This window comes from Agrobacterium larrymoorei, assembly GCF_005145045.1.
Classification (GTDB): Bacteria; Pseudomonadota; Alphaproteobacteria; order Rhizobiales; family Rhizobiaceae; genus Agrobacterium; species Agrobacterium larrymoorei.
Genome location: NZ_CP039694.1, coordinates 341,351 through 396,009, shown reverse-complemented (window position 1 = coordinate 396,009; position 54,659 = coordinate 341,351). Strand labels below are relative to the sequence as shown.

The 54,659-nt window shown below is 58.6% G+C and carries 57 protein-coding genes and 2 pseudogenes (1 of these 59 cut by a window edge); 38 read left to right on the top strand and 21 right to left on the bottom strand.

The window, feature by feature from the left end:
* The 3 genes in view from trbG to trbI are tightly spaced (at most 12 nt apart) and all read left to right on the top strand, a layout consistent with a single transcriptional unit that may run on beyond the window.
* Positions 1–773, top strand: the 3' portion of a protein-coding gene (gene trbG, locus CFBP5473_RS24925; protein WP_234881927.1) for a P-type conjugative transfer protein TrbG. Its footprint begins 46 nt before the window's first position; 773 of the gene's 819 nt are visible here — the last part of the coding sequence; its start codon lies off the left edge, out of view; the stop codon is at positions 771–773.
* A complete protein-coding gene (trbH, locus tag CFBP5473_RS24920; RefSeq protein ID WP_027676468.1) occupies positions 773–1,252 on the top strand; it encodes a conjugal transfer protein TrbH in 480 nt (159 codons plus the stop codon). Before trbG ends, trbH begins: the two co-directional genes overlap by 1 nt.
* 12 nt (positions 1,253–1,264) lie before the next feature.
* The gene (gene trbI, locus CFBP5473_RS24915) at positions 1,265–2,569 is read left to right on the top strand and encodes an IncP-type conjugal transfer protein TrbI (protein ID WP_027676467.1); all 1,305 of its coding nucleotides are present in this window, start codon (positions 1,265–1,267) and stop codon (positions 2,567–2,569) included.
* 261 nt (positions 2,570–2,830) lie between these two features.
* Here the strand turns inward: trbI and CFBP5473_RS24910 are convergent, their stop codons facing one another.
* The 9 genes from CFBP5473_RS24910 to CFBP5473_RS24870 all read right to left on the bottom strand — a co-directional run bounded on the left by CFBP5473_RS24910 (position 2,831) and on the right by CFBP5473_RS24870 (position 11,327).
* Complete coding sequence (locus CFBP5473_RS24910; RefSeq protein ID WP_037171431.1) at positions 2,831–3,331, bottom strand: hypothetical protein; 501 nt, start codon at positions 3,329–3,331, stop codon at positions 2,831–2,833.
* Positions 3,328–3,903 carry a permease gene (locus CFBP5473_RS24905; protein ID WP_051441359.1) on the bottom strand — a complete coding sequence of 192 codons (576 nt, stop codon included), beginning with the start codon at positions 3,901–3,903 and terminating at the stop codon, positions 3,328–3,330. Before CFBP5473_RS24905 ends, CFBP5473_RS24910 begins: the two co-directional genes overlap by 4 nt.
* Positions 3,904–3,988: 85 nt before the next feature.
* Positions 3,989–4,843 carry a sulfurtransferase gene (locus CFBP5473_RS24900; protein ID WP_051441358.1) on the bottom strand — a complete coding sequence of 285 codons (855 nt, stop codon included), beginning with the start codon at positions 4,841–4,843 and terminating at the stop codon, positions 3,989–3,991.
* 5 nt (positions 4,844–4,848) lie between these two features.
* Positions 4,849–6,237 carry an NtaA/DmoA family FMN-dependent monooxygenase gene (locus tag CFBP5473_RS24895; RefSeq protein WP_027676463.1) on the bottom strand — a complete coding sequence of 463 codons (1,389 nt, stop codon included), beginning with the start codon at positions 6,235–6,237 and terminating at the stop codon, positions 4,849–4,851.
* An 85-nt stretch (positions 6,238–6,322) separates the two neighbouring features.
* Complete coding sequence (locus CFBP5473_RS24890) at positions 6,323–7,330, bottom strand: ABC transporter substrate-binding protein (protein ID WP_169696924.1); 1,008 nt, start codon at positions 7,328–7,330, stop codon at positions 6,323–6,325.
* 33 nt (positions 7,331–7,363) lie between these two features.
* Positions 7,364–8,422, bottom strand: a complete 1,059-nt coding sequence (locus CFBP5473_RS24885; RefSeq protein WP_037171430.1) for an LLM class flavin-dependent oxidoreductase — start codon at positions 8,420–8,422, stop codon at positions 7,364–7,366.
* Between the two features lie 14 nt (positions 8,423–8,436).
* On the bottom strand, positions 8,437–9,312 hold the full coding sequence (locus CFBP5473_RS24880; protein WP_027676460.1) for an ABC transporter permease: 876 nt from the start codon (positions 9,310–9,312) through the stop codon (positions 8,437–8,439).
* The gene (locus tag CFBP5473_RS24875) at positions 9,309–10,142 is read right to left on the bottom strand and encodes an ABC transporter ATP-binding protein (protein ID WP_027676459.1); all 834 of its coding nucleotides are present in this window, start codon (positions 10,140–10,142) and stop codon (positions 9,309–9,311) included. The genes CFBP5473_RS24880 and CFBP5473_RS24875 overlap by 4 nt, the downstream gene beginning before the upstream one ends.
* A gap of 309 nt (positions 10,143–10,451) precedes the next feature.
* Positions 10,452–11,327: a sulfurtransferase gene (locus CFBP5473_RS24870; protein ID WP_027676458.1), complete on the bottom strand. Its 876-nt coding sequence runs from the start codon at positions 11,325–11,327 to the stop codon at positions 10,452–10,454.
* Positions 11,328–11,485: 158 nt separating this feature from the next.
* Between CFBP5473_RS24870 and CFBP5473_RS24865 the strand changes: the two genes are divergently transcribed.
* Both CFBP5473_RS24865 and CFBP5473_RS24860 read left to right on the top strand, forming a co-directional pair.
* Positions 11,486–11,860, top strand: coding sequence for a hypothetical protein (locus tag CFBP5473_RS24865; RefSeq protein WP_136954457.1), 375 nt, complete (start codon positions 11,486–11,488; stop codon positions 11,858–11,860).
* 130 nt (positions 11,861–11,990) lie between these two features.
* Positions 11,991–12,443, top strand: coding sequence for a MarR family winged helix-turn-helix transcriptional regulator (locus CFBP5473_RS24860; protein ID WP_084631754.1), 453 nt, complete (start codon positions 11,991–11,993; stop codon positions 12,441–12,443).
* A gap of 230 nt (positions 12,444–12,673) precedes the next feature.
* Here CFBP5473_RS24860 and CFBP5473_RS24855 read toward each other — a convergent pair whose 3' ends face one another.
* Positions 12,674–13,906: a CaiB/BaiF CoA transferase family protein gene (locus CFBP5473_RS24855; RefSeq protein WP_027676456.1), complete on the bottom strand. Its 1,233-nt coding sequence runs from the start codon at positions 13,904–13,906 to the stop codon at positions 12,674–12,676.
* A gap of 269 nt (positions 13,907–14,175) precedes the next feature.
* Here CFBP5473_RS24855 and CFBP5473_RS24850 point away from each other — a divergent pair, with 269 nt between their 5' ends.
* From CFBP5473_RS24850 to CFBP5473_RS24780, 15 genes are all read left to right on the top strand, one after another.
* Positions 14,176–15,390 (top strand): ABC transporter substrate-binding protein, encoded by a 1,215-nt coding sequence (locus CFBP5473_RS24850; RefSeq protein ID WP_234881926.1) that lies wholly within the window; start codon positions 14,176–14,178, stop codon positions 15,388–15,390.
* A gap of 69 nt (positions 15,391–15,459) precedes the next feature.
* Positions 15,460–16,206: an SDR family NAD(P)-dependent oxidoreductase gene (locus CFBP5473_RS24845; protein WP_037171429.1), complete on the top strand. Its 747-nt coding sequence runs from the start codon at positions 15,460–15,462 to the stop codon at positions 16,204–16,206.
* A 4-nt stretch (positions 16,207–16,210) separates the two neighbouring features.
* A complete protein-coding gene (locus CFBP5473_RS24840; protein ID WP_027676454.1) occupies positions 16,211–17,107 on the top strand; it encodes an NAD(P)-dependent oxidoreductase in 897 nt (298 codons plus the stop codon).
* Entirely contained in the window at positions 17,104–18,003 is a 900-nt protein-coding gene (locus CFBP5473_RS24835; RefSeq protein ID WP_027676453.1) for a branched-chain amino acid ABC transporter permease, read from the top strand. Before CFBP5473_RS24840 ends, CFBP5473_RS24835 begins: the two co-directional genes overlap by 4 nt.
* Positions 17,996–18,982: a branched-chain amino acid ABC transporter permease gene (locus CFBP5473_RS24830; protein ID WP_027676452.1), complete on the top strand. Its 987-nt coding sequence runs from the start codon at positions 17,996–17,998 to the stop codon at positions 18,980–18,982. Before CFBP5473_RS24835 ends, CFBP5473_RS24830 begins: the two co-directional genes overlap by 8 nt.
* Positions 18,982–19,758 (top strand): ABC transporter ATP-binding protein, encoded by a 777-nt coding sequence (locus CFBP5473_RS24825; RefSeq protein ID WP_027676451.1) that lies wholly within the window; start codon positions 18,982–18,984, stop codon positions 19,756–19,758. Before CFBP5473_RS24830 ends, CFBP5473_RS24825 begins: the two co-directional genes overlap by 1 nt.
* Positions 19,751–20,512 (top strand): ABC transporter ATP-binding protein, encoded by a 762-nt coding sequence (locus CFBP5473_RS24820; RefSeq protein ID WP_051441354.1) that lies wholly within the window; start codon positions 19,751–19,753, stop codon positions 20,510–20,512. The genes CFBP5473_RS24825 and CFBP5473_RS24820 overlap by 8 nt, the downstream gene beginning before the upstream one ends.
* A complete protein-coding gene (locus CFBP5473_RS24815; RefSeq protein ID WP_234881925.1) occupies positions 20,493–21,344 on the top strand; it encodes an N-acyl homoserine lactonase family protein in 852 nt (283 codons plus the stop codon). The genes CFBP5473_RS24820 and CFBP5473_RS24815 overlap by 20 nt, the downstream gene beginning before the upstream one ends.
* A gap of 54 nt (positions 21,345–21,398) precedes the next feature.
* Positions 21,399–22,049 (top strand): GntR family transcriptional regulator, encoded by a 651-nt coding sequence (locus CFBP5473_RS24810; RefSeq protein WP_027676449.1) that lies wholly within the window; start codon positions 21,399–21,401, stop codon positions 22,047–22,049.
* A gap of 81 nt (positions 22,050–22,130) precedes the next feature.
* Positions 22,131–22,709 carry a cysteine hydrolase family protein gene (locus tag CFBP5473_RS24805; RefSeq protein ID WP_027676448.1) on the top strand — a complete coding sequence of 193 codons (579 nt, stop codon included), beginning with the start codon at positions 22,131–22,133 and terminating at the stop codon, positions 22,707–22,709.
* Positions 22,710–22,908: 199 nt separating this feature from the next.
* A complete protein-coding gene (locus tag CFBP5473_RS24800) occupies positions 22,909–24,126 on the top strand; it encodes an FAS1-like dehydratase domain-containing protein (RefSeq protein ID WP_027676447.1) in 1,218 nt (405 codons plus the stop codon).
* An 11-nt stretch (positions 24,127–24,137) separates the two neighbouring features.
* Complete coding sequence (locus tag CFBP5473_RS24795) at positions 24,138–25,322, top strand: CoA transferase (RefSeq protein WP_084631752.1); 1,185 nt, start codon at positions 24,138–24,140, stop codon at positions 25,320–25,322.
* Entirely contained in the window at positions 25,319–26,512 is a 1,194-nt protein-coding gene (locus tag CFBP5473_RS24790; protein ID WP_027676446.1) for a CaiB/BaiF CoA transferase family protein, read from the top strand. The genes CFBP5473_RS24795 and CFBP5473_RS24790 overlap by 4 nt, the downstream gene beginning before the upstream one ends.
* Before the next feature lie 17 nt (positions 26,513–26,529).
* On the top strand, positions 26,530–27,396 hold the full coding sequence (locus CFBP5473_RS24785; protein ID WP_027676445.1) for an HTD2 family dehydratase: 867 nt from the start codon (positions 26,530–26,532) through the stop codon (positions 27,394–27,396).
* Positions 27,393–28,223, top strand: a complete 831-nt coding sequence (locus CFBP5473_RS24780) for an HpcH/HpaI aldolase/citrate lyase family protein (RefSeq protein WP_051441353.1) — start codon at positions 27,393–27,395, stop codon at positions 28,221–28,223. Before CFBP5473_RS24785 ends, CFBP5473_RS24780 begins: the two co-directional genes overlap by 4 nt.
* A 217-nt stretch (positions 28,224–28,440) precedes the next feature.
* Here CFBP5473_RS24780 and CFBP5473_RS24775 read toward each other — a convergent pair whose 3' ends face one another.
* The 5 genes from CFBP5473_RS24775 to CFBP5473_RS24755 form a co-directional block, all read right to left on the bottom strand.
* A complete protein-coding gene (locus CFBP5473_RS24775; RefSeq protein ID WP_027676443.1) occupies positions 28,441–29,550 on the bottom strand; it encodes a nucleotidyl transferase AbiEii/AbiGii toxin family protein in 1,110 nt (369 codons plus the stop codon).
* A 2-nt stretch (positions 29,551–29,552) separates the two neighbouring features.
* Entirely contained in the window at positions 29,553–30,272 is a 720-nt protein-coding gene (locus CFBP5473_RS24770) for a DUF6088 family protein (protein ID WP_027676442.1), read from the bottom strand.
* 172 nt (positions 30,273–30,444) lie between these two features.
* Positions 30,445–30,711, bottom strand: coding sequence for a hypothetical protein (locus CFBP5473_RS24765; protein WP_027676441.1), 267 nt, complete (start codon positions 30,709–30,711; stop codon positions 30,445–30,447).
* On the bottom strand, positions 30,708–30,962 hold the full coding sequence (locus CFBP5473_RS25220) for a hypothetical protein (protein ID WP_037171422.1): 255 nt from the start codon (positions 30,960–30,962) through the stop codon (positions 30,708–30,710). The genes CFBP5473_RS24765 and CFBP5473_RS25220 overlap by 4 nt, the downstream gene beginning before the upstream one ends.
* A gap of 15 nt (positions 30,963–30,977) precedes the next feature.
* On the bottom strand, positions 30,978–31,142 hold the full coding sequence (locus CFBP5473_RS24755) for a hypothetical protein (RefSeq protein ID WP_328703251.1): 165 nt from the start codon (positions 31,140–31,142) through the stop codon (positions 30,978–30,980).
* A gap of 59 nt (positions 31,143–31,201) precedes the next feature.
* Between CFBP5473_RS24755 and CFBP5473_RS24750 the strand changes: the two are divergent.
* Positions 31,202–31,651, top strand: a pseudogene (locus CFBP5473_RS24750) (toll/interleukin-1 receptor domain-containing protein); the annotation flags it as partial.
* 18 nt (positions 31,652–31,669) lie between these two features.
* Positions 31,670–31,933, top strand: a pseudogene (locus CFBP5473_RS24745) (hypothetical protein).
* Positions 31,934–32,283: 350 nt separating this feature from the next.
* Here CFBP5473_RS24745 and CFBP5473_RS24740 read toward each other — a convergent pair.
* Positions 32,284–32,424, bottom strand: coding sequence for a YjiS-like domain-containing protein (locus CFBP5473_RS24740; protein ID WP_084631750.1), 141 nt, complete (start codon positions 32,422–32,424; stop codon positions 32,284–32,286).
* A 295-nt stretch (positions 32,425–32,719) separates the two neighbouring features.
* Between CFBP5473_RS24740 and CFBP5473_RS24735 the strand changes: the two genes are divergently transcribed.
* From CFBP5473_RS24735 to CFBP5473_RS24665, 15 genes are all read left to right on the top strand, one after another.
* Positions 32,720–33,904, top strand: a complete 1,185-nt coding sequence (locus CFBP5473_RS24735) for an ABC transporter substrate-binding protein (protein ID WP_027676439.1) — start codon at positions 32,720–32,722, stop codon at positions 33,902–33,904.
* Between the two features lie 20 nt (positions 33,905–33,924).
* Complete coding sequence (locus CFBP5473_RS24730) at positions 33,925–34,797, top strand: branched-chain amino acid ABC transporter permease (protein WP_027676438.1); 873 nt, start codon at positions 33,925–33,927, stop codon at positions 34,795–34,797.
* A gap of 42 nt (positions 34,798–34,839) precedes the next feature.
* Positions 34,840–35,826 (top strand): branched-chain amino acid ABC transporter permease, encoded by a 987-nt coding sequence (locus CFBP5473_RS24725; RefSeq protein WP_027676437.1) that lies wholly within the window; start codon positions 34,840–34,842, stop codon positions 35,824–35,826.
* Positions 35,823–36,596 (top strand): ABC transporter ATP-binding protein, encoded by a 774-nt coding sequence (locus CFBP5473_RS24720; RefSeq protein WP_027676436.1) that lies wholly within the window; start codon positions 35,823–35,825, stop codon positions 36,594–36,596. Before CFBP5473_RS24725 ends, CFBP5473_RS24720 begins: the two co-directional genes overlap by 4 nt.
* On the top strand, positions 36,586–37,329 hold the full coding sequence (locus CFBP5473_RS24715) for a branched-chain amino acid ABC transporter ATP-binding protein (RefSeq protein WP_027676435.1): 744 nt from the start codon (positions 36,586–36,588) through the stop codon (positions 37,327–37,329). Before CFBP5473_RS24720 ends, CFBP5473_RS24715 begins: the two co-directional genes overlap by 11 nt.
* A 49-nt stretch (positions 37,330–37,378) precedes the next feature.
* The gene (locus CFBP5473_RS24710; protein ID WP_027676434.1) at positions 37,379–38,587 is read left to right on the top strand and encodes an aspartate transaminase; all 1,209 of its coding nucleotides are present in this window, start codon (positions 37,379–37,381) and stop codon (positions 38,585–38,587) included.
* Between the two features lie 76 nt (positions 38,588–38,663).
* Positions 38,664–39,602, top strand: a complete 939-nt coding sequence (gene nac, locus CFBP5473_RS24705; RefSeq protein WP_027676433.1) for a nitrogen assimilation transcriptional regulator NAC — start codon at positions 38,664–38,666, stop codon at positions 39,600–39,602.
* A gap of 284 nt (positions 39,603–39,886) precedes the next feature.
* Positions 39,887–41,950, top strand: coding sequence for a hydantoinase/oxoprolinase family protein (locus CFBP5473_RS24700; RefSeq protein WP_027676432.1), 2,064 nt, complete (start codon positions 39,887–39,889; stop codon positions 41,948–41,950).
* 12 nt (positions 41,951–41,962) lie between these two features.
* Positions 41,963–43,639: a hydantoinase B/oxoprolinase family protein gene (locus CFBP5473_RS24695; protein ID WP_027676431.1), complete on the top strand. Its 1,677-nt coding sequence runs from the start codon at positions 41,963–41,965 to the stop codon at positions 43,637–43,639.
* 9 nt (positions 43,640–43,648) lie between these two features.
* Positions 43,649–44,455 (top strand): SDR family oxidoreductase, encoded by an 807-nt coding sequence (locus CFBP5473_RS24690; protein WP_027676430.1) that lies wholly within the window; start codon positions 43,649–43,651, stop codon positions 44,453–44,455.
* Positions 44,456–44,470: 15 nt separating this feature from the next.
* A complete protein-coding gene (locus tag CFBP5473_RS24685; RefSeq protein WP_027676429.1) occupies positions 44,471–45,169 on the top strand; it encodes an HpcH/HpaI aldolase family protein in 699 nt (232 codons plus the stop codon).
* A gap of 10 nt (positions 45,170–45,179) precedes the next feature.
* On the top strand, positions 45,180–45,947 hold the full coding sequence (locus CFBP5473_RS24680; protein WP_027676428.1) for an SDR family oxidoreductase: 768 nt from the start codon (positions 45,180–45,182) through the stop codon (positions 45,945–45,947).
* Positions 45,916–46,476, top strand: a complete 561-nt coding sequence (locus CFBP5473_RS24675; RefSeq protein ID WP_136954456.1) for a gluconokinase — start codon at positions 45,916–45,918, stop codon at positions 46,474–46,476. Before CFBP5473_RS24680 ends, CFBP5473_RS24675 begins: the two co-directional genes overlap by 32 nt.
* Before the next feature lie 22 nt (positions 46,477–46,498).
* Positions 46,499–47,446, top strand: coding sequence for a 2-hydroxyacid dehydrogenase (locus tag CFBP5473_RS24670; protein WP_136954424.1), 948 nt, complete (start codon positions 46,499–46,501; stop codon positions 47,444–47,446).
* Between the two features lie 10 nt (positions 47,447–47,456).
* Positions 47,457–48,488, top strand: coding sequence for an L-idonate 5-dehydrogenase (locus tag CFBP5473_RS24665; RefSeq protein ID WP_027676675.1), 1,032 nt, complete (start codon positions 47,457–47,459; stop codon positions 48,486–48,488).
* Positions 48,489–48,637: 149 nt separating this feature from the next.
* Here the strand turns inward: CFBP5473_RS24665 and CFBP5473_RS24660 are convergent, their stop codons facing one another.
* The 5 genes from CFBP5473_RS24660 to CFBP5473_RS24640 all read right to left on the bottom strand — a co-directional run bounded on the left by CFBP5473_RS24660 (position 48,638) and on the right by CFBP5473_RS24640 (position 53,226).
* Positions 48,638–49,633 carry a Gfo/Idh/MocA family protein gene (locus CFBP5473_RS24660; protein WP_027676674.1) on the bottom strand — a complete coding sequence of 332 codons (996 nt, stop codon included), beginning with the start codon at positions 49,631–49,633 and terminating at the stop codon, positions 48,638–48,640.
* 116 nt (positions 49,634–49,749) lie between these two features.
* Positions 49,750–50,217 carry a heme-degrading domain-containing protein gene (locus CFBP5473_RS24655; RefSeq protein ID WP_027676673.1) on the bottom strand — a complete coding sequence of 156 codons (468 nt, stop codon included), beginning with the start codon at positions 50,215–50,217 and terminating at the stop codon, positions 49,750–49,752.
* A complete protein-coding gene (locus CFBP5473_RS24650; protein ID WP_210163867.1) occupies positions 50,214–51,227 on the bottom strand; it encodes a Gfo/Idh/MocA family protein in 1,014 nt (337 codons plus the stop codon). The genes CFBP5473_RS24655 and CFBP5473_RS24650 overlap by 4 nt, the downstream gene beginning before the upstream one ends.
* On the bottom strand, positions 51,211–52,407 hold the full coding sequence (locus tag CFBP5473_RS24645; RefSeq protein ID WP_027676671.1) for a mandelate racemase/muconate lactonizing enzyme family protein: 1,197 nt from the start codon (positions 52,405–52,407) through the stop codon (positions 51,211–51,213). Before CFBP5473_RS24645 ends, CFBP5473_RS24650 begins: the two co-directional genes overlap by 17 nt.
* 33 nt (positions 52,408–52,440) lie before the next feature.
* Positions 52,441–53,226 carry an IclR family transcriptional regulator gene (locus CFBP5473_RS24640; RefSeq protein ID WP_027676670.1) on the bottom strand — a complete coding sequence of 262 codons (786 nt, stop codon included), beginning with the start codon at positions 53,224–53,226 and terminating at the stop codon, positions 52,441–52,443.
* 303 nt (positions 53,227–53,529) lie between these two features.
* Here CFBP5473_RS24640 and CFBP5473_RS24635 point away from each other — a divergent pair, with 303 nt between their 5' ends.
* Positions 53,530–54,630 (top strand): mannonate dehydratase, encoded by a 1,101-nt coding sequence (locus CFBP5473_RS24635; protein WP_027676669.1) that lies wholly within the window; start codon positions 53,530–53,532, stop codon positions 54,628–54,630.
* The last annotated feature ends 29 nt before the right edge of the window (positions 54,631–54,659 follow it).

Here is a 54,659-nt window from a genome sequence, read left to right as displayed (position 1 = left end):
TCCCGTCTGCCTCTCTCGCCGCCGATGGTGTCACGGCCAATGAAGCAAAGGGAATGGGCATCTCAACACAATGGCGTGGAAGCCGCGGGCTCGTCACCAAAGGCGCCGATGGGAAGGTGGTCTTCCTCTATGGCGAAGTGCAGCCGTCGGTCGTCTGCTCACCGTTACAGGTCTGCGACATCGAGCTTCAGGGCGGCGAGGTGGTTCGCGACGTGTTGGTCGGTGATACGGTACGCTGGAAAGTAGAGCCCGCGACCTCGGGGGCGGCCGGCGGCCAGGCGATCCACCTGATTGTCAAGCCGTCGGAGCCGGGTCTCGTCACGTCGATGGTCGTGACCACGTCACGACGCACCTATCACATCCAGCTGAAATCGCATCCCACGCAATATATGGCGCGTGTCGGTTTCGAATATCCCGAGGACGTCTCGACAAAGCTTGCCGATGTCAACGCGCGGCTGGAAGCCAGTACAATCCCGGGCGCGGGCGTCCCAGCCGAGCAATTGAGCTTTGCCTACTCCGTCTCGGGCAGCGCCAGCTGGCGGCCGACGCGCGTCTATTCGGATGGGCAGAAGACATACATCCAGTTCCCACGGTCGATTTCCGGGGGGGATGCGCCGGTTCTTTTCGTCGTCTCCGGCGGCCAGAATCGCGTCGTCAACTACCGCATGAAGAGCAACATGATAGTGGTCGACTACAATATCGATCGAGCTGTCCTAGTCTCAGGCGTTGGCTGGAGACAGCAGAAGGTGACAATCAGTAGGGGAGGACGGTGATGATAGACCTCCTCCGTCAGGCCACGCACCGTCTTGGACCGATCCAACGCTTCGCCGTAGCGAGTGCCCTCGCCATCCTCCTTTCCGGATGTCAGTCGATGGACACCGGCGGGCTCGCCACCAGCGCAGCACCGACAGAGGTCTCCGGACCAGCCGCGGGCGCCATCGCGGGCGATATGGTCAGCCGCCTAGCCGAACAAATCGGGCAAGGGAAGGCGACCGTTGCGCTCAAGCAGGATGGATCTCCATTCGGGAACGCGCTTGAGGCGGCATTGAAGGGGTGGGGCTATGCCGTTGTCACCGACCAGACGACGGATAACAAAGCGGCCGTCATCGCACTTGCCTATGCACTCATGCCTTATGACGGTCAGGTGCTCGCACGGCTCTCAACGAACAGTGTCGAGCTTGGTCGAGCCTACACCGTGACGACGTCGAGTGCGATACCCGCGAGTGCCCTTTCGCTCATGCGACGCGGGTGAGGAAGAAAAATTATGGTGCAATCCCTTAAACTTGGTGGCGCCGCGAACAGTCAGGCCACATCTGGCAACAAGCGCCTGAACCGCGTGCCGATCATTATCGTGATCGTCCTGCTGGTCGCTTTTCTAGGCATCATTTTTTTTGGGCTCGCCTCGCGCGGGCTTTATTTCGGCGAGGACAGCGGTCCGGAAACCAGTTCGGGCAATCCGGCCTCGACCTATGCCGACCAGATCAAGCGCGGTGTCACCGACGGCATCATTGGCGAGCCGCAGCCGGGGACGACGTTCCAGCCGACGCCGGTCGAGTCGAAAACGGCCGAGGAGCAGGTGGCCAATCCGTTCACCCAGCCCGAACAGATAGAGGAGCAACGGCGCGGAGCGGAACTGGAGCCGGAAGAGGTGTGGCGGGCGCGCCTGGCACGAGAGCAACAGGAGCAGGTTCTGCGCGAGCAGCAGCGCCAGCGGATGGCCCGAATTCAAGCACGAGACTCCGCCTATGACGCGCCTCTCGCCATCGACCGCGGTAAGCTGGAAGCGCGGTCGGAAAACGATGGAAGCGCCGGAGCGCGGACGGCAACAGCCGCTGCGAACGGAAACGCGTCCGATCTTTACACCGCAGCCGTGCGTGCCGGTCTGGGAGGGCAAAACCTCGATCCCAACGGTCAGAGTTCCAAGGAAGATTTCTTCAATGCCGATCTCAAGGATCTCGGCTATCTGCCAAACCGTGTCGTGCCACAGCAGTCTTTATACGAACTGAAACGAGGTTCCGTGATTCCGGCAACATTGATAACAGGCATCAATTCCGACCTTCCGGGGCGCATCACCGCGCAGGTCAGCCAGAATGTCTACGACAGCGCAACAGGGCATCGCCTGCTTATCCCGCAGGGCACGAAACTGTTCGGTCGCTATGACAGCAAGGTTTCGTTCGGCCAGAGCCGGGTTCTTGTCGTGTGGACCGACATCATCTTTCCGAACGGCTCGACATTGCAGATTGGCGGCATGGCCGGCACGGATGCGAGCGGCTACAGCGGCTTCAATGACAAGGTGAACAACCACTATCTGAAAACCTTCGGCTCGGCGGTCATGATCGCGCTGATCGGGACGGGCATCGACATGACAGTGCCTCAGAGCTCAACGCTAGCCACCCAGGATACGGCATCCGATGCCGCACGGCGGAATTTTGCCGAAACTTTCGGACGTGTGGCCGACCGGACGATCCAGCGGAACATGGACGTGCAACCGACGTTGCAGATCCGGCCTGGATATAAATTTAACGTACTTGTGGATCAGGATATGGTGTTCCCGGGTCAGTACCGTTGAAATATAAAGTCCCGGTAAATCTCAATTCCAACATAAGCAGAAACGACGAGAGGACCGCCTAAGAGGTCGCATCTCAATCTCCTTATTTCGCGAGAGCAGCTATTTGCTTCTTCACGGCGGCGGGTTCTTACCGTCTCAGCGAATATGACGGGCTGCGGTTCTTTTTGGGGATCTTAGTTGATGATTTCGCATGTATCGGGGTGAGCGAAGGCGATGGCAGAGCTATAAGAACGGAAGACAGCATGAACCCTCTTCCTATAATCAAACAAACCAAGCGGAGATAAGCGATAAAGCGGCTGCAAAAAGCGGGAGCGGTACGACGGCTGCCAGCCTGATGCCGACAAAACGGCGCCCCATCAGCGGCAGTTCGTAAGTTAGGATGCGGTGGATGGCGAAAACCGACCAGCTCGTCAGGCACGCGATCATCTGCGGTTCGCCGGCACCCATCTGGAGCATTGCAAAGCTGATCGGATAAGCGACCATTGGCCCACCGGGGATGAAGCCGCCAAGAAGGCTGGCAAGGATCACACCGGTTATGCCGCTTTCCCGACCGATGGCGGCCGAAATTAGTTCCGCAGGCAGAAGGCGGCTGACAAAAGCGGCGATCAGCAGGCCAAAGGGCAGGCTGATGAAAACATTGCCGGCTTGGCTGCGAACATTGGTGATGAGGACCGGCAGCTTTTCCGGGTGGCAGATGGCGATGAGACCGACAAGCGCCACAGCAATGAGGGCGAGAAGAAGTGTTCCGCTGTCGATGATCATGATTTGGCTCCCAGCGGATATCGGGCTGCGATCGCCCTTGCGGCATAACCAGCCAGAAGCGGCAGGGGCACGCTCACCATGAAACGAAGCATGGCAAAGTCGAAACCGAGCATGGGAATTTCCCAGATGACCAGCCGGCTGACACTGCTGGCTGCCCAGGCGGTTAGGAAAGCGATCAGCGCGCCGATATCAGCCCCTGCCTTGGAAAGGCTGAGAACCAGTGGAAACGAGGCATAAGGTCCGCCGGGCGTGATCATGCCGAGCGTGCCGGCAATCAGAAGTCCGCTGAAGCCCGATTCCGCGCTCAGCCAGCGCGCCACCTTGTCCTTGGGAACCAGCATGCCCACGGCAGAGGCAATCACCAGCCCGAGCGCCAGTTCCACCAGTAGCGCGACCAGCTGCCCCCAGGCATCGTTTACGCCTGTCTTCACCGCATCACCGCCGCGCAAAAAATAGCAGATTGCGGCGGCAAGAACGGTGATGGAAAGGTAGATGGCAAAGCTGCGCAGGTTTTTGTGCGCTTTCCCTTTGGCTTTCAGCGCGTGCGCGACCGGACTTTCACTGGCGGACATTTCAGGCTCCGTAAAGGGCATGCGTGAAGCCTGGCCTGGCTCCACGCGGCATGTCGTAAGGTGCTTTTTGAATAGTGACCGCGGATCAGTCTGCGCCCTGCGCCACGGCGCGGGCCGGATCGGCCGTCCATGCGGAGAATGAACCGACGAACAGTTTTGCGTCGATCCCGGCGGAACGCAGCGCCAGTGTTTCCAGTGCGCCGCCTACGCCGCCGCCGCAATAGACTCCGATCGGTTCACCGCTTGCCGCGCCATTGGCTTCAAGCGTATCGCGGATTGCATCGGGCGTGAGGAAACGACCGTCGGCATCGAGGAACTTGCTCGACGGCAGGCTTTTAGCACCGGGAATGTGGCCGCTGCGGGCTGAGCCATCACCGGCAAACGCGTCTGCGCCGCGGGCATCGAATACCTTGGCACCACTGTCGATATAGCCGGCAATCTCGTCGGCGGTGAGCGTCGGCAGATGATCCACTGTGTCGATGACGAAAGTGCCGCCGCCGATCTTCGGTTCCATCGTGCCGGTGGCGCCGCCAGCGGCTTTCCAGGCGGGAAGGCCGCCGTCGAGGTAAACCACGTCGGCAAAACCGGCCCAGCGCAGTACGAACCATGCACGGGCCGCTGCCGCAGGCGTGGCGCGCGTATAAACCACCACGGTCGTCTGCGGAGTGATACCCCATTGCTCGATGTTTTTCTGCAGATCGGCAGGGGTAGGTAGTGGGCGCGAACCGGCCAGTCCGCCGCCCTTGCTCTGTAGCTGAGTTTTCAGGTCGACGAAATGCGCGCCGTCGATGTGGTCGGCGTCATATTCGGCTCTGAGGTCCTGTTGTTTGGGGCTGAAGCGTACGTCCAGAAAGACGACATGTCGACCTGCCGCAATGCGGGCAAGCGTGTCTTCGGCGGAAATGATGTTTGCGGAAAATGCGGCGGTCAGTTCTGTCATAATCGTCAGCCTTGCTGGTTTTTGTCGAGACCGAGATGGCCGACGAGGGTGGAGCTTTCATATTCGGTGCGGAAAATGCCACGACGCTGCAATTCGGGAACGACCAGATCGACGAAGGCCGCCAGCGGTTGCGGCGAATAGGGCGGGAAGACTTTCACGCCATCGAATTCGCGGTTTTCGAAGCGCTCCTCGATCCAATTCGCGACATCGCGGCCGCTGCCCACGACCGGTGCCTGATTGCCGGGGAAGTTGGCGATATAGTTGTGCAGGTCGCGGAAAGTGACATGTTCCCAGTCGCCATAGGCATCGAGCGCCAGTTCCAGCGCCCAGAGCTTTTCCGCCGCCTGTCCCGGCTGGCCGTGCAGATGCGCCGGCTGTTTGGCAACCTCGGCCTTCAGCTTGGCGTAATCAATCACGTCCAGCACCTTTTCGCCCGGAGCCGGTGTGCCGAATTCAAGGGCAAGGAAACCGGCCACGGCTTTCGGGGCGTATTCGTTCAGCGTGAAGTTCTGGACTTCTCGATATTTGTCGCGGGCACCGCGCGTGGTTTCTTCCACGAAGAATGTGAAGCCCGGCAGGATCAACTGGTCGCTTTCCTGGCGGCCATATTTCGGCAGGCGGCCCTTGATGTCGTTGTAATAGGCCTCGTTCCAATCGCGGCCGCGATAGGGGCTAAAACGGATATCGGCATATTTCGCGCCGAGCTCGAAGGATTCCTCGCTGGTGCCGGCGTGAATGACCGGGATGCGGCCCTGCGGCGGTGGCGGGATGTTCAGCGGTCCGCGTACGGAAAAATATTTGCCCTCGTGGTCGATGCGGTGACCCTTGGCGGGATCGAGAAAAATGCCGCGTTCGCGGTCGTCGACCAGCCAGTCCGGGTCCCAGCTGCCGGTCAGCGCGTTGAAGACCTGCAGGAACTCGTCGGCATGGGCGTACTTTTCTGCTGCCTGTGGATGTTCGGCGCGGGAGAAGTTTTTCGCGGCATCCGTGCCGGCAACACCGGTCACTACGTTGAGGCCGGTACGGCCGCCGCTCAGGTGATCGAGCGAAACGATGGCGCGCGCGGTATTATAGGGATCGGAATAGGTGATATTGATGGTAACGACGATGCCGATCTTCTTGGTCAGCGCCGCGGCATAACCGCCAAGCGCGTAACCTTCGATCTTGAAAACTTCGTTGCCATTGGCGCGGGCCGCTTCTGGATCGCTTTTGACGGCATTGCCGATGAAATAATAATCGAACAGGCCGCGTTCAGCCGTGCGGATCGTATCGGCCATAAAGGCAGGATCGACCGTGCCGGTATTGCTGGCTTCCGGCAGGCGCCAGGCCGTCCGGTGGTGCCCGGTCGGCCAGATCGAGTAACCGATTTTCAATTGCCGTTTGTTGCTGGTCATGGGGTCTTCTTTCGTCATGGCGCCGCAGTTCGCCCAGCCGTTAAGGCCGGCCGAGGAACCGGTGTCCATCAATGAGGGATAAGGTTTATTGCGCGGTCGGGAGCAGGTAGTCGGCGATGGAGATCTTGTCCGCCACCTGATCGGGCGCGGCGGCCACGCCGGAATCGATCCATTCCTGGGTCGCGGCGGTATTCACCGGTCCTGCCACATATTTCGCCGTGGTCAGAAAGGCGAGGTTCTTGAGCTTTTGCGGATCGCCAGCGGAAAGCTCTTCGAAATCGACCTTGTCGAACTGTTTGGCCAGTTCCACTCGGCGCTTCTGGTCCAGCCCGTTAAACCAGGTGGCGAACTCGCGATAGGCCTCGGCAAAACTTTTGGTTGTGTCCTCGTTCTCCCTGGCCCAGTCGCCGGTCGTCCACCAGCCGGCCTGCACGGCCTGCGGGTTCTGGTATTTCGACGTGTCGGGGTCGACGATCGGACGGAACTTGTAGCCTTCGCCCACACCGTCATTGAGATAGGCGACCTGGAAACCGATCGTCTGGATCGCATCGACGGCGCCGTTTTCCAGCGCCTGCGGCAGCGCGCTGACCTGTTTGATGATGCTGAACTTCACGTCCTTCGGATCGGTGTTGTTGCCCTGCAGGAACTTGTAGGCGAAGACCCTGAAGAAAGGCACGCCGCCAAGGCCGAGCGTGCGGCCCTTTAGATCCGCCACGGTCTTGATGTCGCTATCCTCGCGCACGAGGTAGTTGACCGCCGGACTGGTATGGTTGGCGCCGGCGACAAGCTTGATGTCGAAGCCGTTATGGATGGCGTTGACGCCGGCAAACGTATCCGCATAGGCGATATCGGCACTGCCGCCCTTGGCGGCCGCGATTGTTTCGGTGCCCGTCGCCAACGGAACCAGTTGTGCCTTCAGGCCGTGCTTGGCCAGAAAGCCTTCATGTTCGGCAATCGAGATATTGTAGGTCTGCGCCGTCAGGGCAATCCTGACGGTCTTGAGATCCTGCGCATGAGCATTGGCGGAAACGAAGGCCGTCATTGCGGAGGCGGAGGCAAGGATGAGAATGTCGCGTCTGGTCATGGTCAGCATGGTCATGTCTCTCTGAAAGGAAAAATGGCGGGGTCAGGCGGCGGCAGTGGCGGCTTGCGTTTGCTCCCGCAATGCAGGGGCGACATCGTGCGCCAGAATCTCGATCGCCCGCACCTGGTCCGCTTGCGGCACGGCGCGCCAGTCGATCTGGAAGATGTGGCGGTCATGGCCGATGCGTTCCCGCTGATGCCTCAGCTTGGCCAAGACATGTTCGGCATTGCCAACGATAATGTTGGAGTTGAGGTCGGCCGCGATTTCCTCGAACTGCTCGCGGGTCGGGGCCGGTTTACCGCGGTTGAGGCGCATGTTGGAAACATAGGCCTGGTAATGCGGGAAGAACGTGTCCAGCGCCTTTCGGTGGTCGTCGCCGATATAGGCATGCGCGCTGAGCGCGACTTTCAGACGGTCCTTGTTCCAGCCATTCCGGGCGCCGCTTTCACGATAGGCCGAAACGAACCCGGCGAGCCGGTCGAATTCTGCAGCGGGCGCGCCGGTCTGTACGGAAAGGCCTAGTCTTGCGGCCCGCTCGAAGCTTTCGGCGTTGAGGCCGGTTGTCTGCCAGATGCTCAGATGATCGCCAAAGGCTCGCGGCCAAACATAGAGATCGTTGAGATCTGGCCGGCTCCTGCTTTTAAACGTGACCTTTTCTCCGGCGGCATCGATTGCAGCGATCAGCGAGATCTTGTCATCATAGACCCATTTCTTGTCTTCGTAATCGACCCCGAACAGATCATACGATTCCAGAAAAACACCACTTCCGAGACCAATTTCCGCACGACCGGCGGAAATCTGATCGAGCGTTGCAAACTGTTCATAAAGCCGAACCGGATCGTCTGTCGTCAGCACGATAGTGGCCGTGCCAAGCCTGATCCGCTTGGTGCGGGAGGCGGCGGCGGCAAGCACGGTCGAGCAGGCGCTGACGGAAAAGTCTGGGCGGTGATGTTCGCCTACGCCGTAAAAGTCGAGCCCCAACCGGTCGGCAAGCTCGATCCGCTCCAGAAGGTCGTGCAGGCTGTCATGGGCGGATTGGCGGGTGCCGGTCACCGGGTGCGGGTAGGTGTCGCCGAAGCTGAAAATACCGATTTCGAACATGATGCTGATAAACTCTAGTTGGCGTCCGGGGCCGCACCGCGTCGACGCGAAATGTGGCTCTCCAAAGCAAGGAAGATGGCGTTGATGATGTATCCGACGGCGGCGACGAGAACGGTGGCGGCCAGAAGCTTGCGAATGTTGAAGGCCTGCTGGGCCTCGAGAATGTAATAACCGATGCCGTCATTACCGGCGACCATGCCGACCACGACCGACATCATCAGTGAAGTGCCGAGCGCCTGGCGCATGCCAACCAGAATGAAGGGCATGGCGGCCGGAAGGGCGACTTCCCATTGTGTCGCCCACCAGCTTAGGCGGAAGGTCTGCGCCGTTTCCTTGAGCGTGCGCGACAAGCTGCGCGCCCCTGCATAAGATGTCATCAACAGCGGAAAGATCGCCGAAAGAAGGAAGACGAGGATCTTCATCAGGTCTCCGACACCGAAGAACAGGATGAGGACCGGTATGATGGCCGTGGTCGGCTTGGCGCGGGCAATCTCTACCACCGGTTCCAGAAGCGCCCATATAATTCGGACACGGCCCATCAGAAAGCCCAGACCGATGCCAATCGGCGCTGCGATCACGAAACCGATGGCAAGCAGATAAAGCGTGTCGATAAGTGGCCAGAGCAGATCGCCGCCCCAGAGTTCGATCGCCAACGTCTGGCCGATGAGGAGAGGCGATGAGACAGTTGGATTGAATTTAATCCAGGAAAAGAGCTGCCATGTAGCCAGCAGACCCGCAAGCACCGTCCAGCCGAAGGCGCGGCTGGCGAAGAACGGCGGTAGGCTTCTACTGCGGGCCCTTTTGGTGAGACCTGGATCGATTGTATCGATTTTCGATTTCCGGTTTCCGCTTTTGGCAGCGGAGCCGCCGACAGCGTCGAAAAAGCTCATTGCACTCCCTCCAGAATCAGCTGCAGGGTTTCACGCCGCAAGCGCAGGAATTCGGGAAGTTCGCGGGTCGCCACCTGTTCGCGAGGCCTTGGCAGGGACACGTCGATATCGCGGACGATACCTTTGCCGCCTTCCTTCATGACGATCACCCGGTCAGCGAGATAAAGCGCCTCGTCGATGTCATGCGTCACAAAAACGATGGTGATACGGCGCTCCTGCCAGATGCGGAGCAGCAGATCCTGCATATTGGAACGGCTGAGCGCATCGATAGCGCTGAAGGGTTCATCGAGAAGTAGGATGTCCGGCCCCGATGCCAACGCGCGGGCAATGGCAAGCCGCTGCTGCATGCCGCCGGAAAGCTCGGAGGGATATAGCGCCGCCGTCCCCGGTAGGCCGACTTCGGAAAGATAGGACGTGATCAGCGCAGTACGGTCGGCTGGCTTCTGTCCGATATTATTGTCGGAAGCGGTGCCGCGGAAGGCATGTCGCAGCCCAAACTCCACATTCGCGCCGACGCTCAGCCAAGGCAGTAGGGACTCGCCGTAGCTCTGGAACACATAACGCACGCTTTCCACGCCAGCATCATGCTCCCAATGCAGCCGACCGCTACTTGGATTCTCCAGCCCGGCAAGCATACGCAATAGGGTGGATTTTCCGCAGCCGGAACGCCCTACGATGGCGACGAAGGATTCACGGACAATATCGAGATCCACTGGTTCGAGCGCCCGTACCGTATTGCCGGAGCTTGAACTATAATCCTTCGCAAGCCGCTCGATACGGATGGCAGGTTTGGTATTCGTTTGCGGCGTGGATGAGGTGTAATAGCTCATGGCCGGCCCCCGGCTACGCCATTGCTCCTGCAAATATAGATGGTGGCCGCAGCCGCATGCGCTATCTTCATGAAGCCCTGTACCATTGTCATTGCCGCAATCTCTTTCATAGTATATAAATCTGGTGGATTTAATAAATTATAATTATAATTAGAGAAGCGCGATTTTTTTGAATATCGCGGCGCAGCGAGCAAATTTTTCTATGGCGGGATTTAGCGAGGCGTGCTGCTAACCTGCAGAGGCAGACGTCACTCGCGAGCTGTGCGTTCTTTTGCTGCGTGAAGAATTGATAGGTTGGCGTGTCGGATGTTATCCGAGCTCCAACGGCGCTTCGGGATCGTTTATCCAGTCGAGAAGAGATCCGTCATATTCACGTGTGTTGGTATAGCCGATCGTCGCCAGTGCCAGCGCGCCGAGCGTGGAGGCTATGCCGCCGCCACAATAGGTAACAATGAGGCGCCCATCCAGCGGTACAGCTTCGGAAAAGGCGCGGCGTAGGGACTCGGTATTGCGCAACGTGTTGTCCTTGGCATCCAGCAGTTCGGTGAAAGGCAGGTTAACGCTGCCGGGAATATGTCCGGCGCGGCTTCGCACCGATACGGTGCCGGCATAATCATCCGGCTTCAGCAAGCAGATAAGAGAAGCCGTTTGCATTCCACGAACTATATCATTGATTTCGTTTCTAAATGCGACAAACTCGTCATGTCCTTTCGACAGGTATGGCGCCGGCTTGAAGGGTGAAGGAGATGTGGTTTCGACGGGCCGCTCCTCACGGCTGTATTTTTTGAAACCGCCGTCGAGGACGCTGACATTGTGGTGCCCGAAGCTTCGAAACACCCACCAAAGCCGCGAAGCCCATTGGCCGGCCAGCCGGTCATAGATGATCACATGCGTGTGCGGGCCAATCCCGAGGGCGCCTGCGGCGGCATCGAACTGATCGCGCGTCGGGCGCGTGAACGGCAGGGATGCATTCGGGTCGGAAAACTGTTCGAAGAGATCCGCGAAACGGGCGTTGGGAATACGACCTTCCGACAGAAATTCGGAGCGACCGCTGCGGAATTTTGAACCCGGCGAAGTGGCAGTACCCCTTTCGAGATAGACGCTCGATTCGAGAATAACGATGTCGCCGTTATCCAGATGGTCGCCCAGCCAAACCGTAGAAACGATCGGGAATGTGGTCTGCATAGCGACGGCATCTCCTTACTAGAGGTGAAGAGAACGGTAACGGACTTTACACGACTCCCAAAAATTATAATAATAATTCTATTCGGTTTGCCGGACCAAGCAAGGCTTTGTGAGGCAGTTGGGTGTTTTATCGAGCCGTCGTTGATGAGATTTCGAAATTGGATATGAAGGATCGGGATTTGTTTTCGGCGAAACGCTATCCAGGTGATGTTCGGTTGAAAGCGATGGCGGCAGTCGATATGCGGCGTCTGAAAAAGCCGACGGATCGCACCATCTTTCGCGAAGTGGCCGAAGAATTCGGCATTGGCGAGCAATCCCTTCGTCTCTGGGTCAAGAAACACGATGCCGATAGCCGCAAGGGCGCTGTCGAGGAACTGCCGAGGGATGACACAGCTCCGCGTGATGATGAATTGGCCGCGGCCACGTTGGAAGCGGAAGTTCGCACGCTGCGCAGAAAGGTCGAAAAATTGCAGGCGGAGAACGACGTGCTGAAGCGCGCTTTCGTCGTGTTTTCATCGGAATGGGAAAAATGACTTTGACTGAAAATACTTACTGAAGGTCAGCGTTCTGTTCCTTTCAAGGCGAAGTGATAACTTCGCGCGAAACCCTAGTGCCCACGTGGTCGAGATTTATTCGCCGGCGACGGCATGCTAAGACGATGGGATGAACAGGGAAACCAGACAGGAACGGCTTGCTCACGCTCTTGGCCGCATGCTTCAGGCAGCGGAAGATGCAATGGAATCTGCAGCTCGCCAAGGCAAGATGCACCCCACGGATCTGAGATGCATCTCACTGCTGCAATCGTCAACAACGCCGGTCAGCCCAAAGGAAATCATAAAGATCCTTGGTCTAACCTCGGGTTCCGGGACAGCACTGTTTGATCGGTTGGAAAAACTGGGGTTCACAACGAGAATTCCTAATGCTGACGATAGGCGGAGCGTCCTGATAGAACTCGACCATGTGGCAGCCAAAGCTCCTCTCGCGCTACTGGGCGATCTGCGGGAGCGTTATCGACAGGTCACCGAACGGTTTTCAGACGGGGAACTTGACATCATAGCTGACTATCTCGAGGCCATTTCCAAGCTTAGGCCGTCGGCGGATTACGATCAGTCTTAAAGTCCGCTACCGACGCGGCTGCCAAACGTGGCTTCGGCATGACATCCCGGCGACATTTCCTCGCACGATGTCATGCCGATTATCTATACTGTCATCCACTTGCCGTTGATGGCGTCCGCGAGTGTGTCTGGTATCGTACGGCAGATGACGGCATTTGACCGCCACCTGCCGACGCGCCATCCGAGGATGGTCGATCGGACGCTATTCGATCGCGCCTCGGAAAGGAGCATTCAACGGGCAAGAGCAAGTTTCTCGGTCTTCGTGCTCCAAAGATCGCTGGCATCGCCCGCCTCGTTCACTGCACCGAGCTCTAGAAGTTCGGCGATGACCTCATCGGAGTAGCCGGATTGCCGAAGAATCGTGACGGTATGCTCGCCAAGCAGGGGAGGCGGGGCCTCGCGTCCTTGGTCGCTGACGGCCGCCGATACGGGGAAGTCGGGTGCGTCGAACTTAAAGGAGGCAAATGGGAGGGTCGAATACTTCGGCGGGTTCTTCGCCTGATCTGCGTCGAGGACTTTGTCTCCCGGAAGCACCTCCGTATGCCCCACGCCCGCAGCATTAAGCTTGGCCGCAAGTCCCGCATAGTTCCTGGCCCTGACCGCACCGGCAACTACGTCCTCGACAACCTGCCTGTTCTTGCGCCGCTGCCGAAGTGTCGCGAGTTCGGGATCTGCTTCGAGTTCCGTAGCAAGGCAGAACCTTCGCCAATGCTCGTCCGTGAGCATGACCAGGTAGACCCATCGGTCGTCGGCGGTCTCGTACGCGCCGTAACCGGGCATGCTGAATTCCGGCGATGGTTCCTGTTCCGGCTTGCCGGTGATCTGGGACTTGAGCTGGATGCCGAGGAGTTCCCTAGCGGCGATGTGCAGTCCGGTCTCGTAGAGGCCGAGTTCGATGTTTCTGCGCTCAGGCGACGCGGTGGCGTCGAGCAGAGCGGAAAGCACACCGATGACGGCGTAACAGCCCGCGAACTGGTCGTGGTAGGACGGTCCGAGCCGCGACGGCTTGCCTGTCGAGCGGTTCGTGAACATGACGCCGGTGGCGGCTTCGGCTATCGGATTAGATGCGATATCCTCAGATTGAGGTCCGGCTCCGTAACCTTTGATGTGGCAGTAGACGATTCCAGGCTTGATTGCTTCGCAGTCCTGAAACGTGACCTTCATCTTGCGAGCCGCGCCTGGGGAGAGATTGTGTAGGACTATGTCAGCTCCTGCGACGAGGTCGCGAAAGACGCGCCCACCGTCGTTCGACTGCAGGTCCAGGCAGATGCTGCGCTTGCCTCTGTTGTAAGCGATGTAGGTCCCGCTCGGACCGCCTCTGACGAGCTTGCGAGTGGTCTCCCCGCCCGGGGGTTCGATCTTTATGACCGTCGCTCCCAGTTGCTGAAGAATGTGTGTCGCGAACGGAGCCGCAATCATGCTTCCTAGTTCGAGAACAGTTCGTCCTGACAATACGCCGCCCATTGGTTCCTCCCGATTTTGACCAACAATAATGCATTTTATATCATGCACAAGTCGATTGTTACTCCGACAAGCCATGCGGACGACAAGAGCCAACTAAAACATTGATAATACGAGATAATAGCGCTGCATTGATAATCTTCACGACTTGCTATCTCTGCTAATCTGTCTTGATGATCAAGGAATTGCTGCGCTGCATAATGCATTTTACGTTGACCGTATTCCTGTCATGCCCTACGGTCCCGTTGCAAATTGATCGTGGGAGGATCGAGATGTTTCCAGGTATCGTTAGACTGGCCCGTGTGGCCGCAGGCGTCGTTGCATTGGGATTGGCGGGATCCACCGCGGTACTCGCGCAGACGAAGGGGATAGACACCGAGGCGAAGGTCGTCACGGTCGGCGCGTTTACACCCGTCACAGGGCCCGTGCCGTTCTATTCCGTGCTTACCCATGCCGCCGATGCCTACTTCAAGCACTTGAATGAGAACGGCGGGGTCAGAGGGTGGAAGGTCAACTACATCACTTATGACGACGGTTACGATCCGGCACGCAGCGTCGCGGTGAGCCGCAAGCTCGTCGAAGACGACGGTGCCTTCGCGCTGGCGGCTCCGGTCGGGACGGCCACCAACGTGGCGGCCATACCTTACGCCAGGGAGAAGAACATCCCGATGATCGGTCCGATCGGTGGCGCCAGCGCCTTCTTTGTTGAGCCCAACGTATTTCCGCTTCTGCCGGACTACGGCTGGTCGGCAGCTTCAAACGTCGATTACGCCGTCAAGGATCTCGGCCTCAAGAAAATCGCGCTCCTCTGGGAGAACGACGAACTCGGGAAATCGGCGAAGCGTGGTTTCGACCTCTACATGAAGGAACTAGGTCTCCAGCCCGCCGAATCGGTGCCGTTCGATGTCAAGACAACCAGCTTCAGCCCACACATCCGTCGTGTGGCGAATTCCGGGGCGGAAGCCGTCATCCTTTTCGGGTCCAACGCAAATCTTGCGGCGGCGCTCAAGGCCGCGGATCTGCAAGCGCTCGAAGTGAAATGGTTTGCGCCGTTCTTCACCGCCGATCCTTCTACGGTCAAGCTGGCTGGCGATCTCCTTGATGGAACGTATTTCTCGTCCTGGCTTCTTCCGGTGAGCAGCGAGGAGCCGGACGTGAAGGCATACCGAGAATCCGTCGCGAAGCACTATCCTGGCGATCCGATCGGCGTCTTCGGTCTTAATGGCTGGAGCAATGCGGCATTGTTCGCGAAAGGTTTCGAAGCGTTGCTGGACAGCGGCAAGCCGTTGACCGGGGAAAACCTGATCACGGCGCTTGAAACCTTGAACAACGCCGCAGTGGGAGGAGCACAAGGCGTGTCGTTCAAGGCAGGGGATCACCGCGGAACACGCCAGGAAGGCATCATCCAGGCGAAGGACGGCAAGTTCGAACTCGTGCGTGAGTTTCGTCCCTATCCCACTGCCGTCTTCGACGCGCCAGCTCAATGAGCTCCTGTTCATCAAGTCGCCTCCGTCTCCATCGGGCGGGGGCCAACGCCACGCATGAAGGAGCCTTTGATGAATATACCGATCAGTGCCCCCGCGCGTCTCGACGGGCGCGTCGCCCTTATAACGGGCGCCACCGGCGGAATTGGGAAGGCGACAGCGCTCGCACTCGCGGAGGCCGGCGCCAAGGTGATTGCAACCGATCTCGCCGAAAGTTCGGATTTCGGACATCCGGCCATTGAGTACGTGAGGTACGACGTCACTTCATCGGCGCAGACCAAAGAGGTGGTCGACGATGTTGTCCGCCGTTACGGACAGCTCGACGTATTGGTCCTGTGCGCGGGTACGATTACCCATAAGCCGCTGACGGAATCCACGGACGAGGAGTGGCGTACGATCCTCGACGTCAATCTTATGGGCGTCGTCAATCCCGTCCGGGAAATCTATCCCATCATGGCGGAGAAGGGCGGCGGCAAGATTGTCGCGCTTGGCTCAATCGCTGCGAAGATCGGTGGTGTAGCATCCGGCCCGGCCTATGTGGCCGCCAAGTCCGCCGTGCACGGTCTGATGAAATGGGTCGCCAAGTCGGGTGCCGCGAAGGGCGTCTATGCCAGCGTCATCGCACCTGGTCCGGTCGAGACGCCGATGTGGAACACGGTGACGCAGCGCGCCGCGCCATCGGCGAACGGCAACGTGCCGCTTGGCAGGTACGGGCAGCCGGAAGACATCGCCCAGGCCATCCTTTTCCTCTGCTCGCCCGCATCGAACTGGATCACCGGAACGGTGCTCGATGTGAATGGCGGCATGTTGATGGATTGAATCAATGACAGACTCACCTACCATAGGTTTCATCGGGCTCGGCGTTATGGGAGGCCCCATGTGCCGCAACGTAGTCCTCAAGCATGCGGGTCGAGTCATCGGCTTCGACATGAACGACCAGGCATTTTCAATCCTCAATGACACGAAGGGCGAACGCGCTGCGTCAGTGTCGGCTCTGTCCGTACACTCCGACTTTGTTTTGCTTTCGCTTCCAGGTGGGCCTCAGGTCAAGGCAGTCGCCGCGGAGGTTGCCCGGCACGCAAAGCCAGGCACGACGATTGTGGATCTATCAACTACGCCTGTTGCTCTTGCGAGGGAGGTCGCAGAGTTCCTCGCAACCCAGGACATTTACTTCGCCGACGCCCCGGTTGCGCGCACCCGCGAAGCGGCCAAGCGCGGCGAGCTCAGCATCATGGTGGGGGCGGCCCCTCAGGTCTTCGAGCGCATCAATCCCATCCTGGACTACATGGCGACCGACATCACTCACGGTGGAGACGTCGGTGCAGGCCAGGTGCTCAAGCTGGTGAACAACATGCTCGTGTTCGAACACGTCGTGACGCTTGCCGAAATGATCGTTCTCGGCGAGCGGGCAGGGGTGAAGGCCGAAACTCTACTCGATGCCGTTTCAAAGGGGTCGGGCGACAGCTTCGTCCTGCGAAACCACGGTCGAAAGTCCATGCTGCCGAGAGACTTTCCCGAACGCTCGTTCCCTCCGGAATACGTTCTCAAGGATATAGACTACGTCTTCCAGCTTGCAGCCGAGACCGGAGTTCCGATCAAGGCCGCCGAGACCGTGCGCCGCTACTATGAGATGGCGGTGGAGAAGGGGCTGGGCGGGCGATACTTTCCGGGTGTGATCCGCCTCGTCGAAGATGGCAGCATGTCGGAGGGCAGCAAATGAGCTGGCTTTATGACTTCACCCTCGATCTCTTCCCCCTCATGTGGTCGGGCGTGGTCACGGGCTGCCTCTACGCGCTTGGTGCCCTTGGTCTCGTCATGATCTTCAAGAGCTCGCGCGTCGTCAATTTCTCGCACGGCAACATCGCGGGGCTGGCCGCCTTCCTCATCTACGGTTTCTCGAGCGGAACGCTTCTTAGCCTCTCCTGGGGCAGCGCGGTGCTGCTTGCCGTCCTGATCGTCGTGGCGATCGCTTTCCTGAGTTATGCGATCATCGCTCCCATCATGGGTGCATCTGACCTCACGGCAACGATCACAACGCTCGGGATCGGCCTCATCGCCCAGGGCATCACGCTGCTCGTCTTCGGGGCCGACATCGTGCCTCTCGACCTGCCGCTTCCTCGATTCAGCGCCTCGATCCTCGGCCTGCGCATCACGGGTTACGATCTCACGGTTCTGGCGGTTGCCGTCGCAACGATCGTCGCGCTCTTTCTGGTGATCGACTACACCAAGCTGGGTGTGGCGTTCCGGGCGATCTCGGCCAATCCCGTTGCCGCTGAGATCTGCGGTCTGAACCTGCGCTCGATCCATCTGTTTGCATGGATCGTATCGGCCGTGCTGGGCGTGATCGGCGCGCTGCTGATCGTCCCGACGACGTTCCTCAGCTCGACGACGGTTGCAACATTCATGCTGCAGGCCTTCGCTGCTGCGGTTCTGGGAGGTTTCGGCAGTCTACCGGGAGCGCTGGTGGGAGGTATCCTCATCGGCATCCTCATGAACCTGTTCACCTTCTATGTCTCGCCGGAGTTCACGAACACGTTCCTGCTCGTTGTCATGCTCTTCGCCTTGAATATTTTCCCGAACGGCCTCTTCGCCAGGGCAGGAGGCACCCGTGTCTGAGAGCGCCATATCTCTCCGGGAGCAACGCTCCGACGCGACCACGTTCAGGTCGATGATGAGCCAGGGCCGCGTCGACGCGGTCGTGCTGACCGTTCTGCTCATCCTGCCCTTCCTCATCTCCGGATCCTGGAACTACGCACTCGGCTTATGTTTCGCCAACAGCATCGGCGTCCTGGCTGTCAGCGTACTCGTCCGCTACGGGGGAGAAGTATCCATCGGTCACAGCTTCTTTGCAGCCATCGGCGCTTACTCGGTGGCGATCCTCGAAACGCATCTCGGCCTGCCGCTCGTCGTGTCGCTTCCGGTCGCCGTGTTCGCGGGTACGCTGTTCGGCATCCTCTTCGCCTGGCCGTCCCGCCGTCTTTCGGGCATCTACCTCGCGGTCTCGACCATGGCACTGGCGCTCGCCTTGCCGGAGATCATCATCAGTGCCGACCGCTGGACGGGCGGGTTCGAAGGGCTCTACGTCTCAAAACCACTCATTCCCGGGTTGCCGATCGAGCCGCAGCGATACTACGTGACCCTGATCGTACTGGCTGCAGTCGTCTACGCGCTCGTCCAGTTGCGGCAGTCGAGGCAGGGGCGGGCGCTGCTGCTGGCACGGACGCATTCGGCTGCTGCGGAGGCTTTCGGAACTCGTCGAGCCTGGGCACGTGTGAGTGTCATGGGCATCAGCGGCGGGATCGCCGCGATCTCCGGCGCAATGCTCGCCTTTGGAAGCTCGGCGGTCTCGCCCACAGGATATACGTTCTGGTCGTCGATCTTCCTCCTCGTCGGATCGGTTGTCAGCTTCTATGGACTGACACTCACGCGAGCGTTGATCGGCGGCGCCTTCCTCACGCTCATCCCTCAATTCCTGTCCGGTTCGGGTGCCTGGATTCCGGTGTTCTACGGCGTCGCTCTGATCGCGGTGGTGCTGTTGGGGCATTTCTCACCCCGGATCGCAGAACTGGTCGCAAGACGGCGGGGAGCCAAGTGATGGACACACCAACGAGATCACTCAAGGGCGAGAGGATCGCGCTCTCGTTCGGCGGGATCAAGGTTCTGCGCGGGCTCGATGTCGAGTTCCGATCAGGCGAGATCACTGGTCTGATCGGCCCGAATGGGGCGGGCAAGACCAGCCTGTTCAACTGCCTCACGGGAGCCTACCAGCCGCAGGGAGGCTCGATCATGTACGACGGCAATCCGCTCGACGGGCTGTCCCCGGCTGCACGAGCATCGCGCGGCGTCGTGCGCAGCTTCCAGACGGTCGCGCTATGTCCGGACCTCACCGTCATCGAGAACGTCATGATGGGGCTCGCCCGCAACTATCACGCAGGCTGGGCCAGTGCCTTCCTGCCATTGGGGAGGGGCCGCAAGGAAACCGCCGAGATGAGACAGGCGGCGGTGGGTGCTCTTTCCAGTCTGGGGCTGGCCGACGCGGCTGACCTCTTCCCGCAGCATTTGCCGCCAGGGATGCAGCGACTGGTCGAGATCGGCCGCGCCGTCGTTGGCAAACCCTCTGTTCTGCTTCTCGACGAGCCTGCAGCGGGGCTCAACAACGCGGAGACGCGAGACCTGACGCGCACATTGCGGACCCTCGCCTCTCCGGAACTCGTCATGGTCGTGGTTGAGCATGACATGGATCTCGTCATGTCGCTCTGCGATCGGATCTACGTGATTAACTTTGGTGAGGTGATCGCCTGCGGACCGCCTGATGCGGTGCGTAGCAATGAACGAGTGGTTTCCGTCTACCTAGGGAGTGACGATGACTAACCTTCTCTCCGTCAGAAATCTTTCGGTCTTCTATGGCTCGGGAGCGCAGGCCGTAGAGAATGTGAACTTCGACGTGGCGTCGGCAAAGGTCACGGCGCTCTTGGGCGCCAACGGTGCCGGGAAGTCCTCCATCATGCAGGCGGTGGCCGGGTTGATCCCGTCAAAAGGCCAGATCCTTTTCGAAGGCGAGGAAGTCGGCACGCTGCCGACGCGTGAACGGGTCAGGCGAGGCATCGTCTATGTCCCGGAGCGGCGGGAAATAGTCGGTGACCTCAGCGTCCGCGAAAATCTCGTGCTCGGCGGCTATCAAGCTTCATCCGGAGAACGTCGCACGCGGATGGACGCGATTCTGGAGCTATTCCCCGAGATCGCCAACAAGCTGAACGGCGGCGCATGGCGTCTGAGTGGCGGCGAGCAGCAGATGCTGGCGATCGGGCGCGGCCTGATGTCGGCGCCACGGCTCCTGCTCCTTGATGAGCCGTCGCTGGGCCTCGCTCCGCTTCTCGTCCGACGCGTGTTCGAAAGGCTGGGTGCGATACGGGGTGGTGGGGATCTGGCGATCGTTCTCGTCGAGCAGAACCTCAGGATGACGATGCGCCTCTGCGACGAGCTGCATTTCCTGCGAGGCGGCCGCATCGTCGGATATCGCCGCACCGAAGAACTGCAGGATGAAGCCGCACGGCAGCAGGCGATCGACGCATATCTCGGTGCAACATCGGTTGGGGAGGTTGGTGATGACAAAGCACATGCCTGACGTGACGGCCATGGCTAAAGCTGAGGTGCTCTGGGAAATCCACGCGATCCGCTACGGCACCAACCAGCGCCGCACGCGAGGAGAGAATTTCATCCTCGAGAAGCGGCCCGCCGAGATCATGCCGATGGATTTCTACTGCTGGGTCCTGCGATCCTCCGACAGGGTGATCGTGGTGGACACAGGGATGGACGCTGAAAAGGCCGCGCGGCACGGCCATCACATCGAACACAGTCCCGTCGAAATCTGGCGATCGCTCGGCATCGATCCGTCAACGGTCGCCACTGCGATCCTGACACATGCCCACTACGACCACCTCGGTCATCTGGATGCGCTCGATAAGGCGCATTTCCACATGCAGGCTGAAGAGATGAACTACGTCACGGGCCCATGGATGCAGCGGCCCTGGTTCCGCCGGGCATACGAGCCCGACGAGATTTCGCGCCTCGTCCATCTGCTCCATTCCGATCGACTGAACCTTCATGGTCGCGATCAGGAGATCGCCGACGGCGTGTCCGTCCACTGGGTGGGTGGCCACTGCGCCGGGCAGGAGATCGTGCGCGTCCGGACTGCGCGGGGCTGGGTTGTTCTGGCTTCCGACGCACTCCACTACTACGAGGAATACGAGCGCGGCATTCCGTTCTCCGTCGCCTTCAACCTGTCCGACATGATTTCCGGGCACGAACGAATCCGCGAACTCGCTGACAGCGACGACCACGTCGTCCCGGCCCACGACCCCCGTGTCGCACGGATCTATCCGGCATCGGTTGGCCTGCTTGCCGGATCGGTGTTCCGCGTCGATCTGCCGCCTGCGGATGAGAGGTCGCTTCCATGATAGGATATTGCATTGTGCACCATCTCCGGGGTAAGCCGGGTGTGGCATTCGGTCATGAAAGGCATTCGCGTGAAACACCGTACGAAAGAAGAGTTCGTCGCAGACTTCCTGCGGGAAGGCATCATTTCCGGACGCTTTGCACGTGGATCCAAGCTAAAGCAGGCCGAGCTTGCACAGATGATCGGGACGAGCATCACTCCCGTGCGGGAGGCGATCAAGCTTCTCGAGGCGGAAGGATTCGTTCTCGGGGATTCGCATCGGGGCGCGGTCGTTGCACCGTTCGACATGGATGCCACCGAGGAGATCGTCGATTTGCGTGTCACGCTGGAATCGAAACTTGCTCTCGCAGCTTTGAAGCGTTTGACCTCGCAAACCGTCGAGGATCTGCGGGACCTGCAGCAGCAGATCGAAAAGGCGGCAGCCGAAGGAAACCGCGAGGCCGTGCGTCTCATCAACTACCGGTTCCACGAGACCATCTACATGGCCTCGGAACTGCCTCAGACGCTTCAGTTCGTGCGGATCCTGTGGGCGCGCTACCCCTTCGATCTGATCAACAAGCTGGAGAACCGCATCGAAAGAGCGTCGGCCGAGCATCGCGAGATGCTGAGCGCCATTATCGTTCGGGACGAGGCAGCCATGCTCTCCGCGCTTCGAATGCATATTCGTTCCGGGTGGGACGAGTTCAAGGTCGGCTACGCCTCGTAAGGCTTTCGACAAGAGACAACGCCTCCGTCCTCCCGGTACTGACCAACGCCACCACAGTTAAGTCATTCCAGGAGAACCGCTATGGCCGTTGACACGATCCTTCTCGTCATGGACATGATCAATGACCTCGTCCATCCCGATGGGATGGGTGCTAAGACCTACTGCATCAAATGCCGCGAGAGGAACGTCTACGAAAACACGAAGCTGATCATCGACCGCGCGCGGGCAGCCGCAGTGCCGATTGGCTATGTTAGGGTGGGCTTCTCTCCGGATTATCGTGAATGCCCGCCCAATTCACCCGTCTTCTCCAAGGCGCGGAACAATGGGTTCTTCAAGCTCGGGGAGTGGGGAACGGAAGTCTTTGACGGGTTCGCACCGCAGGTCGGAGACATAGACATCATCAAGCACCGGGTCAGCCCTTTCTATGGGACGAAGCTGATGCCGGTTCTCAGCGCGATGGGCATCAAACGTCTGTTGCTGGCGGGTGTGTCGACAAACGGTGTCGTGCAGGCTGCCGCAAGGGAAGGGCACGATCGGGATTTCGAGTGCGTCGTGATCGAGGACTGCTGCGCAGGCGCCACAGACGAGGAGCATGACTACGCCATTGCGGGCGTCCGACGCTTCGCAGCCATTTCAAGCGCCGCAGAGATCACGATCTAGCGCGCTCTATCTCCATGTCTCCGTGTGCCCGGCGTCGCCAGGAAGGCGGAGTCGTGTCTTGTGAAGGTTGTTTGAAATCAATAGGTTATTGAAGCTTCATTGCGGAAATCTTATTGACCAAGATAATATAAAATGCATTATCTTGGTCAACGGTTGCTCGATCGGATGCAAGCGTCGCCAAAATTTTCTGGAGGAAGACATGAACGTTGAGGTAATCGACAAGTCTAAACAGGACGTAGGGGGAGCGCCCGCTGAGGGTCTCATCACGGACGAGGCGGTGGCTGCCGCCCGCGGCATGATCGGACTTCAACTGCGCCCGGAAGGTCCGTACCTGCAGGACGCCACCACCGACACGCTCAGGAACTGGTGCAACGGCATCGGCGACCTGAACCCGCTCTACAGGGAACAGGAATACGGTCGCAATTCCCGGTATGGCGGGCAAGTAGCTCACCCGATGTTCCCGATGGCATTCGGTTGGGTCGGCCGGACTCGTTGGGGCCTTCCGGGGGTTCACGGGTTCTATGCCGGAAACGACTGGGAACTGTTTCGCCACATCCGTCCGGGCGACCGTATCGGCGCCATCGAGCGCGTCGTCGGCGTCGAGGAGAAGGAGAGCAAGTTCTCCGGCCGTCTCGTGCTGCAATATGTCGAAGCGACGTACAGCAACCAGCGTGGCGAGATCGTCGCCCGCGCCCTCGGCACATGCACGCGGCACGAACGCAAGGCCGCCCGTGACGCGGGCAAGTACAAGGACATCGTCACCCACGAATACACGCAGGAGGAATTCGAGAAGATCGACGAGGCTATCCTTAGGGAAGAGGCCCGCATGCGCGGCGCCAATGTCCGGTACTGGGAAGATGTGACCGAGGGCGAGGAACTCGATCCGATCGTCCGCGGCCCGCTGTCGCTCATGGACACGATGGGGTTCCTCGTCGGCTGCGGCCGCGGCCATACCCACGGCGTCGTCTTCAAAGCGGCGATGAAGCATCCGGGCCACTTCTTCCGAAATCCGGAAGCGGGCGGCGGCATCGAATACACCGGGATCGGCCACCATCGTGAATCGACGGCAAAGGAAGTCGGCGTGCCGGGCGTATACGATTACGGCCCGCAGCGCTCCTCCTGGATGGCCTCGCTCGTCACCAACTGGATGGGTGACGCAGCCTTCCTCAAGCGTGTCCGCACCGAAATGCGCCGCTTCAACACCATGGGTGATTCCACCTGGTGCAAGGGCAAGGTCTCCCGCAAGTACGTCAAGGATGGCCACGCGCTCGTCGACCTTGAAATCTGGGGTGAGAACCAGCGTGGCGAAATCACCACGCCGGGTCTTGCCACGGTCATCCTGCCCAGCCGCGATCCCAACATCCCGGTGCATTTCGACGGCGCGAAACTCGATCTCGAGCTTCCGGTCGTCCGGTAAGGGACGCAGTCATGGATACGTCGCTTCCTCTTTCTGGAATCCGATGCGTCGAATGCACGACAGGTGTTGCCGCGGCCTATGCGGGGCGACTTCTGGCGGCGATGGGCGCCGAAGTCATCCTGATCGAACCGTTGGGAGGCTCGCCGGTCAGGAGAGAGCCTCCGTTTTTGGGGCCGGAAAGTGACGAAAGCGCTCTGTTCGCCTACCTTTCAGCAGGGAAGCGTTCCGTTTCGCTTGAGCTCGAAACGGCTCAAGGGGCGTCGGAATTCAAGAGCCTGCTCGAGACAGCGGACATCCTGGTCGAGGATGCGGCGGCGGGCGACAAGAAGCGGCTCGGATTAGATCCCGAAGAGATTTGCGGAACATGGCCCAAGCTCGTCCACCTCTCGGTACTTCCCTTCGGTTCGTACGGTCCGAAATGCGGGTGGATCGGATCCGAACTCAACCTGATCCATTCGGCCGGCGAGGGTTTTCTACTGCCGAACGGCCTGTCGGCCACGCTCTTTCCCGATCGGCCGCCACTCAAGATTGCCGGACATTTCGGCGAGATGCAGGGTGGTGTGGCCGGAGCATTGAGCGCGCTTGCCGCCCTTTGGAGCGGGACCGGACAGTATGTCGATGTGGCCGTCCAGGATGCTAATCTCGCCGTCGGCGCTTTCACCGTCCAGCGTTACGGAGACGGGTCGCTCGAACACAGGCTGGCCCGATCTTTCCGGTATGGCGGCGTAATCGAGTGCCGTGACGGGTACGTCGAACTTCTCACGCTGGAGCAGCGCCAGTGGCACGGCCTCGTGGAACTCATGGGCTATCCCGAATGGGCGCTGGACGCTGCCCTCGAAGATGCCGCCGTCCGCAGCCAGAGAGGCGAGTTCATCAACGGAGAAATCCGCAGATGGGCGTCACGGCATCCGGTGGAGGAGGTCGTCGTGAAGGCACAGCGTCTTGGAGTGCCCATGGCGCGCTACAACACTCCCGAACAGATCCTGTCCGGTCATCATGAGAGCGCACGAGGTTTGTTTGCAGCGGTACCGCTTCCGGACGGAGGCACGTGCAGCGTGCAGTCCGCTCCCTTCCGGTTCGACAAGGATCCACTTCCGACACGGCCCTGGCCATCGTCACGTGAGGTTCACCAAGCGATCGATGAAACAAGCCGCATCGTGGAGCGGAACATGAATCCGTGGAAGGAACGAGCATGAAACCTCTGGAAGGCGTGCGGATAGCCGATTTCACGGTGCATGCAGCCGGGCCCTTCTGCACCCACATGCTGTCGCAACTGGGAGCGGAATGCATCAAGATCGAAAGTGCGCTCCGTCCTGATATTTTCCGAAAGCCGCATGCGGTCTACGGGCGCAGCGGACCCGCAAGCTTCGATCAGGTGGCGTCCAACAAGCTCTCCATCCGTCTGAACATGAAGCACCCGGAAGGGGTGGCCCTGGCGAAACGGCTGGTCGCCGTGTCCGACGTGGCCGCCGAAAGCTTCCGGGCAGGCGTGATGACCCGGCTCGGGCTCGGATATGAGAGCTTGAAGGACGTGAAGCACGACATCGTCATGGTGTCCGTGTCATCGTCCGGACAGACCGGGCCGGATTCCCACTTCGCAGGATATGCACCGTTGTTCGGTGCATGGGGCGGTCTCGGATCCCTGTCCGGGTACAGCGACGGGCCGCCGATGGAAATGCGGCATGTCATGGATCACTCTGTAGGGTTGAACGCCGCGCTGGCGACGGTTGCGGCTCTTCATCGGAAGCGACGGACGGGGCAGGGGTCCCACGTCGACGTTGCTGCGCGTGAAGTGGCGTCTTCGCTCATAGGAGAGTCACTGATGGCCGTATCGGCAGGTGGACAGGTGGAGCGTCTGGGCAACGACGACTACAGGATGGCGCCGCACGGACTCTTCGGCACTGACACGCCGGATCGATGGCTCAGCCTAGCCGTCGGCACCGAGCAGCAATGGAGATCGTTCGCGCAGTTTGCCGGACTTTCGCACCTCGTGTCCGACCACCGGTTCGTCGACATGAAGGCTCGCCACGCCAACCGTCGCGACCTTGATGTTGCCGTTTCCGAATGGAGCGCACGACAGAATGCCGAGGCGGCGGCCGACGCCCTGCAGGGCGTCGGAGTTCCGGCACACGTGTCCTTCAACACGCATGATCTCGTGAACGACGAGCATCTGCGTCGGCGCGGCGCGATCGTCGATGTGGACGAGGATGAGGGACACAGGCGCGCTGCAGTGGGCTTTCCTGCTCGGTTCTCGGTGAGCGATCCGCCTGCCATCGACAGGGGAACGCCGAAACTCGGAGAGCACGAGGACTTCGTCTACGGAGAGCTTCTCCGGATGTCGCGGCGTGAAATCGACGAGCTCGTCGATCGGGAAGTCATCTTTTGAATGTGAGGGAGACCAGAATGTCAGCAGATCCGGCAGACGCGATTGCGGAGGACTATTCGGGCCATGTGGGTCGGACGGAGCAGCGTTTCGCTTTCATCGACCCCGACCGCGTTGCAGCCCTCGCGAATACGTTCGACCTTCAGGATATCCCCGCTGAAGGCGAGGGGCTCCCTGCCGCTTGGCACTGGATCTTCTTCAATCCGTTTGTCCGCCGCAGCGAAGTCGGAGCAGACGGCCACCCGAGGAAAGGTGGCTTTCTTCCGGACGTCGGGCTTCCACGGCGTATGTGGGCAGGCGGCCGGCTCAGATACCACGCGCCCTTGTCGATCGGTGCCAAAGCAGAGCGCAGCAGTGAGATCCTGAGTGTGACACCAAAGTCAGGCAAGGCGGGACGACTGGTCTTTGTGACCGTTCGCCATCGAGTGACCTCAGGCGGCTTCACATGCATCGAGGAAGAGCAAAACATCGTCTACCGCGAGCCGCCCCAGCCAGGCGCGGCAGCGCCGCCCATGCAGCCGGCTCCAATCGATGCGGACTGGTCGGAAGCTTTCACGCCCGATCCTGTCCTTTTGTTCAGGTACTCGGCTCTCACCTCAAATGGTCACCGGATCCACTACGACACGCCCTACGCCCGCAACGAGGAAGGATATCCCGATCTCGTGGTCCACGGCCCGCTGATCTCCAGCCTGCTCCAGGGGCTCGCCCAACGCGCCAGGCCGGATCAGCGTCTGGTCCGGTTCGACTTCCGAGCGGTCTCGCCTCTGTTCGTGGATCGTGCGTTTCATATAGAAGGTTCTGATGGAGATGCCGTCGGCCTGATGAGGCTGTGGGTCAAGGGGCCGGAAGGTAATCTCGCAATGACGGCGGAGGCGGAATTCCAATGAATAGCGACAACGCGCCCCATAACGTGCATGCGCGAGATGCCCTGAGCTACTTGTTCGTCCCTGGCAATCGGCCGGACAGGTTCGAGAAGGCGCTTGCGTCAGGTGCAGACCGCGTCATTGTCGACCTCGAGGATGCCGTTGCCGCAGGCGAAAAGGACGCCGCACGCAGTGCTGCCGATCGCTGGTTTCGGATTGGCAATCCCGCTGTTCTGCGTATAAACGGGATCGATAGCTACTGGTTTGAGGCCGATCTCGCGATGGCCGCCAGGTTTCCCGAAGCGGAAGTCATGCTTCCCAAGGCGGATCCGGCATCTGTCGAGCGGGTTCTGAAATATCTCGTCGACCGTCCCGTGATCGCACTCATCGAAACCGTGTCTGGTTTGATGCAGGCGAGTGAACTGGCCAGTACGAGGGGGGTGTCGAGGATAGCCTTCGGGAACATCGACTTCAGTACAGACGCGCGCATCCATGTGACGAGCCCCGCGCTGGACCATGCGAGATTTCAGATAGCAATGGTCTCGCGCGCCGCGGGACAGCCGCCGCCCATCGACGGCGTAACCGCAGCGCTCGACGATGAAGACCAGCTTGTCAACGATATCAGAAATGCTCGAGCCTACGGCTTTGGAGGCAAACTGTGCGTTCATCCGAAGCAGGTGGCTCTGGTAAACCAGCTCTTTGGGCCTGATGAGAAGGAAATCACTTGGGCGAAAGCAATTCTGTCCGCTGTGGAGGCGGCCGGAGATAACGTAGTTCAGTTTGAAGGAAAGATGGTTGATAGGCCCGTAGTTGAGAGGGCGACGCAGATTCTTCAGCAGCTTCTTCGCTGACGACTGTACTCAAAGAGCATTTTCTTTTGACCGTCTCACCGACACTTGAATTTTCTGCCCGCTGGTTTTGGATAGCGCCATAGTGGAAGTCTTGCCGCAAGGACAGTATGCTCGCATCAAATAAAAAAGTCAGAATTGCTCGGCGGTTTCATGGCCCTGGTCGATGGTTCGATTCCGCTCAGGGCACTTCACGATCGGCTAGCTCTCGCATTTGCCTTCAAATCGAGGGCTTGTCCGCGATTGAGTTGAGAAAGGCCTCCAACTCCTCAATGCTGGCCATGACAGATCCAAATTCCGGAGGCGTTCCAAATATCATGGCGGACATTCTCTCGTAGTCGGATGCGAGTTTTTTGCGCATCTCGGGCGTGGGCACCAGCCGAAAACTTCCTGGGACGGCTCGATCATATCGATGGTCCGGCGCGCGAAACATTAGCTCCTTATGCCGGCGGCAAGCTTCGGCAAGGTCAAGCATCGATGCAGTGGTCTTGCCGTAGTCTGGATTCGTCCAGATTTGATGAACATCGTAATAGTGGCGTGAGTATCGATTGAGGTCTGGAACTTTCAGCTCAGGACTATCCGGCATGCTTCGTTTTTCGGTCATCTCCGTCATAGCGTGAAGGATCAGAACTTTTTCCCAAAAGGTGCGCTCGGGCTTGACGGTCGTTACATTCCGGACCGTCAGGTCAGTGCCCTTTGGCATTTCCGAGGCAACGTATGGAATGATCTCTCGCGTCTCGGCCGGAACCGGATCCGGGCGTGCCCCGCCTTCGATGCGCACTGCGGCCTCGACGTAACCGCCGCTCGTGTCAAAGACGCTTTTGTACCCCAGAACGAGTACGTCAAGCGCCTCCTTTTTTCGGTAGAGATCGTATCCGAAGTCGAGCGAAAAATGCCCAGATTGTCCGGTCTCTTCCTCGACCGCAGTGATTTCCTCATCGAGCAAACGCTTGAGCGGTCCGGACAAATAATGGCGCGCTGCCTCATCCACCTGTTCGGCCAGAGCTTTCTGCTGTTGATTGACGGAGGGCAGGGCTGCGATATCGGCCTCGAGCGGAACTTTTAGGTCCGCCTTGTAGATGCCGATGTCGATATCTTCAGAAAAGCGCTTTATCAGGCCATATGCCTTGCTGAGACTGGTGCCGCCCTTAAAGTAGAGGCCGATAGTATCGTCTTTGCGGCGGTTGAACAGAAAGTCCAGCACCCAGCAGACGTACAGATCCTTCTCGATATTTTCGGCCCGCGTCTCCAGATCGGACGCAGCGGCGGAAAACAGTGCTCGCCGCTCGTCAGCGGTCGAGCGAAGGATATCAATGAAACTCTGGTGCATGTTCACCTTTCCCCCCCGCGGCCCGGCAAAGTGTTTCCGTCTTCCTGGAGTGGCGGATCGGCGGTTATGGTCTCCACAGCCTGATACATCCAGGCTGGGATGGCGTGAATGTTTTCGCGCAGATCTTCGACGATCGGCTGCCTATGATGGCTTCGTGCCAGGTAGCGGACGATACCATCGACAACGGTCTCCAGATTGGATCGCTCGTCACGAAACCAGTGAAGGGCCTGGATCACTCGCATTGCCGGCCGGCCCGCCCAAAAAGCGGTCTTTGCTGAGATACGCTTGAAGTCCAAGATGTAGATCACGGGCTTCGTGGCCTCCGCATCGCCGGCATTGGCCTCGATCTCGATGGTTCGGGGATATGTGTCCGCATAGATTGTTGACCTGGCGGGGACGGCCGTCGTCAGGCCAAGATCATTGGCAGCCGTCATGCCATCGACGCAAACACGAAGTTTGTCACGTCGCGCGATTGCATCGATGAATGAGGCCCGTGGCGGAAACACCATCTTGCCTGTCAGTTGGCTGACAGCTGGCTTGTCGTAAAGACCACGATGAGGGCGGCGGATGTCGCCGCGATTGGTCAGCCTCTGTAGCGCCTTTTCGACGGCGTTCGGTGTTGCGATATCCAGGAAGTCGGAGCGCGACCAAACCCCCGAAGGCGCCGCGTCGGCGATCCGATGGTGAATGCGTTCCAAAGTGTCAGATGTGGGATCCGGCATGGTTGCCCTACATTGTGTCCAAAAATTATATACAAAAATTGGTCACCAATGGCAACTCCGACGCTAGTGACCAATTTTTATATCGAAACATTGGTCAGTAGCATCGCCAGTCTAGGCTTTCATGTAGTGAGGCGGATGTCTTTTCAACGGATGCAAAGCCGGAGCAGACAGATTACTGAAGCAACTGCGCCTTGAGTGCTTGTCCGACAATGGTCAACTGCAGCACCGGTTCGCCGCGGATGAAGCTCTCCTCGACTAGTTCCAGCTTTTCCAGCCGCTCGACAAGCTTCTCCGACAGCCGCTTGTCACCCACCAGCCAGCCGCTGCCCACCTTCCGCTGTCGCCGGAAGAAGGCAATCGCTCGAAGCGCTTCTTCTTGCGTCCGGGTCAAACTGCCTATTGCCTCGACGGCGGCGGGATGGTCTGCCGTATTGTTCATGGTCTCCGCCCCCCGTTTTCGTTCGACGGGTTATCGGCTGCGGGCCACTCGTTGGCCGGTTCTTCTATCGGTTCATCCGCGGGATCAGGGTCGCGATCATAGGCGAGCTGTCGCTTTGCCAGAACGTCCTGAAGCGTCTCTACGACACGCGCTGTTCCGTGTCCCTCGTTTGCGAAACGATCGATGATCTCGGCGACGGCATCATCCAACTGCTGAAACAGTCGTTGCTGATTTTCAGATTTCTCACTCATCAAAAATCCTCCTGATCAGCTACCGACCCGGCGCTGCTGCCAATCCTTGTATGGCGCCATAAGCTGGCCCGGAAACCGATCCTCGATCGCCGTCTCCACCATGGCGATTCGGGCGAACACATCGCTGTCATCGCGATCTTCAGGACGAATGCTCTCGCTTGCTTCCTCAAGCTTCTTCATCAACCCAAACACTTCCTCGTCCGTCATTGGCAAGAAGCAGGAGGCGGCATTCGAAGGCTACGCCAATCCGAGAAACCGCCGAGAACCGAGCGCTATTACCTGATCTCCGTGATGTTTTTCTGTGTCATGCTAGGGACGATCGACAGGGGGATGCCAAGGACTTGCATGATCTACTCGAAGCACGTGGCGTATCGGTCTGGTTTAGCGAGAAGGATGTTGCTCTTGGCACGTCGTTGCTTCGCGAGATCGACAAAGGCTTGGTAAAGTCACGGGTCGGTATCGTTTTGGTAACCCCGGCATTGCTCCGTCGTCTTCCAGCAGCCGGCGTTGCTGATAAGGAACTTTCAGCGCTCTTGGCAACCGAACAGCTCGTGCCCATTGTCCATAATACGACCTATGAAGCCCTCCGCAACGTTAGCCCCCTTTTGGCTTCACGCAGCGGGTTGAGCACCGGGGAAGATACGGTGGCAATGGTAGCAGACAAACTCGCCGAGCTCGTTGCGACCTAGCGTTATAGGAACACGTCAGTGCTGAAAACTGATACCCGTCAGGCCAACTGGCGTCGAGCCAATCCAGCCAAGTATGATGCTCACCTTGCCGTCCAGAGGGCGGTGAAGGCTGGCGATCTGGAGAAACAATCATGTGAAGTCTGCGGAAACCAAGTGGTAGACGCTCATCATGACAGATATGATGAGCCCCTCAAAGTACGCTAGCTGTGCAGACTGCGTCATACCCGTCTACACCACCGCGGCGAGGATATGTTCCCAATCCGCTTTCGAGATAGCTCGTAGCAAAGTCTCGAATATTTTCAGTCTGGTAGATTTCCAAGTGCGGGTTTTCGGTTCATATCCCCTCAATTGTAAGGCATTAAAAAATTTCTTCGGAAGCCCTTAGCGACTACCTTGTCATTCGAAAATTGACCGCTCCTTGAGTACAAGAGGGGGTCAACGCTCCCTTGAGGAAACTGAAATCCACATCCATACAGGTCTGCGTTCATTGTCCAAACTACTCCAAAGAGCTCGGCTTTCAGTGGGATACCTGCCTTAGCCGACTGGATGTATGGACCCTTACGGCCTGCTTTCTTTGGTATAAAAATGCCTGCTCTCACCGTTTAATCTCGAACAGCTGCAACTAGTTGAAATTAAAGTCGACCTTCCACAGCGGCGCGAATCTGGGATCGGCTTACTCCGAGATCAGCAAGGTTCTTATCATCTAGTGCGTGAAGCTCAGCGATCGCGCGTCGGGTGCGGATGAAGTTGCGCAGCTTGTCCTGAATTCGCATTCCGGTTTCCTCTTAAATTGATTGACCTCTATTTGTGCGATGTCGCGGTGAAAAACTAGGCGTTTGCATGCATGGTAGTCATGCAACAAGCGCAGAGATGATGATAGGAGGATCCTACGACCTCGGTATAAGGAAACGCTATAGCGGCAGAAAGGAGTTGTGTTGGCCAATTGACCTATATCAGACCTACTCTGCTTTAACGATTAGCGAGACGTTAATCGAAAAGAACCGCATAAGCGGCAGGAGGCGACCGGACATGAGGCCGGTAAGATAAATCCGAAAACGGAGTGGGAACATGACACGTAGAATTACACGCAGGTTTCTTCTAATTTCCACAGCTGCCATCTTGGCATTTGGTGCACAGCCGATCACCCACGCGATAGCCGCAGATAGCATCAAGGTGGGCGTGGTCGCACCGATGAGCGGTCCGAATGCGCGATACGGCGCTTTCTCCTTGCGCGGCGCCGAACTGGCGGTGAAAGACATCAACGATGCCGGTGGTATCAATGGGCAGAAGATCGAACTCTTCAACGCCGATAGTCAGGGAACGCCGGTTGAAGGCGTCTCTGCAACGCGCCGCCTAATCGACCAAGATGGCGTCAGTTTCGTTATCGGCGACGTCTCCAGTTCGGTGACGCTTGCCATGCAGCCTGTAGCCGAAGATGCCGAAATTCTGCTTCTTAACGCTGCTTCTTCCAACCCGAAGATCACCTATCAAGCTGGTGTCGGCGGCTTTAAGTGGACCTTCCGCAACTATCCGACCGATGAAAACCGTGCGTTCGTGGTTGCCAAATACGCCGCTGAACAGCGCGGTTTCACCAAGTTCGCGGTACTTTCGGTCGATAGCGACTATGGCCGTTCGGCAGTTACCTTTACGAAGAAATACCTTCCCGATTTCAAGGGCGAAATCCTTAGCGAAGACTATTACAAGGAAGGCGAAGTCGATTTCCGCAGCGTTCTCGCAAAAATTCGCGACAATGGTGCGCAGGCCATCATCATGTATGGTCTGGCCGATACGACACCCATCATTGCGCGTCAGATGCTGGAGCTTGGGCTTGCCGGCAAGGTTACGCTGATCGGTAATGGCGAGTTCAATACCGAGAAAACGATCCAGGCTGCACCGAAGGCCATGGAGGGAGCGGTCGAAGCCGCAGCGTGGCTGCCTCAGTTCGATAGCCCTGCAAGCAAGGCTTTCGTCGAAAAGTTTACCACGACCTACAAGGAAGCGCCAAACAACCACGCCTATGTCCACTGGGACACGGTGAACCTGCTTGCCCAGGCCATAAAGCAAGCTGGAAGTTCGGATAAGGAAAAGGTGCGGGATACTCTTTCGAAAATCAAATATACCAGCCCCGTCGGCGAGGTTACGTTCGACGATCATAACCAGGCCCGTCTGCCGATGATCCTGCTACAGATCGAAAACGGCAAACCAAGCATCAAGGGCGCCTATACGGCAGAAATCCAGTACCCGGCTCAGTAACAGACGGGAGGGAGATTGCCATGTTCTCGACAATTATCGAGCAGGTCATAAACGGTATCGTCACCGGTTCCGTTTATGCCATCGTCGCCGTCGGCATGACGATGATTTTCGGCGTGCTTCGAGCCATCAACTTCGCTCACGGCGAATATTACATGCTAGGGACTTTCGGGGCGTGGTTTGCCATCGACTATCTCGGTCTTTCCTATGAAGCTTCGATTGTCGTTGGTGTTCTGTCGACGATCGTAGTGGCTTATGTCGTAGGACAACTGGTGATGCGCAGGATGGTGGGGGCGCCGGCGGAGTCCGGCGTTCTCGCCACCCTTGGTATCGCGCTCATTCTTCAAAACACCGTCATTTTCGTGTTTGGCGGCGGTTACAAGTTCTTCGCAGGCGGGTACATCGAACCCATCTCCGTTTTCGGCTTTTCCCTTGCGCAGCAGCGCATCATCATCCTCGTCGTGTGCCTTCTGGTGTTCGTCGGTCTTGAGTTGATGGTGACATACAGCCGATTAGGTATGGCCATGCGTGCCGTATCGCAGAATATTCAGTGCTGTGGCGTGGTTGGTATAGATGTCCCTCAGGTCGTGTTACGCACCTTCATTCTCGGTGCGGCGCTTGCCGCACTGTCGGGTGTCCTGACGGCGCCGGTGAATGTCAGCGTTTACGGCGGCATGGGTGAACTCATCACCTTCAAGACACTTCCGATCATCATCATGGGAGGCCTTGGTAACGTTCGGGGCACCTTCTACGCTGCCATGATCCTGGGTATCGCCGAGAGCCTGGTCGCCACCTATATCGGCCTCCAGTTCCGTGACACCGTTGGATTTGCGACGCTTATCCTGATGCTGATGTGGCGGCCCCATGGCCTGTTTTCGACGCAGGCGCGCTTCTGAATGTTGCGCCCGCCGAACCTTCTCGAACACTGAGGACCCGACATGTCTCTCACGGACACTGCTTCCCGGGCACGCCGTCGCGATTTGCGCATTCCGCTCGCCGCCGTCCTGATCGTCATCGCACTCGCCGCACCATTCATCGGCACGCGCTATGTGACCCACTCGCTGATCATCGCGTTGATCTTCATGCTTCCGGCCCATGGGCTCAATCTGCTCGTTGGCTATACCGGTCTTCTGTCATTGGCGCAGGCTGCGTTTTTCGGCATCGGCGCCTATACGGCAGGTCTGCTCGCTGTTCATTACAATACGCCATTCTACATCAATCTGATCGCTGCGGGTCTGGTGTCGGGCGCCATCGCTCTGCCTCTCGGCATCCCGGCGCTGCGCCTGCGTTCGACCTCGTTCGTCATGTGTACGCTCGGCTTCGTCATCATTGGTCAGGCGATATCCAAGAACTGGATTTCGCTGACCCGCGGCGATATGGGCCTTTCGGGCATACCGAAGCCATACTTCGAACTGGGGCCGCTCTCCTTCGCGATCAGCGGAACCACCAGCTTCTATTACCTCGCGCTGGCGATCACCGTGTTGGGAACTCTGATTGCCTGGGCTCTCGTACGGTCTCCCGCTGGTCGTAACATGGTGGCAATCCGTGAGAACGAAACTCTGGCGGAGTCGCTCGGAGTGCCGACATGGCGCTATAAATTGATCGTATTCATGCTGAGCGCGGTCTTTGCGGGCGTGGGAGGTTGCCTTTATGCGCACTATCTCACCGTTGTCAGCCCTCTGACCTTTCAGATGTACTACTCGACCACTATGCTGATCATCGTTCTTGGCGGTGGCGCGGGAATGATCTCCGGCACTGTACTCGGAAGCCTGCTTTTCGTGGGACTGACGGAAGCGCTTCGCGTGGCGCCCGAGTTGCGCATGATCGCATATGGTCTGTGCCTTCTGGCTCTTGTCTTCTGGTTCAAAAACGGCCTTGCACCTTTGATCAATCGCTTCTGGAACGCAATCGGAGGTTCGAAATGACTTCGCATCTTCCCATTCTGGACATTCGCAATCTCAGTAAGTCCTACGGTGCGGTCCGTGCCGTCAACGACGTCAGCATGCATGTCAATCGCGGTGAAATCGCAGGATTGATCGGCCCGAACGGTTCCGGAAAATCGACTTTCTTCGACTGCACGACGGGGTTGGCGCAGCCAAGCGCGGGAACGGTCTTTCTGGATGGCCAGGATATAACCGGATGGTCACTCAACCGCATCGCGCGGGAGGGACGCATGCTCCGCTCGTTCCAGAATACGGTTACATTCAAGGCTTTGGACGTGGAGGAAAACCTCATCATCGCAGGCCAGATGTTTACCTTTCGGACACTGGCTTCGACGTTCGGTATCGGCAAGGTTTCGCGCAGCCGCATCAATGCCCTGCGGGAACGGGCTCGTGAATTGATCAAGATGGCGGGCTTGTGGGATGTGCGGCACCAACCGGCGGGTAATTTGTCCGGGGGGCAGCAGAAGTTGATCCAGTTCGCCTCCATGCTCATGCCGGAGCCGAAAATCATCCTTCTCGACGAGCCGATGGCTGGCATCAATCCCAAGATCATCGAACGTGTGGTCGAAACAATCCAGTACGCCAACAAGTCACTGGGCGTCAGCTTCCTCGTGATCGAGCACAATATCGATGTCGTGACCAGCATTTGCCAGCGTGTCGTCGTGCTTGATCAGGGCGCAAAGCTCGTTGAAGGACTGCCACAGGAAATCATCAACGACCAGCGCGTGAGGGAGGCCTATCTTGGCGGCTGACAGCAATCTTTCCATCAAAGGCCTGCGCGCAGGATACGGAAATCTCGATATTCTGAACGGTGTCGATCTGGATGTTCCAGCCGGTGAGTTCGTTGCCCTGATGGGGCCGAACGGCGCGGGCAAATCCACTCTGCTCAAGACCCTTTACGGCATGACCACCGTCAAGGAAGGCGATATCCACTGGCGGGGCAAGAACATTGCGGGAGCAAAGTCGAAGTCTATCCTGGGAGATGGCATTTCCTTCGTCCCGCAGGGGCGGTGCAACTTTCCGGTCATGACCGTGGATGAGAACCTGCAAATGGCGGCCTATACCATCCGCGATGCGAAGGTGAAGGCCGATCGCGACTACTTGTACGATCTGTTTCCCATTCTCAAGACCCGCCGTTCCACGCTTGCCGGAAACATGTCCGGCGGTGAACAGCAGTTGCTGGAAGTGGCCATGGCTGTCCTTCAGCGTCCCAAGGTGCTGCTGGTCGATGAACCGTCTGTGGGGCTATCGCCCGCAGCGATCGGCATCGTTTTTAACGAATTGCTGCGGCTCCATGCGGAAGGCATGACCATTCTGCTTGTCGAACAGAACACGAAGAAGGCGATGGAGGTCGCGCAGCGCGCCGTTATCCTGCGTCTTGGCAAGGTAATCTGGGATGGCAAGCCGGCAGACATAAGCCATGACGAGCTTGGGGAACTCTTCCTGACGGGCAAGATGCGCGACGAACTGGATGCCGTGCACTGACGGTGCCACAGCTTCAATCGACAGATAAAAACAAACCGAGGACAATTTCATGAGTACCTTCGTGCCCGCGTCGCGGGTTTCCAGGATCAAGATTTCTCCAAGCACGGCTGCCGCCGCAAAGGCGCGTGAGTTGAAGGCGGCTGGCCGCAGCATCATGGACCTGACCGTGGGCGAGCCGGATTTCGATACACCGGATAACGTCAAGGCTGCGGCTCACGCTGCGATTGATCGTGGCGAGACGAAATATACGGCAGTCAACGGCACGCCTGCGCTGCGCAAGGCGATCATCGGCGATTTCGAGCGCCGTCTCGGCGTGACCTATGCGGACAATGAAATCTGCGTGGGCGGCGGTGCAAAGCAGATACTCTTCCTCGCGCTGATGGCGAGTGTGGAGAACGATGCCGAGGTCATCATCCCTGCTCCCTACTGGGTTTCCTATCCAGACATAGTCATAGCCAATGAAGGAAAGCCCGTCATTGTCGCCTGCCCGGAAGAAACTGGTTTCAAGCTTACGCCCGACGCGCTCGAAAAGGCGATCACGCCGAAGACCCTCTGGCTTATCCTGAATGCACCTTCGAACCCGACGGGCGCCGCGTACAGCCGAAGCGAGCTTGAAGCGCTTGGCGAGGTCCTGCTTCGTCATCCGCAGGTTTTCGTCCTGTGTGACGACATCTATGACCAGGTTTGGTTCCAGGATGAACCGATGACGACCCTGGTGGCGGCTGTGCCAGCGTTGAAGGAACGCATCCTGCTCGCAAATGGCGTATCCAAGTCTTATGCGATGACAGGCTGGCGCATTGGTTATGCTGGCGGTCCGGCACCTTTGATTGCGGCCATCAACAAGCTTCAGTCGCAGATGTCGTCCTGCCCATCTTCCATCAGCCAGGCTGCTGCGGCCCATGCGCTCTCGAACGATCAGGCTTTCATTGGCGAAAGTGTGAAGGTCTACAAGGAGCGTCGTGACTATGCCTGCTCCCGCCTGAACGCCATCGACGGTTTGTCTTGCTATGTGCCGGATGGTGCATTTTATCTCTACCCGAACTGTGCAGGCGTGATCGGTAAAACGACACCGGACGGAAAGGTGATCGAGAGCGATCTCGATTTCGTGCTGTATCTCCTCGATGGCGTCGGTGTGGCGGCATTGCAGGGCGCAGCGTACGGGCTGTCTCCATATTTCCGCATTTCCTACGCAACCTCGATGGAGGTAATCGAGGAAGCTTGTGACCGGATCGAGCAGGCGGTCAAGGCTCTTAATTGACGATCCCCAATCCGTGTCGGAGGGCTTGCTTATGCCCTTCGACACGGCCTAATCTCCCCAAAAAGTGCGGGGAACCATGAGCGTTGATTTCAAGAAACTGAAGAGCTTTGTAAAGATAATCGATACGGGAAGTGTGTCGCGCGCAGCCAGTATCCTTCGTGTCGCGCAGCCGGCCCTGTCCCAGCAGATTGCTTCGCTAGAACAACACTTCAAGCACCAGCTTCTCATCCGCAGCAATGTCGGCATTACCCCGACGGAAGCAGGGCTTATTCTCTATCGAAACGCTCAGATCATGCTAAAGCAGATCGAGCAGACGCAGATCGATATCGATCAGTCCGCACGGTCCTTGTCGGGCCGGGTTTCGATTGGTTTGGCAACCTATTCCTCCTCAAGCGCGCTGTCTCTCCCGCTGATTAAGGCAATGAGAGCACGGTTTCCCGATATCACAGTGCATATCAATGACAGTTTTGGCCATATCCTGAGCGAGCTGATCATGACCGGCAAAATGGACATGGCGCTCATATATACATCGGATCCGATCAAAGGCGTGTCACTGCGGCCGTTGTTCCGGGAGGAAATGTATCTGGTCTCGCCTGCGGGCATGACGCTTCCTGAAGCGCCCGGCAAGGCGTTGCCTCTATCGTCTCTGGACGCGATGCCGCTGCTATTGCCGAGCAAATCGCATTTCTTGCGGCGTTTGATCGACGATGCGGTCGGTCGGGCGCGGGCAAAGCCCGAGGTCATATCGGAGCTGGAATCCATCCCAGCACTCAGCGCCGCTGTTTTGGATGGCCTCGGTTCGACGATCCTGCCCGCATCCGTGGTTCTGGAAACCACAAGTTTTCAAGGTGCGCAGATGCATCCTCTCACCAAGCCGGTGATCGATGCAACCGTGTCTCTATGTACCTCCGACCATCTTCCGTTGTCCGAACCGGCGCTCGCGGCACGATCGGTTCTCCTCGAGATCGTCGCCAAGATGCAGAGCGAACATCACCCAGGCATTCGCGCGATTTAATCTGAACGCGGCTGTCGCCTGAAAGCTCTGTCGCCACTCGAATGCCGCGCACATATGAGCACATCATCGGTGCTAACAGCACTGATTTGTCGCGCGGTACGCTTACCGCGAATGCAAGTTCGGTGTTTGAAACGCTACCACTGTCATAAGCAAACCCTATAGCGGCAGACTGTAGTTGTGTTGGCCAATGCATGCCAGTCTCTCCTAACCTCTCCTCAGAAACGGACCTGAACGATGGGTCTGCAAAGCAGCACCAAAGGCTGCGAGGTCGCTTTGAGGGAACTATGGCAAAACTTGCTTTCGACACTGGCGGTACTTTTACCGACTTCGCTCTGCTTGATGACAGTGGAGAACTCCATCTGCACAAGGTCCTGAGCACACCGAAAAACCCTGCCGAAGCTGTCGTTCAGGGCGTATCCGAGTTGCTCGAAAAGCACGCCGCAACAATTTCGATCGACAACATCCAGGTTCTGGGTGCAACGACTGTCGTGACCAATGCCGTATTGGAGCGTAAGGGCGTCGAGACAGGTTTTGTAACATCGGACGGCTTTCAGGACATGCTGCGCATCCGCAACGAGGGGCGCTACGATCTCTATGATCTCAACATCAAATATCCCGATCCGCTGGTCACCCGCTCGAACAGCTTCGGTGCTCAGGAACGCATCGCAGCCGATGGTTCGGTCATCACTGAACTGATGGAAGAAACCGTGCGCGAAATCGCCGGTCGGCTGAAGGAGAAGGGTATCAGCTCGGTCGCAGTCTGCCTGCTGCATGCCTACAAATATCCGCAGCATGAAAAGCGTGTCGCAGCCCTTCTTCGTGAAGAAAATCCCGATATTTTCGTTTCGCTTTCTTCGGAAGTCTGCCCGGAAATGCGCGAGTTCGATCGTGCATCCACCACGGTGGTAAACGCTTATACACGCCCGCAAATGGCGGGCCACGTTGCTCATCTTCAGCGCGAATTCGCGCAAAAAGGCATCGACCGTCAGGTTCTGTGGATGACATCTTCCGGCGGTCTGGTGCCGAGCCAGCGCGCTGCGGAGCTTCCGGTGCGCCTGATTGAATCGGGCCCGGCCGCAGGCGCTGTCGCCGCTGCCGAATTCGGCCGCACCGCTGGCGAAAACAGCGTGTTGTCCTTCGATATGGGCGGCACGACCGCAAAGCTCTGCCTGATCCCGGATGGCGAGCCGAATGTCGGCACGGATCTCGAGGTCGCCCATTATCAGCGGTTCCGCAAAGGCTCCGGCTTCCCGCTGAAAATTCAGTCGATCCAGATGATCGAAATCGGTGCGGGCGGCGGCTCCATTGCGGCCAGAAACCCTCTTGGTCTTCTGGATGTCGGCCCGCATTCTGCTGGCGCAATGCCGGGACCGGCGGCCTACCAGCGCGGCGGCACCGAACCAACGGTCACGGATGCGGACATTCTGCTCGGCTACATGGGGACGGAATCCTTCGTCGGCGGCTCTTTCAAGGTTTCCAAGGATGCAGCGCGCGTTGCGATGGAAAAGCTTGCGACTTCGCTCGATGTTTCGGTGGAGCGCTGCGCCTGGGGCATCCACGATCTGGTCAACGAATCCATGAGCAAGGCCGCCGCGATGCACGCGACCGATCTCGGCGTCGACCCGCGTTCGCTGCCCATGGTCGCGTTTGGTGGTGCCGGGCCGGTCCATGCCTACGGTATCGCCCGAAAGCTCGGCATTTCGCGGATCATCTGCCCGACCGGCGCCGGTGTCAGTTCCGCCATTGGACTGTTGATCGCACCCGTGGCCGTCGATCTTTCGGTCAGCCATCCGATGGCGCTGGATGCGTGGAATATCGATGCCATGAATACGCTTCTGGACGACCTTGCGGCCCAAGGTGCCGAAGTCGTTTCTGCGGCAGGCGTACCGAAGGACACCATTGCCAATCGTTACACCGTGGATATGCGGCACGTAGGGCAGGGGCATGAAATCACCATCGTCCTGCCGGATCGGACCTTGCCGAAAGAGCAGTTTCTTCAGGAATTGCGCGACGCCTTCTTCAAGCTCTATCGAGAACTGTTCGGCAGAACCGTTGCTGCGCCCCTCGAAGTCATCACCTGGCGTTTGCGCGCCAGCGGGGACAAGGATCAGGTTACGCGCCCGCACGAAACTGTTGTTGCCGACGCCAAAAAGGGTAGCCGTCAGGTCTACTTTCAGGAAGCGGGAACCTACGTCGAGACGTCCGTTTATGACCATTACAAACTGCCGGTCGGTGAGGCGGTCAAGGGGCCTGCAATCGTCGAACAGCGTGAATCAACAGCGGTCGTGGGTCCAAGCGGCGTCTTCCATGTCGATGCGCACGGCAACCTCGTGATCAACATTCTCTAAGGGGACATCCATATGTCGAAACCCGCCACCGATTTCAATGATCCGATCAATCTGCAAGTCATGTGGAACCGCTTGATCTTCATCGCGGACCAGGCCGACAACGTACTTGGCAAAACGGCTTTCTCGCCTATCGTCCGTGAGAACCATGACTACGTCACCGTCCTTCTCGATGCGAAGGGCAGAGCGCTTGCCCAGTGCACATGGTCCATCCCGGTCTTCATCACCTCGCTGCCCGCCGCTGCCCAGAAGTATTTTCTGCCGAAATTCCCGGCGGAAAAACTGGTCGAAGGCGACGTGCTTGCGACTAACGATCCGGAAATCGGTACGGGCCACCTGCCGGACGTGACGATGATCACGCCGATCTTCAAGAACGGCAAGGTCGTCGCCTATGCCGGATCGATTGCCCACCTGCCCGATATCGGTGGCGCGCCACTGCACTCCGAAGCGAGCGATATATTTGCGGAGGGAATTCGTTTCCCGATTGTGAAGCTCCTCAAGGCCGGCGTCCCCAACGAGGATGTATTCGACATCATCGAAGCTTCCGTTCGTATGCCGATTGAAGTGCGTGGCGATCTGGAATCGATGATTGCGGCAAACAACGTCATGGGCCGGGAACTGGTGAAGTTTCTCGACGAGTATGGTCTCGATGACGTCGAAGGGCTGGCGCAGGCAATTCACTCCCGTTCCGAGGCCCAGACCCGCAAGGCGATCCGCGAATGGCCGAACGGCACCTATAGTGCCGAAGTTCTCCTGGATGGGTATGACGTCGATGTCACGCTCAAGGCAGCGGTTATCGTCAAGGACGATTCCATCCATGTCGATTACACCGGCACGTCGGATCAGGTCCTGCATTCGATCAATTGCCGTACCAATTATCGTTATGCTCATTCGGTATACGCGCTAAAGTGCCTTCTTGACGCCGAAACGCCAAACAATGAGGGCTGTATCGTTCCGATTACGGATGAGGCTCCATTGGGCTGCATTCTCAATCCGCAGGAATGGACAGCGGGTAACTCCCGTAACCTCATCGGCCATGTCATTCCGTCACTCATCTTCCGGGCTCTGGAGGGGATTGTTCCACACAAGGTGCTGGGCGACAGCGGCGGGGCGCCGATCTGGGCGGCCAACTGCGTCGGGCAGCGCAACGACGGCTCCCAATATGCATCCGTGCAAAATTTTCATGGTGGGCAGGGTGCGCGATCGGAATTCGATGGTCTCGACACGCTGAGCTTCCCGTCTAACTGCAAGGTGACGGCGGTTGAGATGTTCGAGGTTGCCGTACCTGTTCTGACGGAACGTAAAGAGCTCATTGCCGATTCTGGCGGTGCGGGAAAGCATCGCGGCGGTCTTGGCCAGCGCGTCGTGCTTCGTAACCTCGGCAATAACCCGATGAACATCTATCTGGCCTCCGAACGGGTTCGTCACCCCTGCTTCGGTGTCGTCGGAGGTCAAAGCGGGACCGCCGGGAAGGTAATGAAAGAGGGCGAGCCGCATTTCCCCAAGGGCAAGGTCGTTCTGAAAACCGGCGAAAGGCTGGAAGTCGAAACGCCCGGCGGTGGTGGCTGGGGTCGAGCCAGCGAACGCTCATCTGCACTCATCGAGCAGGATCTTGCTGATAAGCTCGTTTTACCGCAGTCAGCCAAGAACATCTATGGCTATACTGGCCCGATTCCGGTCGCAGCAGAATAGGAGGCAGTCATGGGGTTGCTCAACGGAAAGATCGCGCTCGTCACCGGTGCAGGCTCAGGTATCGGTCGGGAGACGGCCCTTCTTCTCGCCAAGGAGGGGGCAACCCTTGTTCTTACCGGGCGCCGTCTCGAACCGTTGCGCGAAGTAGCGGCCTTGATCGAAAAGAAGAAAGGCAAGGCCTTTGTTCGCGCGCTCGATATTGCATCGCGCGACGAGATATTCGAAACGATCAAGTGGGTGAAGGAGGGCATCGGCTCGGTTGATACCCTCGTCAACAATGCTGGCAGCGCCAGCAAGGTTCTCAACGCCCGCTTCATCAGCGAGGAAGAGTGGAACTCGACCATCAATGTCAACCTGACGGCCGTCTTCAATCTGACGCAAGCCGTATTGCCCGACATGATAGCGAGAAATGAGGGAACCATCATTACGGTTTCGTCTCTGGCCGTCGTCAATCCCAACCTTCTCGGTGGCGTCGCTTACGGTGCGGCCAAGGCGGGCGTGAAGAATTTCATGTCTTTCCTCCACAACACCTACCGAAATCAGGGCATTCGGGCGACGACCATCTTGCCCGGCGAAACCGACACGCCGATCATGGACAACCGCGCGCGACCGCCCCTCAAGGAAGAGCGCGCGGTGATGATGGATCCTCACGAAGTTGCCCGCGCGATTGCCCTGTGTGCGAGCCTGGGCAAAAGCGCGGTCATTCCCGAACTGCATATCTGCCCGGTTCATATGCGTGACACGTCCGCCGATATCGAGACGGCACGCTGGGTCGGGGCTCCGGCCGATACGCCGGACATGCCAAGCAAGAAATAAGGGAGAGGAAAAGTCATGAATGGAGCAAAACTGCGCGCACGTCTTGCTGCGGGTGAAGCCATCAGCATGTTCACGCCGCATCATACGCATTCAGGAATTTCTGCGCGTCTGGTAGAACTGGGGGCCGATGCGGTCTTCGTGGACTGCGAGCACGGGACCTGGAGTTTTGAAGATGTGCGCGAAACCGCGCAGATCGTCAGGGGCGCGGGTGGCGCCGCCATCGTTCGTCCGCAATCGCACGAACGGCCGCTGATCATCCGTTATCTGAATGCAGGCGCGGATGGCATCATGGTGCCGATGATCGGCAACGCGCAGGAAGCGCGCGCGATCGTGGATGCCGTTCGCTACGCCATTCCCTCCGATTATGAAAAGCGGCTTGTGATCGCCATGATCGAAACCGTTGATGCAATCGATGAACTCGAAGAAATGCTGAAGGTCGAAGGCATCGATGTGTTTTTCATCGGTCCCGGCGATCTGTCACAGGACATGGGATATCCGCCGGCGCCGCCGTTCGGCGAACCGCGCCCGGATGTTGTCATGGAAAAGGTGGCGGTTGCCGTCGACAAGATCCGTGCGACGGGCAAGATTGCCGGAACGCTCGCTACGCTCGATGAGATCCCGCATTGGCGCGGCAAGGGCGTGCAGTTCTTCTACGTGCATTCGGACCCGTTCCTGCGTCGCGGTCTCGCGGCGGTGAAAAACGCGATTGCTTGAGGGCGATAGAATGGTTTCCGACCTTTTTGATCTTTCGGGCCTTCGGGCTCTAGTGACGGGCTCTTCGCAGGGAATTGGTTTTGCGCTTGCCGAAGGGCTTGCCGCGCATGGCGCCGAAGTGGTGCTGAACGGCCGCGACAAGGCCAAACTCGATACGGCCGTCAACCATTTGACCGCCGCCGGTGCAAAAGTATCTGCATCCGATTTCGACGTCACCGAAGCCGAAGCCGTGCGTAAGGGTGTCGACGAGATCGAAGCCCGCGTTGGGCCGATCGATATCCTCGTCAACAATGCCGGCATGCAGTTCCGCGCACCGCTGGAGGATTTTCCCGTCGACCGCTGGGAACAGTTGCTGAAGACCAATGTCTCCAGCGTGTTTTACGTCGGTCAGGCGGTTGCCAAGCACATGATCGGTCGCGGTCGCGGCAAGATCATCAACATCGCCTCGGTGCAGAGCGAACTCGCCCGTCCGGGCATCGCGCCCTATACGGCCACCAAGGGTGCAGTCAAAAACCTGACGCGCGGCATGTGCACCGACTGGGCCAAACATGGCCTGCAGGTGAATGCGCTCGCGCCAGGTTACTTCAAGACGCCGCTGAACCAGGCGCTGGTCGACAGCGAGGAATTCTCGTCCTGGCTGGAGAAACGCACGCCGGCTGCCCGCTGGGGCAATGTCGACGAACTGGTCGGTGCTGCGGTGTTCCTGTCCGGCAAGGCTTCCTCTTTCGTGAATGGACACACGCTTTATGTCGACGGCGGCATCACCACGTCTCTCTGAAACTGCCGGTGCCATCGGGCCGATCGTCGTGATGGGGGTCTCCGGTTGCGGCAAGACATCCGTCGGCGAAAGGCTCGCGTCCATGCTCGACTGCCGTTACATCGAAGGCGACAGCCGTCATCCGACCGCCAATGTCGAGAAGATGCGCCAGGGCATTCCGCTTGACGATGCCGACCGCTGGCCCTGGCTGGACGTGCTCGGCACTGAGCTCGGCGATGATGCGCGCACCATCATCTCCTGCTCCGCGCTGAAACGGTCCTACCGCGACCTGTTGCGGGCAAGGGCAGGGCGGCCGGTGACATTCGTGTTCCTGCAGGGAACGCGGACACTGCTAGCCTCGCGGATGGGCGCCCGCGAAGGCCATTACATGCCGCTGTCGTTGCTCGACAGCCAATTAGCCACGCTGGAACTACCGCAAAGCGAGCGGGACGTAGTGACCGTGGAAATCGACCAGCCGCTCGAACGGATCGTTCACGATGCCATCGCCCGCATCGCCGCGTTCGGTTTTGCGACCGCAACAGACAATTGATAAATTTATCATGGAGGACACTATGACCAAGCCGGAGATTCTGCTTGTCGGCCCATACCCGGAATGGGATCTGGTCGAGCTCGAGGCAAAATTTGAAGTTCGCAAGCTTTATGAGGCGACAGATCGCGACGCATTCCTGCAGCAGCATGGCGGAAACATCCGCGGCATCGCTACCCGTGGAGAGCTCGGTGCCTCGGCAGAGCTCATCGGCAGGTTGCCGAAGCTGGAAGTGGTGTCGGTGTACGGGGTCGGCTACGATGCAGTCAATCTCGAGGCCTGTCGCGCACGTGGCATTCGCGTCACCAACACGCCTGATGTGCTGACCAACGACGTCGCTGATCTCGGTGTGGCCATGATGCTCGTTCAGTCACGCGGAATGATTGGTGCGGAGCGGTGGGTAAAGGACGGAAGCTGGTCGGCGAAGGGCCTTTACCCGCTAAAGCGAAAGGTCTGGGGCCGGAAGGCAGGCGTGCTGGGCCTAGGCCGGATAGGCTTTGAGGTTACCAAGCGCCTTAGGGGCTTCGACATGGATATTGCCTATAGCGATGTGGCGGCAAAGGATTTTGCAAAGAACATCACCTTCATCGCCGATCCAGTCGAACTCGCCCGGCACTCTGACTTCCTGTTTGTTACGCTCGCCGCTTCAGCCGCCACGCGCCATATCGTTTCGAAGGAGGTCCTTGAAGCTCTTGGCCCGGAAGGCATGCTGATCAACATCTCGCGTGCTTCTAATATAGATGAGGATGCGCTGCTCGACGCGTTGGAAAGCGGCACGCTTGGATCCGCCGCGCTCGACGTGTTCGAAGGGGAGCCAAATCTCAACCCGCGCTTCTTGAAACTCGACAATGTTCTGGTGCAGCCGCATCACGCTTCGGGCACAATTGAAACCCGCAAAGCAATGGGCAAGCTGGTGCGCGACAACCTCGTGGCTCACTTCGCTGGCGATACGCTTCCAACTCCCGTCATCTGAGGATAGCCTGATGAAAGCCATCGTTATTCATGCCGCTAAGGATTTGCGGATCGAGGCAAGAGAAGTGGAGACGCTTGCTGCCGGACAAGTTGAAGTCGCCATCGAGGCGGGCGGCATCTGCGGATCCGATCTTCACTACTACAATCACGGCGGCTTTGGTACTGTGCGCGTTCGAGAACCGATGATCCTCGGCCATGAAGTGGCTGGCACGATCAAGGCTCTGGGTGAGGGGGTGTCAGGCTTTGCGATCGGTGACCGGGTAGCGGTCTCGCCGAGCCGACCCTGCAGCCGCTGCGAATATTGCCTAAAGGGCCAGCAGAATCATTGCTCGAACATGCGCTTCTATGGCTCGGCGATGCCGATGCCACATATCCAAGGGGCATTTCGTCAGCGTTTGATTGCCGAAGTTTGGCAGTGCCACAAGGTCGCGGATGGCGTCTCGATCAATGAGGCGGCGATGGCGGAACCGTTCGCCGTCACTCTGCATGGCGTCAACCGCGCCGGCCCGCTGACCGACAAGCGCGTTCTGGTGACCGGCTGCGGCCCGATCGGCGCGTTGGCCATCATTGCTGCGCGTGCCCATGGCGCCCGCGAGATCGTTGCCACCGATGTGATGGACGCCGTTCTGGCGAAGGCGCTCGAGGTTGGGGCCGACCGAGTCATCAACGTCGCCGAAAGCCCGGAAGAACTTTCGGCCTATGCGGCTGGCAAGGGGTATTTTGACGTGCAGTTCGAAGCCTCCGGCAATGAGAGGGCCGTGCGCTCGGGCCTTGAAGTGCTGCGTCCGCGTTCGACGGTGGTGCAACTTGGTCTCGGCGGTGAGGTCTCCATTCCGCAGAACATGGTCGTTGCCAAGGAAATCGAGATGAGGGGCACTTTCCGATTCCACGAGGAGTTCGGACTGGCCGTCGACTTTATCGGTAAGCGCCGCGTCGATCTCAAGCCGCTGCTGAGCGGCACGTTCCCTCTTGAGGATTCCGTACAAGCATTTGAAGCTGCGGGTGATAGAAGCAAGTCGATGAAGGTGCAACTAGCGTTTTGATGCGGCTCAAAACCAAAATAGCTGTATGACCCTTCGAGATGCGACGCTCGATGGAGGGGTTTCAATGGTCCTAGGTTCTAAGTCACTCACGAGCTCGGCTAACAACATATCGTTCCGCTCAATGTTTGAAGCGCCAACCATCGAAGCTGTTAGCCTAATTCAACGCTCTCCTGTGGGTAGATTAGTCCGATTTGCTTCCTAATCTCATCCAGTACGCCCATGATCTCGACGCTCTGGCTAACAGGCATGTGGCTCGAGTGCTCGGACGTGCGCACAAGCCGCTCCAGTTCAAGCGCCTGAAACTGCATGCCTCGACCGGGAACCCTGCCGTCGAATATTTCGATCACGTTTCCCTTGTGGTCGATGACCCGAAATGAGGTCGGCGTATACCAAGTTGCATCGATTTCGATGCGCGCCAGTGAACCGAAGATCACCGCTGTATTCGGAAGTTGCAGATCGAGCGCCGATACCGTTGTGGAAACGGATCCACCGGGGTGAGACATGATCGTTGCGATCTCTGCATCGACGCCAGTTTCCTGGAAACGGGCAGTGGCGGCAATGGAAACGGGGGCGCCAAGAATATCGTAGGCGAAAGAGATCGGGTAAATCCCGAGATCAAGCAGAGCGCCGCCTCCCAAGGCCAGCGAGTTCAGGCGGTGGTTCGGATCGGTGGGCAGGAATTGCCGATGCTCGGCGCGAAGCGAGCGCAACGTGCCGAGCGTTCCGGCGTCGATGATCTCGTGAATGCGCCGCATATGCGGCAGAAATCGCGTCCACATCCCTTCGAGCACCGTCACCCCCCGTTGCTGCGCGCTCGATACGAGCAATTCGGCTTCGGCGGCATTGATGGTGAAGGGCTTTTCGATCAGGACATGTTTGTCGGCCTCGATGGCGAGCAGGGCAGCCGACACATGCTGAGGATGCGGCGTTGCGATATAGACGATGTCGACCTCGTCGTCCGCGACCAGTTCTTCATAACTTCCATAGGCAACCGGAATCGCGAAACGCTCTGCAAAGGCGGTGGCCTTCTCAAAGGTTCGCGATCCGACGGCATGAACCGTCAGACCTGCCTCGATCAAATCCTGGGTAAAAAGTTCGGCAATCCAGCCCGTTGCCAGAACACCCCATTTCAGATTGTCATCCACCCGTCTTCTCCTTACCGTTCAGGTGATGCCGATTTCGTCTCACGCCAATCAGCGCGGCTATCATATTGTTTGCCTCGATCGTCGTTTTAAATCAGCCGGACAAGCAGGTTCAGCCGTCACGATATCAGGTCCCGCAGCGCGGAGGCGACGAGCGCGTGGTCCTCGACATCCGGAAGGCCGCTGACCGCAACTGTTCCGATCAGGGTTCCGCCGGTGAGGATCAACGGCACCGCGCCGCCGCTGGCGACATAATCGGCAGGCGGCAGTCTGAAACGCTGGTTGAAATCGTATCCGCCTTTCTCTGCGTCAAGTCGCAGCTGCAGCGAGCTGCGGTGGAAACGATGTACTGCCGCGCATTTGCGGCGTGTCCAGTCGAAATTGTCGATTGTCGCCTTTCCGGCTAATGTGGCGAACACGACATCCGCGCCATGACGAACTTCGATGGCGACCGACAGATCGTTTTCGACGGCCTTCTGGCGGATGAGGCTGCCCAATTGCCAAGCGAATGCATAGTCGAAGTTGGGTATCGTCAGTTGCGCCCGTTCTTCGGCGAGGACTTCCAGTGAATATGGTTGCCCGGTCATGCGTCTTGTCCTTTCTCCATTTTCAGCGCGGCCATGGCGTAAATTTTTTCAAGCGCGATCATGTTGTTGACGGCGTCCGACCTGCCCGTGAGCGGAGGGCGTCCGCTGTCGATTGCCTCGACAAAGGCCTGCAGTTGGTAATCATAGGTCGTGCCGCCGCCAAGGGTGAACTCCTCGAGGCGACCGTCGTAGGTCTGGCGGATCGAGTGCCCCTTGTGCGGTAGCACCGGATTGTCGATCTCGATCGTTCCGCCATCGCCAATGACGGACAGGCGCGCTTCGAACGGAGGCTTGGCAATATGGGCGACAAGTTCGGCATCGACATTACCGAAGCGCAGGCGCGCATGCATGCTTTCATCGACGCCAAGTGCGGTGAGCGTGGCTTTTGCAGACAGGACTTTCGGCTCCTCGCCGAAGAAATTCCGTAGCCAATGCAGGGGGTAACATCCAAGATCCATCATGCAGCCGCCCCCCTGGCCGGGATCGTGCCGGATGGAGGCTGGATCGAAGGGAATATCGACGTAGAACTCTGCCTTCACGCTTTTCAGTGTACCAAGCCGTCCGCTCTCCTTCAACTCGAGAAGGTGCAGGAAAACCGGGTGATACCGGTCGTGAAATGCCTCCATCAGGATTTTTCCGCTGGCGGCGGATGCCGCAAACATGGTCTCCGCCTCCGCCGATGACATGGCTATCGGCTTTTCGCACAGGACATGTTTGCCGGCTTCAAGCGCTGCAACCGACCATTGCGCGTGCCCCGCTGGCGGCAACGCGTTGTAGACCGCATCAATTTCCGGGTCAGCCAGCAGGTCGGCATAACTGCCGTAGGATTTTGGTATGCGGTGCAAGGCCGCATAATCGGCCCCTGCCTGAGCGCGCCTGGACGCCACGCCGTAGATCGTGACATCCGACCGACGGCGGGCCGGCTGAATGATCGAGCGCGGCGCGATGCCGGCTGCACCCAGAATTCCGATACGTAACATGCCTGCCTCGCGTTCAGTTGAAGAAGTCATGGTCATCGTCACCCAGATACGGGCGCGCCGCTTCCGGAATGATGTCGACACCCATGCCAGGACGATCCGGAACATCGACAAACCCGTCGCGGACGATCTGCTGCGGCAGGCCTTCGACGATGTCGTACCACCAGTCGGGATCACCGGTCGTGTATTCGAAGGCGAGGAAATTGTTCGGCAAGGTCGCCGAGACCTGGGTGAGGGCGGCAAGACCCAGCACGCCGTTCGCAGTTCCATGCGGGGCCATCATGATGCCATGTAGATCGGCGTATTCGGCGATCCACTTGAGTTCGGCGATGCCGCCGACATCGGCCGGATCGGGACCGATGACGCTGACGGCCTGGGACTCGATTAGTTCCTTGAAGTTCTGGCGCAGGTAAATTTGCTCGCCGGTGTGGATGGGCGTGGACGTGGCGCGCGTGAGTTCACGATAGACGCCGGCATTGACCCAAGGCGTGTAATCGCCCGACAGCAGATCCTCCACCCACAAGAGGTGATAGGGTTCGAGCTTGCGGGCAAGCCGGATCGCATCAGGCAACATCCAGCCGGGGCCGGCATCCAGCGCAAGTCCGATCTTGTCGCCAGTCACTTCCTTCATGGCGGCGACGCAATCGACAAAATGGTTGAGGCCTTTTTCGGTGATCGGGCCGCGATCCAGCGCACCATGGAACGGGCTGGCATTGGGCTCGCCGTAATAAAAACCGTCGACCTCGCGCTTCATGGCCGAGTGAAAGCCGATCGGCTGCTTGATCATGGTGAAGCCCTCGGGCAGTTCCATCATCCGCTTGATGTCGGCAGCAAGCGAGTGAGGGGAATGATCGGGCAGCGGAAAGCGGATGGAGCCATTATAGACGCGCACTTTATCGCGCACCTTGCCGCCGAGCAGCTTGTATACCGGCACGCCGGCCGCCTTTCCGGCCACGTCCCAGAGCGCCATCTCGATCACGGACACTGCCGATCCCCATGGCTTGAAACCGCCGCGCTGGCGGATTTTCAGCATGACGCGCTCGACATTCGTCGGGTCTTCGCCGGTCAGGGCATCGCGGAATGCCAGGATGTGTGGCTTGAGATTGCTCTTCCAGGTCTCTGCCTGCCCGAAACCGCTGATGCCCTCGTCGGTGACGATCCGCACGATGGGACTTTTGCCGATGACGGCGCATTTCAAGTCGATGATCTTCATTCTTCCTCCCTGAAGAATAAGGCAGTGGCAATATCAGGCGCGGGGCATGCTTTCGCTCATGGTGCGTGCTGCATCCATCACGGCCAGTCGTATCATGGTCATCCGATCGGCTGGTGTTCCCGCCAGAAAGGGTACGCTGATGGCGGCAACATTGATGCCGCCGGCATCGAAAACTGGGGCCGCAAATGCCAGAATACTGGGCGCGTTCTCACCCTTGTCCTGCGCCCAGCCCTGTTTGCGGATTTTCGCAAGCTCGACCTCGAGACGTTTCGGGTCGGTGATTGTCTTGCTGCTGAATGATGCCAGCGGTCGGGCCAACCAGGCCTGCAGCTTGTCGGGCGGCAGGTGTGCCAGCAGGATCTTGCTCGCCGCACCCGCGTGAATGGGCATTCGTTGCCCCGGCGCGACAGACAGTGCGTATTCCTTGCGGCCCTGAACGGCCGCGAGAACAAGAATGCCGGCGTCATCGATGATCGACAGTTTCACACCTTCACCCAGCATGTTCGCGAGCCGGTCGAGATGCGGCTGCGCCAGCGTGATGAGATCGACATCGAGGCTGCCCGGCCCGACATGGGCCGCGAGGCTCAGCAGCCTTCGACCGAGAAAATAAGCGCCCGTGGCATCCCGCCTGACCATATCGTGAAGCTGTAGCGAGTTGAGAACGCGGTAGATCGTCGTGCGGGGAACGGCCAGGCCAGCAACGATGTCGCTGATGGTCGCGCCCGGCTTTCGCTCCAGATGCACCAGTACGTCCATCATCTTGTCGATGGCGGGTACCCGGTGTTTTTGAGCGGCGTCATCGTTGAAATCGAGATCCATTCAGATTTCCTCCCGTGTCCATCGACTAACACAGAAAAATGAACTTTCAAAGTTCATAAATGAACATTTTAAATATCTTTAATTGCCAAAACACCTGTACGATTTCGTAGTGTAGGCAGGAGGCTGACATCCAAAGCATTGAAAATAAATAATTAAAACTTGGTTTTAGTAATGACCACACTGGCATTTCCCGGTGTCATCGGTGGCCATTGACATTTTGTATATTACACTCTTATGATCACAATAGAACTGCGTTAGTTCATATTTGAATTGACAGCTTGGAGGAGCGGCGGTGGAGGGGCAATGCGCGTCGGATTGAGTCTTTTTGGCAAAACGTTGAACGAGGACGGCGCGCGATATGCCGCGCAGCTCGGTGTTCATGACGTCGTTTTGCACTTCACTGACTATAGTCGCAACGGCGACAATTTCCGCTACCTCGCGGGAGAGGTTGGGCCGATCAACGGCGACTGCATCGATGCGCCGCTTTGGACCTATGACCATATGCGCGCCTGTGTCGGCATGCTGGCACGTCACCATATTAAACCTGCGGCACTTGAAAACATATCGCCGAACTTCTGGTCCGACATTCTTCTCGACGGTCCGGAAAAGGCAAGCCAGATGGCCGCGATGAAACAACTGGTGCGCGATGCCGGCCGTGCGGGCATTCCCGTCATCGGCTATAATTTCTCCATCGCCGGTGTCTGGGGCTGGCAGCGTAAGCGTGTGGCGCGAGGCGGTGCTACGACAGCGGTCTTCAATCTTGCCGAAATACCTGGCGATGATCCTGTGCCTGACGGCATGGTCGGCAATATGCGCTACCGCGCCGCCTTGTCGAACAAGGTGGCGACTGAGATTGAAGAAGAAGAATTTTGGCAGCGGCTGGAATGGTTCCTGCAGCAGCTTGTGCCGGTGGCCCAAGAAGCCAATGTCCGCCTTGCTGCGCATCCTGACGATCCGCCGGTCGAGCGGCTGCGCCGCACGCCGCGGCTTGTCAACCAGCCGCACAAATACGACCGGCTTCTCGACATCGTGCCAAACCCGGCGAACGCGCTCGAATTCTGCCTGGGGTCGCTGCAGGAGATGACAACCGGCGATATCTATGAGGCGACGCGCCATTTCGCCCGCAGGGGCGCGATTGGGTATGTCCATTTCAGAAATGTCCGAGGCAAGGTGCCGCATTACGAAGAGACCTTCGTCGATGACGGCGACATCGACATGGCGGAAATCGTCAGGGTGCTGCGGGATGAGAATTACGATGGCGTGCTCGTGCCGGACCATGTGCCGGATATGGATTGCCCGGCACCATGGCACGCAGGGAATGCCTACACGATCGGATACATGAAGGCATTGATCGCAAATGCAGATTGCCTTGGGCCGTCTCGCACGGGCCGTGCACTCGCGTGACCGATTACGACATCTGATTTTCGGGTGAT

Excerpts from the sequence above, each read along its gene's own strand:
- CFBP5473_RS24790 (WP_027676446.1), top strand. The coding sequence starts at position 25,319 with ATGAAACCTCTGGAAGGCGTGCGGATAGCCGATTTCACGGTGCATGCA.
- CFBP5473_RS24635 (WP_027676669.1), top strand. The coding sequence starts at position 53,530 with ATGCGCGTCGGATTGAGTCTTTTTGGCAAAACGTTGAACGAGGACGGC.
- CFBP5473_RS24805 (WP_027676448.1), top strand. The coding sequence starts at position 22,131 with ATGGCCGTTGACACGATCCTTCTCGTCATGGACATGATCAATGACCTC.
- CFBP5473_RS24640 (WP_027676670.1), bottom strand. The coding sequence starts at position 53,226 with ATGGATCTCGATTTCAACGATGACGCCGCTCAAAAACACCGGGTACCC.
- CFBP5473_RS24700 (WP_027676432.1), top strand. The coding sequence starts at position 39,887 with ATGGCAAAACTTGCTTTCGACACTGGCGGTACTTTTACCGACTTCGCT.
- CFBP5473_RS24655 (WP_027676673.1), bottom strand. The coding sequence starts at position 50,217 with ATGACCGGGCAACCATATTCACTGGAAGTCCTCGCCGAAGAACGGGCG.
- CFBP5473_RS24695 (WP_027676431.1), top strand. The coding sequence starts at position 41,963 with ATGTCGAAACCCGCCACCGATTTCAATGATCCGATCAATCTGCAAGTC.
- CFBP5473_RS24880 (WP_027676460.1), bottom strand. The coding sequence starts at position 9,312 with ATGAGCTTTTTCGACGCTGTCGGCGGCTCCGCTGCCAAAAGCGGAAAC.
- CFBP5473_RS24670 (WP_136954424.1), top strand. The coding sequence starts at position 46,499 with ATGACCAAGCCGGAGATTCTGCTTGTCGGCCCATACCCGGAATGGGAT.
- CFBP5473_RS24770 (WP_027676442.1), bottom strand. The coding sequence starts at position 30,272 with ATGCCGGATCCCACATCTGACACTTTGGAACGCATTCACCATCGGATC.
- CFBP5473_RS24710 (WP_027676434.1), top strand. The coding sequence starts at position 37,379 with ATGAGTACCTTCGTGCCCGCGTCGCGGGTTTCCAGGATCAAGATTTCT.
- CFBP5473_RS24800 (WP_027676447.1), top strand. The coding sequence starts at position 22,909 with ATGAACGTTGAGGTAATCGACAAGTCTAAACAGGACGTAGGGGGAGCG.
- CFBP5473_RS24650 (WP_210163867.1), bottom strand. The coding sequence starts at position 51,227 with ATGACTTCTTCAACTGAACGCGAGGCAGGCATGTTACGTATCGGAATT.
- CFBP5473_RS24905 (WP_051441359.1), bottom strand. The coding sequence starts at position 3,903 with ATGTCCGCCAGTGAAAGTCCGGTCGCGCACGCGCTGAAAGCCAAAGGG.
- CFBP5473_RS24765 (WP_027676441.1), bottom strand. The coding sequence starts at position 30,711 with ATGAACAATACGGCAGACCATCCCGCCGCCGTCGAGGCAATAGGCAGT.
- trbH (WP_027676468.1), top strand. The coding sequence starts at position 773 with ATGATAGACCTCCTCCGTCAGGCCACGCACCGTCTTGGACCGATCCAA.
- CFBP5473_RS24730 (WP_027676438.1), top strand. The coding sequence starts at position 33,925 with ATGTTCTCGACAATTATCGAGCAGGTCATAAACGGTATCGTCACCGGT.
- CFBP5473_RS24860 (WP_084631754.1), top strand. The coding sequence starts at position 11,991 with ATGAACAGGGAAACCAGACAGGAACGGCTTGCTCACGCTCTTGGCCGC.
- CFBP5473_RS24645 (WP_027676671.1), bottom strand. The coding sequence starts at position 52,407 with ATGAAGATCATCGACTTGAAATGCGCCGTCATCGGCAAAAGTCCCATC.
- CFBP5473_RS25220 (WP_037171422.1), bottom strand. The coding sequence starts at position 30,962 with ATGAGTGAGAAATCTGAAAATCAGCAACGACTGTTTCAGCAGTTGGAT.
- CFBP5473_RS24740 (WP_084631750.1), bottom strand. The coding sequence starts at position 32,424 with ATGCGAATTCAGGACAAGCTGCGCAACTTCATCCGCACCCGACGCGCG.
- CFBP5473_RS24890 (WP_169696924.1), bottom strand. The coding sequence starts at position 7,330 with ATGCTGACCATGACCAGACGCGACATTCTCATCCTTGCCTCCGCCTCC.
- trbI (WP_027676467.1), top strand. The coding sequence starts at position 1,265 with ATGGTGCAATCCCTTAAACTTGGTGGCGCCGCGAACAGTCAGGCCACA.
- nac (WP_027676433.1), top strand. The coding sequence starts at position 38,664 with ATGAGCGTTGATTTCAAGAAACTGAAGAGCTTTGTAAAGATAATCGAT.
- CFBP5473_RS24685 (WP_027676429.1), top strand. The coding sequence starts at position 44,471 with ATGAATGGAGCAAAACTGCGCGCACGTCTTGCTGCGGGTGAAGCCATC.
- CFBP5473_RS24825 (WP_027676451.1), top strand. The coding sequence starts at position 18,982 with ATGGACACACCAACGAGATCACTCAAGGGCGAGAGGATCGCGCTCTCG.
- CFBP5473_RS24665 (WP_027676675.1), top strand. The coding sequence starts at position 47,457 with ATGAAAGCCATCGTTATTCATGCCGCTAAGGATTTGCGGATCGAGGCA.
- CFBP5473_RS24875 (WP_027676459.1), bottom strand. The coding sequence starts at position 10,142 with ATGAGCTATTACACCTCATCCACGCCGCAAACGAATACCAAACCTGCC.
- CFBP5473_RS24725 (WP_027676437.1), top strand. The coding sequence starts at position 34,840 with ATGTCTCTCACGGACACTGCTTCCCGGGCACGCCGTCGCGATTTGCGC.
- CFBP5473_RS24735 (WP_027676439.1), top strand. The coding sequence starts at position 32,720 with ATGACACGTAGAATTACACGCAGGTTTCTTCTAATTTCCACAGCTGCC.
- CFBP5473_RS24815 (WP_234881925.1), top strand. The coding sequence starts at position 20,493 with ATGACAAAGCACATGCCTGACGTGACGGCCATGGCTAAAGCTGAGGTG.
- CFBP5473_RS24680 (WP_027676428.1), top strand. The coding sequence starts at position 45,180 with ATGGTTTCCGACCTTTTTGATCTTTCGGGCCTTCGGGCTCTAGTGACG.
- CFBP5473_RS24785 (WP_027676445.1), top strand. The coding sequence starts at position 26,530 with ATGTCAGCAGATCCGGCAGACGCGATTGCGGAGGACTATTCGGGCCAT.
- CFBP5473_RS24690 (WP_027676430.1), top strand. The coding sequence starts at position 43,649 with ATGGGGTTGCTCAACGGAAAGATCGCGCTCGTCACCGGTGCAGGCTCA.
- CFBP5473_RS24675 (WP_136954456.1), top strand. The coding sequence starts at position 45,916 with ATGTCGACGGCGGCATCACCACGTCTCTCTGAAACTGCCGGTGCCATC.
- CFBP5473_RS24835 (WP_027676453.1), top strand. The coding sequence starts at position 17,104 with ATGAGCTGGCTTTATGACTTCACCCTCGATCTCTTCCCCCTCATGTGG.
- CFBP5473_RS24900 (WP_051441358.1), bottom strand. The coding sequence starts at position 4,843 with ATGACAGAACTGACCGCCGCATTTTCCGCAAACATCATTTCCGCCGAA.
- CFBP5473_RS24855 (WP_027676456.1), bottom strand. The coding sequence starts at position 13,906 with ATGGGCGGCGTATTGTCAGGACGAACTGTTCTCGAACTAGGAAGCATG.
- CFBP5473_RS24780 (WP_051441353.1), top strand. The coding sequence starts at position 27,393 with ATGAATAGCGACAACGCGCCCCATAACGTGCATGCGCGAGATGCCCTG.
- CFBP5473_RS24795 (WP_084631752.1), top strand. The coding sequence starts at position 24,138 with ATGGATACGTCGCTTCCTCTTTCTGGAATCCGATGCGTCGAATGCACG.
- CFBP5473_RS24775 (WP_027676443.1), bottom strand. The coding sequence starts at position 29,550 with ATGCACCAGAGTTTCATTGATATCCTTCGCTCGACCGCTGACGAGCGG.
- CFBP5473_RS24810 (WP_027676449.1), top strand. The coding sequence starts at position 21,399 with ATGAAAGGCATTCGCGTGAAACACCGTACGAAAGAAGAGTTCGTCGCA.
- CFBP5473_RS24885 (WP_037171430.1), bottom strand. The coding sequence starts at position 8,422 with ATGTTCGAAATCGGTATTTTCAGCTTCGGCGACACCTACCCGCACCCG.
- CFBP5473_RS24910 (WP_037171431.1), bottom strand. The coding sequence starts at position 3,331 with ATGATCATCGACAGCGGAACACTTCTTCTCGCCCTCATTGCTGTGGCG.
- CFBP5473_RS24840 (WP_027676454.1), top strand. The coding sequence starts at position 16,211 with ATGACAGACTCACCTACCATAGGTTTCATCGGGCTCGGCGTTATGGGA.
- CFBP5473_RS24845 (WP_037171429.1), top strand. The coding sequence starts at position 15,460 with ATGAATATACCGATCAGTGCCCCCGCGCGTCTCGACGGGCGCGTCGCC.
- CFBP5473_RS24755 (WP_328703251.1), bottom strand. The coding sequence starts at position 31,142 with ATGAAGAAGCTTGAGGAAGCAAGCGAGAGCATTCGTCCTGAAGATCGC.
- CFBP5473_RS24850 (WP_234881926.1), top strand. The coding sequence starts at position 14,176 with ATGTTTCCAGGTATCGTTAGACTGGCCCGTGTGGCCGCAGGCGTCGTT.
- CFBP5473_RS24895 (WP_027676463.1), bottom strand. The coding sequence starts at position 6,237 with ATGACCAGCAACAAACGGCAATTGAAAATCGGTTACTCGATCTGGCCG.
- CFBP5473_RS24820 (WP_051441354.1), top strand. The coding sequence starts at position 19,751 with ATGACTAACCTTCTCTCCGTCAGAAATCTTTCGGTCTTCTATGGCTCG.
- CFBP5473_RS24870 (WP_027676458.1), bottom strand. The coding sequence starts at position 11,327 with ATGCAGACCACATTCCCGATCGTTTCTACGGTTTGGCTGGGCGACCAT.
- CFBP5473_RS24720 (WP_027676436.1), top strand. The coding sequence starts at position 35,823 with ATGACTTCGCATCTTCCCATTCTGGACATTCGCAATCTCAGTAAGTCC.